The sequence below is a fragment of the Variovorax sp. 3319 genome, assembly GCF_031456585.1.
Taxonomy (GTDB): Bacteria; Pseudomonadota; Gammaproteobacteria; order Burkholderiales; family Burkholderiaceae_C; genus Variovorax; species Variovorax paradoxus_P.
Map to the genome: position 1 here is coordinate 279,198 of NZ_JAVDUZ010000008.1, position 49,678 is coordinate 328,875.

Consider the following 49,678-nt stretch of genomic DNA (forward strand, 5'->3'; position numbering starts at 1 on the left):
GTGGGCGCCAAGGTGGAGCTGGCGGCAGAGGGCCGTGACGTCTTCATGGTCTGGGGCCATCGGCATGCCCACGGCCACGATGCGCATCACGCGCACGACCACGCGCATTGAGCAACGGAATGCCGGCGCCGTTATTGGTGCTGCGTAAAGCGTTGGTGCGCGCGCGGGCTCATCGAGCCCGGCAGGCCGCCTTCGAACATGCTGTTGATGGCCTTCATCTGGCGGCGGGCGGCGGCTTCGCCGTCAATGGCGCTCAGTGCAACCATCACGTCCTGGCGCAAATACCAGAGCGACTCCACGTCGGCCGCAAACCTGACCCGCTGCGCAATGCGCTGTACCGAATGGCCCCCGTGCGCCTGCAGCACAGACAGCATGGCCGAGCGGATTCTTCCCAACTGGTTTTCTCCCATCCGGGGAGACCCGAGACCGGGAATTCCGAAGAAGCGAAGAAAGCGACGAAAAGTCAGCATGAGGACTAAAAGCGTATTGCCTGAAGCAAGGACGGTTGATACCTTAAGCCTCAGCCCGACGATTAACAAGTTCTGAAACACTGTTTCTTGTTTGCAAACAACACACTTTACGATTCATTTAAAAAGGTCGTTGGTGTTTGACTACGAAAGTTGTAAAAATAAATGTCATCGTGCGGACCGTCGTACAAGTTCAGCACACAGAAATGGGGTTAACAGGCTCGTCCCGCACGTCGATTCGTCAGCAGGCCGTTAATGTGTGGGCATCGGCAACTGTTGCCTCCGAGTTCTTCCCAACAGCATGGATGTGAATTCCACCGTCGTTTTTGCCGACCTGACAGGAAGCTCCCGGGTTTTCGAAGCCATGGGGAACGCGCGCGCCACCGAGACGGTGACGCGGCTCACCCAATGGATCGGCAGCATCTGCCAGGCGCACAACGGCAGGGTGGTCAAGTCGCTGGGCGACGGGGTGTTCGCCATCTTCTCGAATGCGGCCGCGGCCACGCACGCGGTCATCGAACTGCAGCGCTACCACCAGAAGCGCCTGGTGGCCTGGCCGGCCCCGCTGCGCATGGCGTTGCAAATTGGCGTGGCGAGCGGCGAAGTGCTCGAGGTCGAGGGCGACTGTTTCGGCGACGCGGTCAACCTGGCCTCGCGGCTGAGCGACCTGGCCGGGCCGGGCCAGATCTGGGCCACCGACGCCGTGATTGCGCAGTTGCGCGAAGTCGGCGTGCGGCACCGCGACCTTGGCCTCATCACGATTCGCGGCCGAAGCGAAATGTCGGCCGTCCACCGCATCGACTGGCAAGAGGAGGTGACTTCGTTCCTGACGGTGCCGGCGGCGCTCATGCCCATGCGCATACCCGATTCATCGTTCGGCCAGATCGAGCTTGCCTGGCTCGACGTGCGCTCCATGTTTCGCACCGAAGAGCTGCCGATTCACCTGGGCCGGGTAAACGACGCGCAGTTCGTGGTCAACGACCCACGCGTTTCACGGCTGCATGCGCGCATCGAGCTGCGCCAGGGTAGCTGCGTGCTGACCGATCTCAGCACCTACGGCACGTGGGTGCGGTTTCATGGCAACGGCGGGCCGAGCAACGAGATTGCGCTGCGGCGCGAGGAATGCGTCTTGCACGGCAGCGGCGAGATCGGCCTGGGCGCATCGCTGAGCGACTTCACCGCCCCCACCATCGCGTTCAAGACGGCCGGCAACGAAATGCTGCTGTCGCCGGGCACCGCACGGCGCTGAAAAACTATTGCGGCGCTGAAAGAATTGCGGCGAGCTGGCCGAAGTCGATCGGCTTTTGAAGATGGTGGTCGAACAGGTCCCGCGCCGAGGCGCCGGCTGCGTCCTCCACCGAAAAGCCCGAAATGGCAACCAGCAGCCGCGGGGCGCCTTCCGAGGCTTCGGAGCGCAGCCTCCGCGCCACCTCGGAACCCGGAAAATCGGGCAGGGTAAGGTCGATGAGCGCCGCATCGAAGTGCTCCGCCTTGGCCGCGTCCATGGCCTGCTGCGCGGTGTAGGTGCAGCGGGCGGTATGGTCCTGCAGAGTCAGCAGTTCCTGCAGCAGGTCGGCCGCGGCCTGGTTGTCGTCGACGATCAGCACATTCACGGTGGCACGCTTTCAATCAGCTAGGGCGAATTTCACAGTATCCGGGCCAATCGCACGGCACGCAGTAGGAGGGCGCCTACGCCTCCGTTTGCTCAGCAGTCGTGGCAGGGGCCTCCAGCGGCAGTTCGACCCGGAACAGCGCTCCTTCGCCCGGCGTACTCTCCACCTCGATGCGGCCGTTGTGCAGGCACACGATCTGGCGCGTGATGTAAAGGCCAAGGCCGAGGCCGGACGCATGCTTGCGGCTGTCGTCGGTGCGCTCGAACTGCTCGAAGATGCGTTGCTGGTCTTCCGGCGCTATGCCAATGCCCTGGTCGCGCACAGTAATGCGCGCAATGCCGTCTACCCGGCTGAGCCTCATTTCGACAGGTTTGCCGCGCCCGTAGCGCAGTGCATTGGTCAGCAGGTTGGTCAGCACCTGCTCGATGCGGAATTCGTCCCACACACCGCGCAGTTCACCCGGCGCTTCAAGCGCAATCACTGAGCCCGCGGCTTCCGCCTGCTGCCGCAGGCCTTCCACCACGGCGCGTGCAAGGCCGGCAAGGTCCGCCGGCTTGGGCTGTATGGAGAGCGCGTCCCTTCGCATGCGCGTCACGTCGAGCATGTCGTCGATCAGCCGCACCATGCTGCGAATCTGCCGCTGGTCGCGTTCGATCATCGACGGCAGGCGGTCCGCGGCAAACGATTCCAGGTTGCCCTTGGCCACATGCAGCTGGCGCAGTTGCGTTTCGAGGTAAAGGGTGTTGAGCGGCGTGCGCAGCTCATGCGAAACCATCGACATGAAGTCGTCGCGCATTTGCACTGCGCGTTCGAGTTCGCGCTGCGTATGCCGCAGCTGCTGCACAAGTTCTTCCTGCTTGTGGTTGGCGGCAGCCAGCTTTTCCATTTCCTGGCCGAGCGCCTTGCGGTGGCGGTGCAAATCGACGAACACGTTGACCTTGCTCGTGACCGCGTGCGGATCGAGCGGCTTGTGCAAGAAGTCGACCGCGCCGCTTTCGTAACCCTGAAACGCGTAGTTGAGCTCGCGGCCCGCCGCGCTCACGAAGATGATCGGAATGTGCCGCGTGCGCTCCGTGCCGCGCATGAGCTCGGCAAGCTCGAAGCCGTTCATCCCGGGCATCTGCACGTCGAGTATGGCCAGCGCAAACTCGTGGTCGAGCAGCAGCGCAAGCGCTTCCTCGGCCGAAGTTGCTCGGTACACAGCGCGTCCGGGGCCGCGAATCAGGGCCTCCAGCGCAAGAAGGTTTTCTGGCAGGTCATCGACGATCAGCAACTTGCTCTCGACGTCAATGGGCATGGGCGGACTCCAGTTGCAAGAGCAGTGCGCGAAGCTCGCGCAGGGGTAGCACGTGATCGGGGGAATGCAAGGCAATGGCCGCTTGGGGCATGATGGAAATCTGTGCTTCGTTGGGGTCTTGAACGGCGGTGATGCCTCCGGCCTGCTGAATGCGTTGGAGACCCTCGGCGCCGTCTTCGTTCGCGCCGGTGAGGAGCATGCCGGCGAGCGAGCGGCCGTAGGCGTCGGCGGCAGAACTCATCAGTACGTCGATCGAGGGCCGCGAAAAATGCACCGGCGGCTCACAGCTGAGCGAAAACCGCCGGTCCCGCTCGATCGACAGGTGATAGCCCGGCGGCGCGAAGTACACATGCCCGGCCGCGAGCGGCATCTTGTCCGCAGCCTCGTACACAGGCAGGTGCAGGCGGTCGGCAAAGATCTGGGGCAGGTGGCTTTCGTGGTTTTCGGGCACGTGCAGCACGATCACCATGGGCAGGCTCCATGACGGCGGAAGCCCACTCAGCAGTGTGAACAACGCCTCGATGCCGCCGGCGGATGCGCCGAGCACCACGGCCTCGACGCGCCGCTTCGGTGGGGCAAGTGCGGTCGGCTTCATGTGGCCTTGCGGTAGATGCGTTCCGGCTTCGAGTGCGCATCGAAGCGCTGCGAATAGCTCGAAAAATCGATGCTCTCTTTCGAGCCCAGCCCCAGAAAACCGCGGTGGCAGAGCGATTCGTGGAACAGGCCGAGCGCGCGGTCTTGCAACTCGCGATTGAAATAGATGAGCACGTTGCGGCAGGACACCAGCTGCGTCTCGGCAAACACGCTGTCCGTCGCCAGGCTGTGGTCGGCAAAGATGACGTCGGCGCACAGCGAAGGGTCGAAACGGGCGGCCTCGTAGGCGGCCGTGTAATAGTCGGAAAAAGAACTGCGCCCGCCCGCGCGCTGGTAGTTGGCCGTGTACCCGCGCACCGCCTCGATCGGAAAGATCCCCTGCCGCGCCTTTTCGAGCGAGGCGGGATTGATGTCGGTGGCGTAGATCTGCGTACGCGAGAGCAAGCCTTCTTCCCTCAGCAGGATGGCGAGCGAAAAAACTTCTTCGCCGGTGCTGCAGCCAGCCACCCACACCTTCACCGAGGGATAAGTGTGCAGGATGGGCACCACATGCTGGCGCAGCGCCAGAAAATAAGCCGGGTCCCGAAACATCTCGCTCACCGGAATCGTCAGGTATTGCAGCAGCCGGCCGAACAGGGCCGGGTCGCGCAGCACCTTTTCTTGCAGCGCCGAAATGTTCGGCAACCCGAGCTGCGCCAGCGCATGCAGCACGCGGCGCTTCTGCGAGGCCACGGTGTAGTTGCGAAAGTCGTAGCTGTACTTGAGGTAGATGGCCTCCATCAACAGCCGCAGCTCGATCTCCGTGTTGCTCAACGGCGAGGGCGGGGACGCCGACGGGGGCGAAGGAGGGGCGGTGGAGGTCACAACCGCTCCATTTTCGGCAGCCACACGCGCAGGAGCGAGAACAGGCGCTCCAAATCCACAGGCTTGGCCAGGTAGTCGCTGGCACCGGCGGCCAGGCACTGCTCGCGGTCGTCCTTCATGGCCTTGGCGGTAATGGCAATCACCGGCAGCTTGTCGAAGCGCGGATCGGCGCGCAGGCGGCGCGTGGCTTCCAGGCCGTCCATCTCCGGCATCATCACGTCCATCAGCACCAGGTCGATCTCTCGCACCTGGGCAAGCTTTTCGAGCGCCTCGCGGCCGTTGCGGCCAATTTCGACCGCGGCGCCGCGCTGCTCCAGCGCGCTGGTCAGCGCAAAGATGTTGCGCACGTCGTCGTCCACCAACAGGATGGTGCGGCCTTCAAAGATGCGGTCGCGCCCGCGCGCGGCCTTGAGCATGCCCTGGCGCTCGCTTGAAAGCTCGGCCTCCACCTTGTGCAGGAACAGCGTGACCTCGTCGAGCAGCCGCTCCGGCGAGCGTGCGCCCTTGATGATGATCGAGCGCGAATAGCGCTGCAGCTCCGCTTCTTCGTCGCGCGTGAGGTTGCGCCCCGTGTAGACGATCACGGGCGGGAACGAGACGATTTCTTCGGCCGCCATCTGCTTGAGCAACTCGCTGCCCTGCATGTCGGGCAGGTGCAGGTCGGTGATCATGCAGTCGAACACGCGCTTGCGCAAAAGCTCGAGCGCCTCTCCGCCGGAACCCACGGCAATGATCTCGATGTCGTCGTCCCCAATGAGCCGGATCACGCTCTCGCGCTGCAGCGCGTCGTCTTCGACCAGCAGCACGGTCTTGACCTTCTGCGTGAGCTTTTCCTCCAGGCGGGCAAACACCTGCATCAGTTCGGCGCGCGTGGCCGGCTTCTGCGCATAGCCGATGGCCCCCATGTGCAGCGCGGCCGCCTGCGCGTTTTCGGCGGCCGACACCACGTGGATCGGAATGTGGCGCGTCTTGGGCGAATCCTTCAGGCGCTGCAGCACGTCGAGGCCGGTGCTGTCGGGCAGGCGCATGTCGAGCAGGATTGCGTCGGGCAAGAACTGCTGGGCCAGCTCGAAGCCGTCCGCGGCGCCGTGCGCCACCAGGCAGCGGTAGCCAAGCTCGTGTGCCAGGTCGTAGAGGATGTGTGCAAATTGCGGCTCGTCCTCGATCACCAGCACGCGGCGCACCTGGTCGCGCGGCAACTCGCGGTCGTCGGCAAAAAGCGGCGGCGGTACCGCACCCTGCGGTGCCGGAGGTGCGGGCGGCGCGTGTCCGGTGAACGACATGGGAGAAGAGGGGGCCTGCACCGCTACCGGCCTGGCCGACGCAGGGGAAGCCTCCTGCAAGCCTTGCGGCGCAACAGCCGGCAATTGCAGCGTGAAGGTGCTGCCCCGTCCGGGCTGGCTTTGCACCGCGAGCGTGCCGCCCAGCAGCCCCGTGAGGTCGCGCGAAATGGAAAGGCCAAGGCCCGTGCCGCCATAGCGGCGGCTGGTGGTGCCGTCGGCCTGGTGAAAGGCTTCGAAAATCAGCGCCTGCTGGTCGGGCGCAATGCCAATCCCCGAATCCGAAACCGCAAAGACCGCGCCACCATCGGGCGCAGCGGAAACTACCAGCGCCACCTCGCCGCTGTCGGTGAACTTGATCGCGTTGGAGAGCAGGTTCTTCAAAATCTGCTCGACCCGGTGGCGGTCGGTCAGCAGCAGGGCCGGCGTGTCCGGCCGCATCTCCAGCCGGAAGGCCAGCCGCTTCTCGGACGCCAGCGGCTTGAAGGTGCTTTCCAGGCTTTGCGCCAGCTTGTCGAGTGCCACGTTCTCGACCACGATCTCGAGCTTGCCCGCCTCGACCTTGGAGATGTCGAGGATGTCGTTGATGAGCGTCAAGAGGTCGTTGCCCGACGAATAGATCGATTCCGCAAACTTGACCTGCTCCGCGCTCAGGTTGCCCTGCGGGTTGTCGCCGAGCAGCTTGGCAAGGATGAGCGCACTGTTGAGCGGCGTGCGCAGTTCGTGCGACATGTTCGCCAGAAACTCCGACTTGTAGCGGCTTGCCCGCTGCAGCTCGTCGGCCCGGTCTTCCAGGTCGCGCTGCACGCGGCGCAAGGCGGCGTTGCGCTGGTCCAGCGCCTCGGTGCGCTCGGAAAGCTGGCTGTTGGTCTGTTCCAGTTCGGCTTGCTGGTTCTCGAGCATGGCTTGCGATGCCCGCAGCGCGCGCGATTGTTCTTCGAGTTCCTCGTTGGCGGTGCGCAGTTCTTCCTGCTGTACCTGTAGCTCTTCGTTGAGCTGCTGCGTTTCTGCCAGCGCGTCCTGCAGCTGCTCGCGGTAGCGGGCCGCGGCCAGGGAGTCGCCGATGTCTTCGCCAACCAGGTCGAGCAGCTGGTTCGCGCGCAAGTCGGGCGCGGCCGGGAGCCCCAGTTCAACAACGCCGTTGACCACGCCGTTGCTCGACACCGGCATCAGCAGTACGGCCGAAGGCGCCATTTCGCCCAGGCCGGAATTCACCTTGAGGTAGTCGGCCTGGATCGGCTCGATGAGCATGCGCCGCCGTTCTGCCGCAGCCTGGCCGATCAGGCTCTGGGTGGGGGAAAACACTTGCGGCGAAGCCTCGGCTTCCATCGAGAAGCCGTAGCTTGCCGCCCGGCGCAGCGACCCGTCCCGCTCGCGAACATACAGAGCACCCACAGCGCTGCCCAGGTGCCGAGAGCAAAAGGCCAGTACCTTGCGGCCGAGGACGTTGGCACTGAGTTCACCCACCAGCTCGCCGACCAGCTCGGTCTGCGCGCTGCGCAGCCACGCCTGCTGCGCCAGCCGTTCGGCATGCGCGGCCTGCTCCTGCAGCACGACGTCGTAGCTGTCCGAAAGCCGCACCAGCTGCCTCCGGCCGAAGTAAGCCACCAGGCCGGTGAATAGCAGCGTGAACAGCAAGAAGGTGCTCACCACCAGCCAGCTCGTGCGGTTGGCCTGTTCGCTGCGCTGGAAACGCAGGCCCTGCTCAGTGTCGATAAAACCTGAGAACTCGGCGCGTATCGCATCGCTCAGCTGCTTGCCGCGGCCTTGCCGCACCGCCTGCTGGTAGTCGGCGCCGGTCTTGCGCACGGCAATAAGGCTGCGGGCGTATTCATTCCAGTCCTGCTGGAGTGCGGCAATGCGCTCCAGCCGCTCCTGCTGCTGCCGGTTGTCGGAAACCAGCTTGGCCAGCGAGTCGATCTCGCCCTTGATTTTTGGCAAGGCGGTTTGGTAGGGCTCCAGAAAACTCTCGTCGCCGGTAATGAGAAAACCGCGCAGCCCGGTTTCCATGTCGATACTGCGCCGCTGCAGCTCGCTCGCGCTGCGCGTCACGCGGTCGGAGTGCTCGACGGCACCGATGGTCGACAGCAAAAAGACGATCAGGCCAACGAACACCAGGGCGCCAATCAGGCCCCCGAGCAGCGGAAGTTTCAGGTTGCGGCTGAGGAGGCGGTCGAAATCATCGGGGTCGATCGCGGTCGGAGTTTTCATTCAGGCGAGATTTGTAAGCAAAACTTTTCTAGTTTTGCCGAAGTCGGAGGTCCTTTGTGTCGGAGAACGCCCCGAGACGCTTCTGCGGGGGGGGCATGGCGGCACGCATGCGGGCGCCCGCCGTTATACTGTGATTTCATACAGTCAATCCAGGTGAGCGCGAACTCTTCGACCAAGCTGCAGACCGGGGTGATCGACCCGCCCGGCGAGCGTACGGTGTCTGTCAAGGCGCTGTGTGCGTTCGCGGCGAAGGCGGGCGACCTCGACCTGCGTTTTGTGCCTGCGCCCAGCGCGCTCGAGGGCATGGCGGGCCACGCGCTGGTGCAAGGGCGGCGCGGCGACAACTACCAGAGCGAGGTGGCGCTGGTTTCGCACTGGGGCGCACTCAAGGTGCGGGGCCGGGCCGACGGCCATGACCCGCGCGAACGCCGCGTCGAAGAAATCAAGACCTTTCGCGGCGACTTCGATGCCATTCGGGGCAACCACCGGGCACTGCACTGGGCCCAGGCACGCACCTACGGCTGGATGCTGTGCGAGCTGCATGGCTACGAGCGCATGACCGTGGCGCTGGTGTACCTCGACTTGGCCACGGGGGACGAAACGGTGCTGCAAGAGCAGCACGAACGCTCTGAGCTCCAGGCGCATTTCGAGCGCTTGTGCGCGTGCTACAGCGCATGGGCCGAGGCCGAAGCCGCGCACCGTGCCCGGCTCGACGGAGCACTCGCCCGCGTCGCATTTCCACACGGGGCATTTCGCGCGGGCCAGCGGGAACTGGCCGAGGCCGTGTACCGCGCCGGCGTGAACGGCCGCTGCCTGATGGCGCAGGCGCCCACCGGCATCGGCAAGACGCTGGCCACCATCTTTCCGCTGCTCAAGGCCAGGGCCGCGCGAAAAATCGACAAGATCTTCTTTCTTACCGCCAAGACTTCTGGCCGCGCCGTGGCGCTCGACACCCTTCGGATGCTGGGCAAAGACTGCGCGCAGGTGCGCGTGCTCGAGCTCACCGCGCGCGAAAAAGTTTGCGAATACCCCGACCGCGCCTGCAACGGCGATTCATGTCCGCTGGCAAAAGGTTTCTACGACCGTTTGCCCGCCGCGCGCGAGGAAGCCGCGCGCACCGCCCGGCTCGACCGGCAGGCGCTGCGGCACATTGCGCTGACGCATACCGTGTGCCCCTATTTCCTGGCGCAGGAAATGGCCCACTGGTGCGACGTGATCGTGGGCGACTACAACTATTACTTCGACGGCAGCGCCTTTCTCTTCGCAACCATGAAAGACGCCGAGTGGCGCGCGGCCGTGCTGGTCGACGAGGCGCACAACCTGCTGGAACGCGCACGCGGCATGTACACCGCCCAGCTCGACGGCCCGGCGCTCGAAGAAGCGCATCGCGCGGCGCCCGCCGCGGTACGCGGCCCGCTGGCGCGGCTCTACCGCGAGTGGGACACGGTGCAGCAATCGCAAAGCGAACCGTACGACGTGGTCGATGAGGTTCCCGAGCGGTTTTCGCGCGCCCTGCAGGCGGCAAACATGGCCATGGGCGAATATTTCGCCGCCACGCCCGATGCCCTGCAAGGCCCGCTGCAGCGCTTCTTCTTCGATGCCCTGCAGTTCGCGCGGCTGGCCGATTCGTTCGGCGACCATTCGGTTTTCGAGCGAACGCTGGGCCCCGCGCAAGACCAGCAGCAGCGCAGCCTGGCCATTCGCAACCTTGTGCCGGCGCCGTTTCTCGAACCGCGATTTGCGGATGCCGCATCGGTCACCTGCTTTTCAGGCACCTTGTCGCCGTTCGAGTTCTATCGCGATGCGCTCGGGCTGCCGCCGGAAACCGCCTTGCTCGACGTGGCTTCGCCTTTTTGCAGCCGGCAGCTGCGCGTGGAAGTGGCCATGAACGTGTCGACCCGGTTCCGCGACCGCGCCGGATCGCTGCGCAGCGTGGCCGAAATCATCGGTGCGCAGTTCGAGCGCCTGCCGGGCAACTACCTCGCGTTCTTCAGCAGCTTCGACTATCTCGAAAAAGCCTGCGCGGCCTTCCTGGCCAGGCATCCTGGCGTGCCGGTATGGACGCAGACCCGCGGCATGGCCGAGGCCGAACGGCGCGAGTTTGTGGCCCGGTTCGAAGAGGGTGGGCAGGGCATCGGCTTTGCCGTGCTCGGCGGCGCGTTCGGCGAAGGCATCGACCTGCCCGGAACGCGGCTCATCGGCGCCTTCGTCGCGAGCCTGGGCCTGCCGCAATACAACGCGCTGAACGAGATCACGCGCGAGCGCATGCAGGCACGCTTCGGCAAGGGCTACGAGTACACCTATCTCTATCCGGGCCTGCAAAAAGTGGTGCAGGCCGCCGGGCGCGTCATTCGCACCGAACAGGATAGCGGCGTGCTGCATCTGCTGGACGACCGGTTTGCACGCGCCGAAATCCGGCAGCTGCTGCCGCCCTGGTGGGAACTGCAACTGGGCGGCCCGGCACGTGCGAAGGGAGAGCGGGGAGGCTTCGATGCGGTCCGCTAGGCGCATTCAGCTTGCCGACGAGCCCGATCTCTTCGGCGAGGTGCCGGCGGCAGCCATCGAGGGCCTGCGGTATGAGCATGAATTTCTCACGCGCACCGAAGAAGAGGAACTGCTGCGCATCGTGCAGGGCTTCGAGTTGCGGGAGATGCGCTACAAGGAATACACCGCACGCCGCCGCGGCATCGGCTTTGGCGGCAGCTACGACTTTGCCAACCATCGCCTGAAACCCGGCGCGCCGATTCCCGAGGTCTTCCACCCGCTGCGGGCCAGGGTGGCCGGGTGGATGGGCATGGCACCTGAGGATTTCGCCCACATGCTGGTGGCCGAATACCGGCCCGGAACGCCTCTAGGCTGGCACCGCGACGTGCCCGACTTCGAGGACATCGTCGGTGTTTCGCTGCTGGGCAATGCGGTGATGCAACTGAGACCCTATCCACCGGCCAGCGCCACCGCACCGGCGAGCCTTGAGCTATTGATGGAGCCGCGCTCCATCTACACGCTGCGCGGCGAATCGCGGTGGGCGTGGCAGCACGCCATTGCGCCCACGGAGGTGCTTCGCTATTCGATCACCATGCGCACCCGGCGGCGCACATGAATTGGCTGCGGCTAGGCCGATGCGGCCGTACGCACACTGCGTGCGACGTGCACCGGCCGGGGTGAGGGCCTTTTTGCCGCCGCGGGCTTCTTCACTACTTCCGAAGCCACCCGCAAGTCCTTGAGCCAGGCTTCCCACGCGGCCTCCCTTTGCTCAGGGTCGCCGCGCAGCAGGGCCGAAGGGTGCAGCGTCACCAGCACACGATGGCCGGCGGCGTTCTCCTGCCACTGGCCCCGTTCCTTCATGACAGCCACTGGCCGGCCCAGCAGCGAGCGTGCCGCAGTGCCGCCCAGTGCGATGAAGGCGCGCGGCCGCACGAGTTCTATTTCGCTTTCGAGCCAATGCCTGCAGGCTTCGGCCTCGCGCTGGCCCGGCGTCTTGTGGATGCGGCGTTTGCCGCGCAGTTCGTATTTGAAATGCTTGACCGCATTGGTCACATAGAGCTTGTCGCGCGACCAGCCGAGCTCGGCCACGGCGCGGTCGAACAGCTTGCCGGCAGGGCCCACGAAGGGGCGGCCCACAAGGTCTTCCTTGTCGCCGGGCTGCTCGCCCACCACCATGAGCACGGCGCCCACCGGCCCTTCGCCGAAGACCGACTGCGTCGCGGGCTCGCCCAGCGGGCACTCCCGGCAGGCGTCGGTAGCAACGCTCAGCGCCTTCAGCGCGGCTGTGGCTTCGTTGCGGTGAGACACGGTCGAGACGTGTTCGTGGGCAGGAGCCGCTCCGCGTCAGTGCCCCGCGCCGCCGCGGCGCGACTGGGTCTGGTTGTTGCCGCCGACATGGCTTTCACGGTCGTGGCGGCTTTCGGCGGTGCGGCGCGGCTCGTTGATTGGCGTGGGGCTCTGGTTGCCTGCCTTGTTGCGATCGGTTGGGAGCGAACCGCGTTCATCGGGGGTGTTGGGATTCGTCTTCGACATGAATTGCTCCTTGAAAAAGTGCGTGGATATGCATTTCTCTGCGCGGCACGACGCCGCCGGTGTGGGAATAGACCCACGACGGGCGTCGTCCAACCCGGGCGCCTGCGGCGGCGGTGGGCAACTAGCTTTTCAACCATGCAAATTCTTGTTGGTAGCTGTCGGAAGGAGCACGCATGACGTACGTCGTCCTGGGCGCGACCGGGCATGTCGGCTCGGCGCTGGTTTCTGCGCTGCTTGCGCAAGGCGAAAAGGTGACAGCGGTCACGCGCAACAGGGCCCACGCCGAGGCCCTGCGCGGGCAGGGCGCCAGCATTGCGGAAGCCGACGTGTTCGACGTGCCTTCGCTGCGCCGGGTGGTGGCCGCAGGCAAGCGCCTGTTTCTGCTCAACCCGCCGGCCCCACCTTCCACCGACACCGCTGCCGAGGAGCAAAGGAGCCTGGATTGCATCCTCGAAGCGATTGAAGGCTTGCCCTTGGAGAAAATCGTCGCCGAGTCCACCTATGGCGCGCAGCCTGGCGACCGCATCGGCGACCTCGATGTGCTCTACCGCATGGAGCAGGCGCTTGCCGCCCAGCCGGTGCCCGTGAGCGCGATTCGCGCGGCCTACTACATGAGCAACTGGGACGCGTCGCTGGAAACAGCGCAAAGCGAAGGCAAGCTGCACAGCATGTACCCGCCCGACTTCAAGCTGCCCATGGTGGCGCCGCGCGATCTTGGCGAGTTTGCGGCGCGGCTCATGCTCTCCGGGGCTGAGTCTTCCGGCCCGCACTATGTCGAGGGGCCCGAGCGCTATTCGCCAGGCGATGTTGCAGAGGCTTTTGCGCGTGCGCTCGGCCGCCCGGTTGAGGTGGTGGTCACGCCGCCCGAGCAATGGGAGCAGGCATTCCGTTCGATGGGGTTTTCAGAGGCCGGCGCACGGTCGTATGCCGCGATGACGCGCCTCACTCTCGACAATAAGGAAGAGCCTGAACACTCCGAAAGGGGCGCAATTTCATTGGGCGAATACATCTCGGCGCTGGTCCAAAAGAAGTAGCGACGGGGTTGCTTTCCAACCCTGGCGCCGTGAGTTTTTGGGATCGGCCAACAGGCTGTCCGATAACCGTATCAACCAGGGGGAGGCCGGCGGGGCTTCGACACTTTGGAGCTATCTTTATCGGCTGTAAGACAACTTGCATGTCTGTCGCGTGGTGCCGTGCACGCGCGATGCCGACCTGTTGCGCGACCTTGATTTGAACCGGCGCGCTACATCGGCCAACGCCGCTCAAACACGCACATCACGCATCCGATTTGGCGGTTTGCCGCGGCTGATGCCCGTCGATACGATCCCGCGCCTTGCCCCACAGGATTACGCGGATGCCTCCAACGATTACCTCTTGCCCAACGCCCGCGCCGTCGAGAAACGCCGAATGGCAACAGCGCAGCAAGCGCCACGTGTGGCATCCGTGCACGCAGAGCATCCGGCTGGAAGCCGTCCCGCCGCTGCCGATCGCGCGCGGGGAGGGCATCTGGCTTTACGACCATGACGGCCGCTGCTACCTCGACGCGACGAGCTCGTGGTGGGTCAATCTTTTTGGCCATGCGCACCCCGCCATCAACGCTGCGCTGAAAGACCAGCTCGACACGCTCTCGCATGTGATGCTCGCGGGCTGCACGCATGCGCCTGCCGTCGAATTGGCCGAGCGGCTTGCCGAGCTCACGGGCCATGCGCTGGGCCATTGCTTCTACGCCTCCGACGGCGCTTCGGCGGTGGAGATCGCCTTGAAGATGAGCTTTCATGCATGGCGCAATGCGGGCCTCGGCGGCAAGCGCAGCTTTGTCGCGTTGCGCAACGGCTACCACGGCGAAACGCTGGGCGCCCTGCATGTGACCGACGTGCCGGTGTTCCGCGATGCCTATGCGCCGCTGCTTGCGAATGCGCACCTGGTTGCCTCGCCAGATGCCCGGGGCGCGCGGCAGGGCGAAGACGCTGCCGATGTGGCGCGGCGTGCTGCAGCCCAACTCGAGGCGCTGCTGGCGCAAAGCCACGCATCGATTGCCGCCGTGATCGTCGAGCCGCTGGTGCAGTGCGCCACCGGCATGGCAATGCACGACCCCGAATACCTGCGCCTGGTGCGCGCACTGTGCGACCGCTACGGCGTGCATCTCATCGCAGATGAAATTGCCGTGGGCTGCGGCCGCACCGGCAGCTTCTTTGCGTGCGAGCAGGCCGGCATCTGGCCGGACTTTCTTTGCCTCTCCAAGGGCATCAGCGGCGGTTACCTGCCGTTGGCGCTGGTAATGACGCGCGATGCAATCTACGAAGGCTTTGTGGACGACGACGTGGCGCGCAGTTTTTTGCACTCGCATTCGTACACCGGCAACGCACTGGCCTGCCGGGCGGCCATTGCGACGCTCGACCTGTTCGAACGCGACAATGCGTTGCGGCACAACCGGGCCCGCGCCGAACGGCTGATAGGCCGCTTGCGCGAAGGGCTGGGCGGCATGCCCGTCGACCACCTGCGCCAGCGCGGAATGATCACCGCCTTCGACGTGCGCGAGCCCGGTGCCCGGTTTGCCGAACGCTTTCATTTGGCGGCGCGGGCAAACGGGCTGTTGATGCGGCCCATCGGAGCCACGGTGTACCTGATGCCGCCGTATGTGATTGGCGACGGCGAGATCGACTGGCTGGTCGATGCCACGCTGGACACACTGCGTGCGCTTGACGTGCCCGACCGCGCGGAACAAGGAGGCCGCAATGTCGCGCTTGCTTGAACGCCTGGAGGGCGAAATTGCAGCGCTCGATGCGCAGTCGCTCCGCCGCAGCCGGCAAATTGCCGAGACGGCCTGCGCGCCTCGTCAGAGGCTGACGCTTGCCGGCGCACACGCGCAGCGCGACATGCTGTGCTTCAGCAGCAACGACTACCTCGGCCTTGCCGCTCATCCGCCGCTGGCGGCCGCATTGGCTGAAGGAGCGTCGCGCTACGGCACGGGCAGCGGTGGTTCGCACCTGGTGCTTGGCCACTCGCGCGCGCATGCGGCGCTGGAGGAGCGGCTGGGCGACTGGCTGGTGCCGTTCATTCCCGAGGCGCGCAGCCTGTTCTTCTGCACGGGCTACATGGCCAACCTTGCGGTGCTGTCGGCGCTTGGCGGAGCCGAGGCGGTGATATTTTCGGAGTCGCTCAACCATGCGTCGCTGATCGACGGTGCGCGGCTGGCAAAGGCGCGGGTCGAGCGCTATCCGCATTGCGACCTGGCCGCGCTCGAGGCGCAGCTTGGCGCCTGCAACGCGCCCGTCAAGCTCATCGTGAGCGATGCGGTCTTCAGCATGGACGGCAACATTGCGCCGGTGGCCGGGCTGCTCGCGCTGGCGGAGCGCCACGACGCCTGGCTGGTGCTGGACGACGCGCATGGCTTCGGCGTGCTGGGCGCCACCGGGCGCGGCGTGCTGCAGGCAGAAGGCCTGCGCTCGGAGCGGCTGGTGCTTGTGGGCACGCTCGGCAAGGCGGCCGGGGTTTCGGGCGCGTTCGTGGCGGCGCACCGCACCGTGGTCGATTACCTGGTGCAGAGGGCGCGGCCGTACATCTTTACCACCGCCGCGCCGCCCGCCGTTGCGCATGCGCTGCTCGCCAGCCTCACGCTGATCGAAGGCGAGGAAGGCGATGCGCGCCGGGCCGGCCTGAAGGCACGCATTGCCCAGCTGCGCAGGGGCCTCGAGGCCATCTTGCCGCCGGACGGCAGGGCCTGGCTGCCCGATTCGCCCACTGCAATCCAGCCGCTGATCGTCGGCAGCAACGCGAGCGCAATGTCGATGATGGAATGGCTCGATGCCTACGGCCTGCGCGTTGGTGCCATTCGCCCGCCGACGGTGCCCGTTGGCACCGCACGCCTGCGGATCACACTTTCAGCCAGCCACACCGAGGCCGATGTGGCGCGTCTGGTCGATGCATTGGGCGATGCCTTGACGCAGCAGCAAAGGGTGCGCCCATGACGCTCCGCCGCTGGTTCGTTACCGGCACCGACACGGGGGTCGGCAAGACGCTGGTCAGCAGCGCGATGCTGAGCTTGCTGGCCGAGTCGGGCGTGCGTGCAATCGGCATGAAGCCGGTGGCCGCGGGGCTGGACCTGGTCGATGGCGCGTGGCGCAACGAGGACGTCGAGCAACTGCACGCCGCTGGCAACGTCGATGCGCCGCTGGCCCTGCGCTGCCCGTACCTGCTGCGCGCGCCGATGTCGCCGCACCTGGCGGCTCGGGAAGAGGGCATTCGCATCGAGTTGCCGCCGCTGCTGTCGGCCTTTGCGGCGTTGTCGCAGCGTGCCGATGCGGTGGTGGTCGAAGGCGTGGGCGGGTTCTGCGTGCCGTTCTGCGACGACCTCGACAGCGCAGACCTGGCCGTGGCGCTGGACTTGCCCGTGGTGCTGGTGGTCGGGCTGCGCCTGGGCTGCCTGAACCACGCGCTGCTCACTGCGGAGGCCATCCGGGCGAGGGGGCTCGTGCTGGCGGGTTGGGTCGCGAGCATCGTCGAGCCGGGCATGCTGGCGCCCGAGGCCAACCTGCAGACGCTGCGCGGCCGGCTCGGTGCGCCCTTGCTAGGCGTGGTGCCTCACCTGGCAGGGGCTTCTGCGGCAAGCGCTGCGCGGTACCTCGACCTGCGTGCACTGCGCGCCACCGCGGCGCACGCGGCGAGGCGCTCAGCCGCGCTGGCCTGATTCGGCCAGGCGCTTCGCCCGCGCGCCGCCCTGGCGCTCAAGCATCCAGCCCGGATACTCCGACGGCAGAGCGCTTACCTTGTCGAGCCGCGCCAGCTCATCGGCGGTGAGCCGTATGGCAGTTGCGGCAATGTTGTCGTCCAGCTGCTCGACGCGCTTGGCGCCGACGATCACGCTGGTTACCACCTGCTGGTGCAGCAGCCATGCCAGTGCGATCTGCGCGACCGACACCTTGCGCGCCTCGGCCAGCTCGCGCATCGCGTCGATGCAGTCGTAGGCCCGCTCGACGTTGACCGGGGGAAAGTCGAAAGTGGTGCGGCGGCTGCCTTTTTCGGCTTCAGTGTTGCGCCCGTACTTGCCGCTCAGCAGGCCGCCCGCCAGCGGGCTCCAGACCATCAGGCCGACGTTTTCGCTCTGCAGCATGGGCGCCAGCTCGCGCTCCAGGTCGCGGCCCGCAATGGTGTAGTAGGCCTGCAGCGATTCGAAGCGCGCCAGGCCTTGCCGCTCGGCAATGCCCAGCGCCTTCATGATCTGCCAGGCGGCCCAGTTCGAAACGCCCACATAGCGCACATGGCCCTGCTGTACCAGGTTGTCCAGCGCGCGCACCGTTTCTTCGATGGGCGTTACCGGGTCGAAGCCGTGGATCTGGTACAGGTCGATATGGTCCAGCTGCAGGCGCTTGAGGCTGGCCTTCACGCCGTCCATGATGTGGTAGCGCGAGGCGCCCGCCGCATTGGGTGTCTTGCCGGCTTCGCCGAAGACCTTGGTGGCGACAACCACGTTTTCGCGCGGCACCTTGAGGTTCTTCAGCGCCTGGCCGGTAATGGTTTCCGAGAGGCCTTCGGAGTACACGTCGGCGGTGTCGATGAAGTTGATTCCCGCGTCCAGCGCGCGGCCGACAAGGCTCTCGGCCTCGGATTGCTGGAGATTGCCGATGTGGCCCCAGATGCCGCTTGCGCCGCCGAAGGTCATGGTGCCGAGGCAGAGCTCGGAAACGAACAGGCCGGTGCGGCCGAACTTGCGATATTGCATGGAAAAGGTCCTTTGCGTTGCTTTTGCGGGGAGAGGCTGCCGGCAAAAAGTATCCGCCCGCGGCCGTCGGCGCGACGAGCGCGTTTCTGCAAAGTATTTGCCTAATTCTCCAGACCTCGGTTCAGGCCCGTGCACATTTGCAGGCGTGGCGCTAAGCTGTAACCACCCGATCCTCCACGGTGCGTGGCACCGTGAAATCAACCGCGACAAAGCCCTGAACATGTCCGACGAAACACCCGAAACCATTGCCGCCATTGCCCAGCCAATGCCCCTGGAGCCCGAGCTCGACGAGGCCCGCAAGGAACTGGTGGCGCTGATCAACCGCATCACGGGCGGGCGCGACGGCACCGTGGAAACGCCGGTCGCCGGCCTGCAGGTGTTCTGCATCAGCAAGCCCGACGGTCCCAAGCACGCCTTTGCAACCCCGGCGCTCGGGCTCATAGCGCAGGGCTCCAAGCGAATCATCGTGGGCGACGACATCTATGTGTACGACCCCATGCACTACCTGGTGACCTCGGTCGACCTGCCGGTGTGCGGCCAGGTGCGCCTGACGAGCGACAACGAACCTTACCTGGGCGTGCGGCTGGAGCTGGCCATCGACGATATTGGCGAGCTCATCGGCGACGAGAAGCTGCCCGCCAAGGCCAACGCGCCCGCATCGCGCGGCATGTATGTCAACCGCATTGCCATGCCGGTGCTGGAGCCGGTGCTTCGGCTGCTGCGCCTGGCCGAAACGCCGGAGGACGTGCCGATCATGGCGCCGCTCATCAAGCGCGAGATCATGTACCGCCTGCTGGTGAACGGGGAGGGCGCGCGCCTGCGGCAGATTGCGCTGCAGGACAGCCACACCCAGCGCATTGCCAAGGCCATCAGCGCGCTGCGCATCAACTATGCGCAGTCGCTGCGCATCGAGGACATGGCGCGCGCCGTGCACATGAGCGTGTCGTCGTTCCACCATCATTTCAAGGCCGTGACGGCGATGAGCCCGCTGCAATACCAGAAGCAGCTGCGCCTGCAGGAGGCGCGCCGCCAGATGCTGATGGCCGGCGCCGACGTGGCGAGCGCCGCGCACAGCGTGGGCTACGAAAGCCCGTCGCAATTTGCCCGCGAATATGGGCGCATGTTCGGCGCGCCGCCGCTGCGCGACAAGCGTCGCTGGCTCAGCGACGCGGAGAACGATGCGCAGCTGGGCGGCGCGGCCATGGCCGCTGCCTGACCCATTTGCGCTGGCGGCGGCTCAGCGCGACCAGCGCCAGTTTTCGATCTCGGGCATGTCCTTGCCGTGCCGCGTAACGTAGGCGCGGTGCTCCAGCAGCTTGTCGCGCAGGTGCTGCTGCACATGCCCCGCGCTGTCCTGGAACCGCCCGACCCTTGCAATGGCGTCGGCGGCCAGGTGAAACCGGTCCAGCCGGTTGAGCACAGTCATGTCGAACGGCGTGGTGGTGGTGCCTTCTTCAAGGTAGCCGTGCACATGGAAGTTGTCGTGGTTCTTGCGCTTGTACGTCAGCCGGTGAATCAGCGACGGATAGCCATGGAACGCGAACACCACCGGGCATCTGGTGGTGAAGATCGAGTCGAATTCCGCATCGGGCAACCCGTGCGGGTGGGCATCAGGCGACTGCAGCGCCATCAGGTCGACCACGTTCACCACGCGCACCTTCATGTCCGGGAGCAACTCGCGCAGCAGGTCGACCGCCGCCATCGTCTCGAGCGTAGGCACGTCGCCGGCGCAGGCCATGACCACGTCGGGCGTGGCGCCTTCGTCATTGCTCGCCCAGGTCCACACACCCAGGCCTACCGTGCAATGGCGCACTGCGGAGTCGATGTCCAGCCACTGCGGACCGGGCTGCTTGCCGGCCACGATCACGTTCACGTAGTTGCGGCTTCGCAGGCAATGGTCGACCACCGAGAGCAGGGTGTTGGCATCGGGCGGCAGGTACACGCGCACCACTTCCGCCTTCTTGTTGACCACGTGGTCCAGGAAGCCAGGGTCCTGGTGGCTGAAGCCGTTGTGGTCCTGCCGCCAGACGTGGCTGGTGAGCAGGTAGTTGAGCGAGGCGATCGGCCGCCGCCAGCCAATGCCGCGTGTCACCTTGAGCCACTTGGCATGCTGGTTGAACATCGAATCGACGATGTGGATGAACGCCTCGTAGCACGAGAAGAAGCCATGGCGCCCGGTGAGCAGGTAGCCTTCGAGCCAGCCCTGGCAGAGATGCTCGCTGAGCACTTCCATCACGCGGCCATCGGGCGACACGTGATCGTCGCCCGGCAGGATCTCCGCAGTCGAGGTGCGTCCGGTCACGTCGAACAGGTCGCCGAGCCGGTTCGACGCGGTTTCGTCAGGCCCCATGACGCGAAAGTTGCGTGAGCCCGCGTTCTGGCGCATGACCTCGCGCAAGAACCTGCCCGCCACGCGCGTGGCCTCCGCGTCTGCCGCGCCGGGGGATTCCACCGCAACGGCATGCTCGCGAAACGGCGGCAGCGCCAGGTCCTTGAGCAGCAGGCCGCCATTGGCATGTGGGCTGGCGCTCATGCGTTTTGCCCCCTTGGGCGCGAGAGCGGCAATGTCGGCGCGCAAAGCGCCGCTAGCATCGAACAACTCTTCGGGCCGGTAGCTGCGCATCCAGTTTTCGAGCAGGCCCACGTGGTCCGGCTTGGCCGAAAAGCCGGTGAGCGGCACCTGGTGCGAACGGAAGGTGCCCTCGACCGGCACGCCATCCACCTGGTGCGGCCCGGTCCAGCCTTTGGGCGAGCGCAGCACGATCATCGGCCAGCGCGGCCGTTCGGTGAATCCGTTCTTCCGCGCGCGCGCCTGGATGGCGTGGATGTCGTCAAGCGCCTTGTCGAGCGCCGCAGCCATCAGGCGGTGCATCTGCGCCGGGTTGTCGCCGGAGACGAAGTGCGGTTCGTGCCCATAACCTCTCATCAGTTGCGCCAGTTCTTCGTCGCCGATGCGCGCGAGCACGGTGGGGCCGGCAATCTTGTAGCCGTTCAGATGCAGGATGGGCAGCACGGCGCCATCGGTTGCGGGGTTCAGGAACTTGTTCGAATGCCAGCTTGCCGCCAGCGCGCCGGTTTCGGCCTCGCCATCGCCGACCACGCAGCACGCGAGCAGGCCGGGGTTGTCGAACACCGCTCCGTAGGCATGCAGCAGCGAGTAGCCCAGCTCTCCGCCTTCATGGATGGAACCCGGGGTTTCAGGCGCCACGTGGCTCGGAATACCGCCCGGAAACGAGAACTGCGTGAAGAGCCGCTTCAGCCCTTCGGCGTCCTGGCCGACATGGGGGTACACCTCGCTGTAGGTGCCTTCGAGGTAGGTGTTGGCCACCACGCCCGGGCCGCCGTGTCCAGGGCCGGCAATAAAGATGGCATCGAGCTCGCGCGCATTGATGACGCGGTTCATGTGCGCATAGATGAAGTTGAGGCCCGGCGTGGTGCCCCAGTGGCCGAGCAGGCGCGGCTTGATGTGGGCAAGCTCCAGCTTTTCGCGGAGCAGCGGGTTGTCCATCAGGTAGATCTGGCCCACGGACAGGTAGTTGGCGGCGCGCCACCACGCATCGAGCAGCGTGAAGTCTTGCTCGGCATCGGGCGAAGAGGTGAGGGGCATGGGCAGCTTTCTTCAGATTGGCCAGGCCAAGTGTCAAAGCTTCGGGCGTGCCGCGGCTTGATGCTCATCAATGATCATCAACTGGTTGACGACGGTGCCAATGCCTTCGGCGCGGCGCACCGCACGCTCCACGGCGGCCTTCAGGCCTTCGCTGGCAAGCGTGCCCTGCAAGGTGACCACGCCCGCCTCCACGCACACGTCGACATCGCATCCGACCACCGCGGGGTCCCAGTTCAGCTGGGCAAAGACTTCGTGCCTGAGTTCAAGATCGGGGTTCATTCCAAACCTTTCGAAAAAGAGAGTGTTCGAACAGGGGCCGTTCTTCTTTTTCGTGGCGCTCAGGGTGCAGGATGCCGCGATAGAGCCGGGGGTGCAAATGCAACCCCTGGCTTTTCTCGGGCGATTGTTGGGCAAGCGCCGGCCGCAGGGCCGGCGGTGCTACGCGGCGGCGTGGCGACGCGTCAGGGCGCGAAGGTGACGCGGTCCGCTATGAGCACGCCATCGCGAACGGCGCTGCCGACCACGGTCACCTTGCGGTTCGAAGGCAGATTGGCGAGATTGGCGGCCGTACCGTTTTCGAACGCAGCCCCGCTGGCGTCCACGCGTTGATCTTTCACCCGGAAGTCGGAAACCGACTGATAGTGGGTGACAGGGCCGATCACGGTAAAGGCGACCGGGCCGCCAGTGCCTGGCACGTTGCGAACGCGCAGCTTTTTGGCCACCAGCACGCCACTGGCCATGAAGCCGTCGACTTCCACCTTGACGCCATTACCGATGGAAGCCGCCTGGCCCGGCGGAATCTGCGCTTGTGAAGCGTTGATCGCGGTACCTAGCACCCTGAAGTCGCTGGTGCCGCTGTAATTGGTAATGACGCCAGCAAGTTGCACTGCAGCGGTGTTCTGCGTCGGTATGGCGTACCAGCCCTGAACCTTGGTTGCGCTGAAAGCGCCCCCAACAGGAGCCGCGCTGCCGCGTACCCGGACAATGGTGCCCTCGGTGAAGGTCGATGCATCGATGCCACCCGAGAACGCGGCGCCGCCGTACTTCACCTCGAGTTGGCCGAGCGTGAAGCTCTGCCTGAGCCGATCGAGGTTCTGCACGAAACCGGTAACCAGCGGTTCAACCGATGCAGGATTCACCTCGACGCGGGTGGCGCGCAAGGTGCCCGGCGACGTTGGCAGGCCCCACACCTGCACCACGCCGTTGGGAACAACATCAGGCAGGTTGTTCGCGCCGCTCCAAACGGTGGCGTTGTCCGTGGTGACAGTGGTGCCCATCACCACAAAGCTGCCGCCTGCGACGTTGATGGCCGACACCGCGCCACGCAGTTCAGCCGCCGAAACCACCTGCTGCGCAGTGGCGACGGTGAACTGGTTGTCGATCTTGCCGGCAATGCGCACGCTCATGCCGATCTGCAGCTCGTTGGTGTCTTCGAGGTTGAAGTTGGCGGGATCGATCCCGTCCGCTGCCTCGGGGTAGGTCTTGTAGCGCACGCCATTCAAGATGATGCTGCCCAGGCCGCCAACGGAGCCCACGCCCGTCGCGTCGGCGGTGCTCACGCCAGTGCCGCCCGAGCCCACGCCCGAACCGTCGTCGGTGCCGTTGCCCGCCGTGGTCGTGCCGTCGGTGCCGCCGCCCGTACCGCCGGTTCCGCCCGCGCTCCCGGTGCCCGAACCGTCGGAGCCGCCCGCGGTGCCTGTGCCGCCGCTATCGCCGACTCCGGTGCCCGTGCCAGTACCCGTGCCTGCACCAGTCGATGTGCCCGCGCCACCTGAAGCCGAGCCGCCGCCAATACCCGCAACGCCTGCCGAAGTTCCGCCACCGCCGCCACCGCCGCACGAGAGCAGCAGGGCTATTGCTCCGGCAAAGAGGATGCCGCGCATCCATCGGTAGTGGTTCTTCATGGTGTTTTCTCTTCCCGCCTGGGGGCGACGACCGGCGCAACCGGCGGGGCGTCGTCTTCATAATAAGTGTAGATGCCGACCCGGATGCGCCCTTTGGCGCCGTTCGGGGCTCGGTCTACGGCGCGCGTCATCTCGCCCGCCAGTTCGTGGTGCAGGGCGGACCAGCGTTCGCGCACCAGTTGATGGATGTTCTCGCAGTCTTCCAGCGCCAGGCCGCGCGCGTACACCGCGCGTTCCAGCATGCGGGGCTGCTCGCCAAGCGTGTTGGACACCGCGGCCAGCAGGTGGTCGCGCCCGTTGTCGCCCAAAAACGCCAGCATTGCCTGCAGGTCGTCCACCGGCACGAAACCGTCGACCTTCAGTTCGGCGCAGCCATCCTGCTCGGCCGCCATGTTCAGGCGCACCAGTTCGTCCAGGATGGTGCGGTGGTGCACGTTTCCGCGGCTGCCAAGCCTTGCCACCGCTTCGAAGGACGGCATGTCCTCGCCATCGGCGGTGATCGGAAGCCGATGGTAGGCCTGGTTTTCGGACACCATCTGCAGCCACAGCGTGAAAGTCTTGGCGGCTGCCGACACTTCAGTATGAGGCAGGGCATCCGCGGGGGCGCGAACCTTGGAGGTCACGGCCTTGCGGTTAAGCCCGGTCGTAACCGACAACTGGCTGATATTGGGCTTTGCCACACCCTGCTTGCGCCATGAAAGGGTGGCTTCCTCCAGCAGCAGGTCGCGCAGCAGCACCTCCAGGTGCGGATGCTTCACCCCCATGGCCAGGGCGAGTCGCACCACCGGCCGCAGGATGCGGCCGCAGGCGGCAAGTGCCCAGTCCAGTTGATGTTCCATGAAATGAGGCGTTTCTACTGATGAAATCGGCAGTGGCAATGTAAACGAACAGGTACCAGCGGCGAGTTAGTGCACTATTGTGCGCATCGCCGAGGATCGCACAAAAAAGACCTCATTCATGCACCACAGGTACCCACAGTGGTCCGGGCGATCGATGAGCGCCCCGTGGCGCTTATTTTCACCACCCGCTCCTGGTTGCCCACCGGGGTGGCGCGGCAAATAGTGATGTTGGCCGCGGTGCCGCCGACGCCGGTGGCGTCGAAGGTAAGGGCGCTCAGCCCACCGCTGTCGCGCATCTGGTAGCCGCTGGCGGCGGCCGGCTGCTTCTGGATGACCTGGCCGCTGTTGCTGACGACGATCCAGCCGGCTTCCCACTGGCCATTGGTTGCGCAGCCGGTGCCATTGGCAGAGGCGCAGAGCGTGACACGCGCATTGCGCTTGATGGCTTCGCTGCGCGCCAGCTGGCTGCCGGCCACAAGATCGGTCGAGTACGAGGTGAGCCGGCTCGAAAGCCGGATGTTGTCGAAGGAGGGAACCGCCACCGACACCAGCACCACCAGCACCACAATGGTGACCATCAGCTCCACAAGCGTGAAGCCGCGTGCGCGCATGCCGGCGGTTGTCTGCAACTTGCTCACCTTTTACTTCTGGATGAACCAGTAGACGCGGCCCTTGGGCTGCGTAAAGGCGGTCTTCACCGCGGCGCCCTTCGGGCTCAGGAAAGAGTCTGGGTTGGCGCCGATCACCACGTCGCGGAAACTGCCGTTCACCATGACGCGGCCCACCACGGGCGAGGGCGCAAGGCCGCCGCCGACCACGTTCTGGAACCGCGCACCCTGCGCTCCGGCATTGAGATAGGCCAGGTTGTAGACATTGGCCGTTCCCAGGTCGGCGCGGCAAGACTGGCGCACGGCCGGGTCGGTGGGCGTGTGGGTGTTGAAGGTGGTGTTGCCATAGGCCGTAACCGACGAGGTCACCACCTGTTCGCCCGGCGCGAGCACAAGATACCAACCCTTCTTGGCCGCAAGGGCCGTCGGGGTGGGCGCATCGGTGCCGGTAATTGCCAGCAGCGAGCCATGGCACAGCAGCGAGTTGCCGTCGCAGTTGGTCGATTCGCTGGTAAGCCACGTGTCGTCGGCCGGCTTGTCCACCATCATGTAGAAGCGGTTCGAAACGCTGAGCGCGGCGGTGTACGAGCGCAGCGGCTTTTCGCGGTCGCCCGAGCCCAGCAGCAGAACGTTCATGCCGTTGTCCTCGACCACGTCGGGGCCGAACATGAACTTGCGGTTGGGCGTGCAAGTGGCTGTGGTGGTGGCGCAGCCGAGCGAGGCGATCTTGGTCATCTCCCAGCTGCCGGGTGCGGCCGAGCCGATCTTGATGCGGTAGACATTGCCGCCCAAGTCGGCCGCATAGGCAATCTTGGCCAGGCCTGCGCTGTCGTTCACAACGGTCACTTCGCCGGTAACCCCGCGGTCGGTGTTGAAAGTCTTCAGCACGTTGCCGGTGCTGCCGTCGAGCACGTAGATCCTGTTGCCCTTGGCGGCCGAGCCGCAGGCCTGGGCCGCAGCGTTGGTGTCGACGTCTTCGCACTTGTCGTATCCGCCGCCGAACATCACCATGGGCGAGTTGCCCGAGCCGTAGCCAGCCGACTTGACGATCTTCGGCGCCGACCAGGTCTGGCCGATGCCGCTCATGTCGTTGGCGCCCGTGTCGCAGCCTACGTCGTTGTCCTGGTTGGGGCAGCCCCTGCGCCATTTGAGAATGGGCGAAGCGGGGTTCGACACATCGAAGGCATAGACCAGGCGCCCGCCGCGGCGCATGCTTGCATACAGCCAGGCTTCGTTGCCCTGGCGGTAGGCCGCCATGGCGCCGTCCATGCCGTAGGGCTTGGGAGCGGTTGCGCCCACGCTCACGGGCAAGCCCGGAAAATTGATCCGCGTGGTGTTGTCGTACAGGCGCTTGATGCTGCCGTAGAACTCGGGCGGCACAAAGGACCACATCTCGCTGCCGGGCGCCGCGGAGCCAATGGCGGTGGTCTGGTTGCCGTTGACGGCGCGCAGCATGCCGTCGTTGGCGCCGTAGAACACCACCACCTGCGGCTGGTCGTCGCTGCCGTAGTTGATGGCCACGGGGCGCGAGTGCACCACGTCGCCGTGTACCGAGGGCCGCATGGCCGCGGAGGTCAGTGGTGTTCCGTCGGCGGCACGCCGCTCGTCGCCCTTGTTGTCCAGGCCGCGCAGCCATTCGATGAGTGCGCTGCGCTCGGTCTCGGTTGGCACGCCGAGCGCCTCTTTGGTGATGCCTGCCGTGTTGGCGGTGGCAAAGCTCGTGAGGATCGAGCAGTCGCTTGCCGCGCAGGTCTTTACGTTGCGGTCGGCCGGGAGCACTTGCCGCAGCATGTAGCCTTGCGCGCCTTTTTCCACCACGTTGCCGTCGGGACTTTCGGCGGCCTCCTTGCCAAGGCAGTCACCGGCGGGCCGGAAGCTCCAGTAGGCGTCGGTGGTGCTTGGCGCAGGCGTCCAGAAACTTCGCGCACAGGGCGCGATGAAGCCCGTCTGGTTGTTGATGGCGTTGGTGCCTGCCGCGTCTTGCAGGATGAGTTGGTTGTTGGTGTCCAGGCCGAGCTTGTATTGCTTGAGGTTGCCGTTCCAGCGCGGAAAGGCGGAATCGTCGGGCCGGAACATGCCCACGAACACCTGGTTCAGGTAGGTGCCCTGCGTGTTCACGCTCACGGGCAGGCTCACCGACGAGAACACGCTGTTGACCGACTGGATCTTGCTGAAGATGTCGTCCAGCGCGCTTGAGAGCGCCTTGCCCAGGTCGGGCGTGGCGCTGAGGTCGTAGTACTCGCCCTTGCTCTGGGCGGCCATGCTCTTGAGCAGCGCGCTCCAGCCCGGACCCTGGCCGCCGGTGGCCTGTGCGGCCTCCACGGTGTAGACCTTCACGCCCATGCTGGTCTGCAGGAACTTGGCCCATTCGTCGGCCACGTTGTCCTGCGAGCCGCTGGGGCTCAGCGGAATCATGGTGGTGCTGCCTCCGGCCGTACGCAGCGCGTTGGTAGAGGTGGTGGTGTCGCTGGTGTTGTCCTGCGCGGCGCCGTTGCTGATGTAGATGACGTAGGTGCCGATGCAGTTGGCGGTGTTCGGCCCGGTGTAGGTGCTGCTGTTGACCGCCGCCAGCGGGTTGCCGGGCAGTGCATAGATTGCCTTGGAAGCCGCGGTACCGAAGACATTGCCGGTGTAGTCGGCCTTGGCCTTGTTGTTGCCGCCCATGGGCGCGCCGCTGGAGAGATAGCGATACACCTCCGCCATCATCTTGCCGGCCTTGCCGCCGTTGGACTTGTCGTCGTTCTTGCCCAGGCTGCGGATGAGCGCGCCGTACTTGAGCTTGTTGGCATCGTCCATCATGCGCACGCCGGCGCGAAGGTAGGCGCCGTCGATGTTCGAGTTGCCGCCGCCCGTCTCGCTGAACATCATCAGGCCGACCTTGAACTTGCCCGCGGGCAGGCTCTCGAACGCGCTGGCCAGCGCATTGATCTCGGCAGTGAACGGCTGGTTCCAGTTGGCCGTGTTGTCCAGCACGAACAGCACATTGGGCGCGTCGGTCACGGTCTGGTTGTAGCCGACGAACAGATCGATGTCCTCCGCCTGTGCCGCGGAAAGGCCGAACACCATCAGCGCGGCGGCCCAGAGCGGCCGGAAGAAGTTCTTTTTCATGATGTCGATCCGTTCATCGTCGTGATCATTTGCAGTAGAGGTGCGGGGGTCTGGCTACGAGCACAGGGCTTCGAACTGCTCTTTGCTCAGGAGCGCCCGAACGCCCTGGCGTACTGCCGTGACAGTGCCGCTTGCGGCGTCCGTCACGCTGGTGCTGATGTCCCACACCGAGTTGTATTGGTCGGGCAGGGCGTTGAGCCCCGAGCCGCTGGTCGAAGAGCTGCCGCCGATGCCGCCCGGGCCCGCAGTGCCGCCGGCCGCCGTATCGGTCGACTTGGTTGCTCGCACGCACGTGGGCGGCGCGATGTCCACGGTGTAGTCGACAGTGCCGTCGTTGTTGATGTCCACCCGGCTCTGGGTGCCCAGGGGCCTGGCCAGCGACGGCGAGCCGTCCACCCCGGGCAGCAGCAGGGAGGAGGCCACTTCCTCGATGGCGCGGTTGGCCGCGGCGACCGCCTCGTTGCGGTTCTGCATGTTGCCGACCGACTTGAGGTTGGTGTTGCTGAGCGTGAACCCGGCCGTGACCGCAAGCGTGATCAGCACCAGCATGATCAGCCCGACGATCAGCGCCGCGCCGCGTTGCCGGCCGTTGGGCAATGTGGATGGCGTCTTCACGGCGTTTCCCTGCGTCCGGTCACGTTGGTCATGCGGATCGCCGTGGTGAACGCATGGCGCTTGTAGTGGTCGTTGAAGGGGCCGAGCGTTGCACTGCCGAGGTTGTAGGTGCGCGTGTCCGTATGGCCCGGCGAAACCTCGGTGCTGCGTGCCACCACATAGAGCTTTACCGCGACCACGTTGATCAGCTGGTCGGCAGTGCATGGCAATGCCGTGCTGCAATGAACGAAGTTGCCGTCGGGGCTTCCGTCGCCGCGGTTGGTGGGGGCGGACCTGACCGCCGCATTTGCCCACGAGATGGCCTGGGTGTAGTTCACGGCCGCGCCGGTCTTGCTCAGCGTGTCCAGCCCCAGCTCCACGCGAAAGCCCTCTACACCCTCGATCAGAGGCACCGGCGGCTGCTGCGCCAGCCCTGTGGCCGAAAGGTCGAAGCGCGAACGCGCCAGCGTCGGAATGCCGTCGCCCACCGTGTCCGCATAGTCGCGCACGTAGTAGATGTCTGAAATGAACTTGCGCTTGGGTGAAGGCGTCGTGCAGTTCTTGCTCATCATGGTGGCAAAACCCGCGGTAGTGAGGTCGAAATCCGATGGCTTCTGCGTGCCGCAGAACGACGACTGGAAGTAAAGCTTGCCCAGCGCGTCGGCTTCGCAGTTCGGCATGCCCGCAATGCAGGTTTCGGCATGGCGCACCACCAGCACGTCGGTGTTGGCTTTCTTGTTGGTGAGCAGGCCGGCGCAGCTGGCAGGCACGGCGTCGTAGGCCTGCACAGGCGTGTCGAGAAGGCTGCGCTTGTAGTCGTCCGTCCAGGTTGCCGCCGTGTAGGGCAGGCATGGGTCGGGCGCGTTGCCGGTAGGCACCTTGGCGGGCACGCCCGAAACCGTGAGGTCGTCGAACTCGGGCATGTAGTTTTCCCAGAAGCCCGCGTGCGAGATTTCGTTTTCCAGCACAAACACGCTGAGCCGGCCGCTTTCGATCTGGCGGTTGACCTTGACCATTTCGCGCTGCGTGTTGTTCACATTGAGGAACAGCGCAATCAGCGCGGCCAGCACGATCAGCATGATCGTGGCCGACACCATCAGTTCGATCAGCGTCAGGCCGCGCTGGCGCAATTGCGCACGGGCAGGGCGACGCGCCCCGTGCGCAAAATGTGCGCGCGTCATGAAAGCGTCCCGATGCGCACCAGCGTCGTCACGACGCGCCGGCACCGGTCGGCCGTGCACTGGGGGTTTGGCGCCGTCGCGGTAGGGACCACGTCGTACTGGTCCTTGCCGCAGGCCACGCCTTCGGGCGGCGCGGCAATGGGCACCAGGCCTTGCCATGCCACGGTGACCAGGTATTCGTTGTTGCCCAGGTCTTCCACGCAACCGCGCCCGCCGATCATGGCGCCGAGCTTGGTGGTGCCCGAAGTTTCGGCCGCGCCTTGCAGCGCGTTGCACCATTCCATGGCGTCCACCTGCTGGCGAGAGCCCGTGCCGGTAGGGCAGTTGGTGCCGGCGCCGAGCGGCGAACTGGTGACGTAGGTGGAGGCCAGGCGGCGGTTGATTGCAATGCGGTTCGCCATGTCGCTGAGCAGGATCAGCGCCTGGGAGCGCTGGTAAGACTCCATCTCCGACGACTGGAGGCGCGCCTGCAAGCCCACCAGGCCAAACAGCCCGAAGGCGAGGATCAGCAGGGTGACCAGCACTTCGAGCAGCGTGGCGCCGCGTTGCGCGCGAGCGCGCCCGGCGGCGGGGCGGCCAGGGCGGTTCAGGCTGGGCTTCACCATTTGTCGGCAGGCGTTTTCGCGCCTTCGTTGTTGAGGGTGAGATTGCCGTCGGAAGCCTGCGCTCCGCTGGGGGTAAAGGTCAGCACAAAGCCGGGAACCCCCGTCGAAGACAAGGTGATCGTGTAGTCGTAATTGGCGGCGACATCGGCCGGCAGCGAGTAGCCGCTGGCCGCCAGCGTCGTCTTGTCCGCGTAGTTGCGGTTTGCCAGCAGGAACTGCTGTTCGCGGTTGGCAATTTCCATCATTTGCGACTGCGCGGCGGAGCGCTTGGCGCGGATCACGTAGCGCTGGTAGCTGGGCAGCGCAATGGAAGCCAGGATCGCGACGATCACCACCGTGATCATTACCTCGATCAATGTGAAGCCATTGCGCCGACGCGAAAACGAGAGCTTTTTCATTCAGCGGGCCGGGTAATGATGTGTCAGATTGTATTTAAATGTGAATTTATCACATTCGAATGAGAAATAGTGCACTCAAGTGCAGCTCTATTTCCGGCGTGCCGGCCAAGGTGTTGTGCACCGGCACACACGGACCGTCAACACATTCGACAACTTCGAACACGTTCAGAGGCGAGGATGCTTCCGACTGATGGACGCTGGCGTCGTCCTACGCCCGTGCCCCGGGCTGCTCCCAGAATCGATTCATTGCCACTTTTGCTCTTGGAGCAACAGGAGTCGACGACATGAATACAGAACCCGGAAATCTCGGTTCGGGCGACGGATCCCGGCCCACTACCAGTGGCGGCACGGACAACATCGGCGCTGGAGAAAAGTTCACCCGCAGTTCCTCGGCCACAGGGGAGCAAGACTCGGCACCGGCCCCTGCCGAACGCATGGCGAGCAAGCGCAAGAACGTGGAGGCATCGCGCCACGACGGTTCCGCGGCCTACGGGTTGCGGGAAGACCTAAGCTCCGAAACCAACAAAGAGCCGCGCAAGCCCTAGCGGCGTGCACGGCCGAGGAGTTCCCATGACTTCAGAAAAAGCCTTTCCCTTTCCCACGTCCAAGAACCACGGCAAGCCGGCCGTCGAGCCGGCCAAGCCGGTCGAGCAGGCGCCCAGCGAAGAAGCCCTCGACAGCGGCGTCGAAGAGTCCTTTCCCGCCAGCGACCCGGTGTCGGTGACCGTCACCAAGGTCAAGCTGCCGAAGGCGCAGCAGGACAAGGACAAGGAAAAAGCCGACGAGGCCGCGCCGGCCGGCGACAAGCGGAAGTAGCCGCTCCGGCTCACACACTCGGCAGAACCCGCAAACGACGGGCAAGGTTCTTGCACGCCGAAGCAGGCCGCCCGGGCAACCCCCATGGCAGGACCCGGCCCAGGGCGGTAGATTGCGCTCCTGCCCCGGCGGCAGAGATCGGTATGCCTACTTTGCCCCTGAGGAGTGTTCGTGGACGCATGGTCGAGCCAGCAGCTTTCCACCCTGTACGGACGAGAGATCTTCCGATCGCGCAAGGCGGACGAAACCCACGCGCTGGTCACCCATGAGCTGAAGGCGCACCGCAGCACCTGGGGCCGCGGCAAGGTCGATGCGGTCTTTTGCCGGGCCGAACTGAGTGCACTCTCGCTGTGCATCCTGCGGTACGGCTGCGATGTGGACATCGAGCCCGACACGCTCGGCAACTTCGTGCTGGTACAGATGCCGCTGCGTGGCCATGCCGAAGTCAATACGGGCGGCCAGACGGTGCAGATCCATCCCGGCCAGGGGGCAGTGGTGTCCGCGCACAAACCCGTGCGCCTGCGCTGGCATGCCGACTGCGAGCAGTTGATGCTCAAGATCGACCTTGCCCGCCTGCAGGACGTGGCGCGCCGCACGTTTGCAGCCAGGCCCGCGGGCGGTGCGGCGAGTGCAACCGAAATCGGCGAAATCGATTTCGAGCTGCCGCTTCGGCTCGACGATGCAGCCGGCACGCAATGGTGCCGCATGGTGGCTGGCCTCGCGTCGCTGCTGCCCGCAGGCGACCACCAGCCCTACGACCCGCGCTGGCTGGCCCACTACGAAGACAACCTCATGCTCTACCTGTTGTGCCACCGGCCCAATTCGGTGCGGCAGCAGCACGACGCGTTGCGGCTTGGCTTCGAGGCCGCCAGCATGCGGCAGTTGCGGCTTGCCGAAGAGTTCATGCGCAGCCGGCTCGATGCGCCGCTTTCGGTTGACGACGTGGCGGAGGCGGCCGGCGTGTCGCGCCGTGCACTGGGGCTTTTGTTTCGCCGCTACCGCGATCTTTCGCCCATGGAAGTGCTGCGCAACATGCGGCTCGATGCTGCGCACGCCCAGTTGGCGCGGCGCGACGGCGCGAGCGTGACCGAGGTCGCGTTCAACTGCGGCTTCTCGCACCTGAGCCGTTTTGCCGCCTGCTACCGCGAGCGCTTCGGCCGGCTGCCGCGCGAAACTTCGCGCGAGCCGGCGCGTCACTAGCCCGTCGGCGTCAGGCCGGCTTCATCAGGCCGGCTTCATCGCGCATTTGGCGGAAGAGCTGTCCTGGTAGTTCTGCAGCACCGTGCCGATCACCTTGTTGGCGATGCGTCCGCTGGCGTCCTTGCCGATCACGCGCAGGTAGTAGTTCTGAATGGGGAAGTTGTTGGCGCCGTAGCTGAAGTCGCCCCGCACCGACTTGTACCTTGCGGCCTTGATCGCCTTCAGCAGCGCCGGACGGTCGGCCACCTTGCCGCCCACATCCCGCACCGCCGCATCCATGGCCATCAGCACGTCATAGGCCTGGCCCGCATAGAACGACGGATTGCGCCCGTTGTTCTGCTGCCGGAACGCCTCCACGAAGCGCTTGTTCGCAGGGTTGTCGAGGTCGTATGACCAATGCGCGGTGTTGAAAAGCCCGAGCATCGGCTCGCCCACGGCGGGAATCATGTCTTCGTCCGCCGAGAAGGCAGTCGAGATCAGCGCCACGTCTTTCGAAAGGCCCGCACCGACAAACTGCTTGATGAAGCTCACCCCCATCGCGCCCGGCAGAAAGAAGTAAAGGGCGTCGGGCCGGGCCGCGCGAATCTGCGCAATTTCGGCGGAGTAGTCGAGCTGGCCAAGCTTGGTGTAGAGCTCGTCGCTTACCGCGCCTTTGAAGTTGTGCTTGAAGCCATTGATTGCATCCTTGCCGCCTGGATAGCTCGGCGCGATGAGCGCAACCCTCTTGAAGCCCTTGTCCGAAGCGAACTTGCCCGCTGCCTCGTGGTACGCGTCGTTCTGGTAAGACGCGCCGAAGAAATACGGGTTGCACTTTGCTCCCGAATAGTCGCTCGGGCCGGTGTTGCTCGAGAGATAGGGCACCTTGGCCGCGAAGAGCGGCGCGCCCACCGCAAGCGCAACCGTCGAGCCGACAGGGCCGGTGAACAGGTCGATCTTGTCGCGCAGCAGCATGCGCTCGACCACCTGCCGGGCCATGTCGGGGCTGCCGCCGGTGTCGGCCTCCACAAATTCGACCGGCACGCCGCCGAGCTTGCCGTCCAGTTGCTTCATTGCCACTGCAAACCCGGCCTTCGCCTCGGCGCCGCCCACGGCAAACGGGCCGGAAAGGTCCATTGCAAGGCCGACCTTGACGGTTGGCGCCTGGGCCTGGGCCTGCGGTGTGAATGCGGCCGTAACGGCGAGCGCCAGCAAAGCGATGCCGGTTGTGATTCTTGCCTGCGACATGAAGGATCTCCTCAAGGGGTGATGCGGACGGCGTGTAGTGCAACAAAGGTATGTATGCGCGGGCCGAGTCTCCACGGCGTGCGGATGGCCGGCTATCCACTTCTTGCGCTGCACGCGTATGCAAGAAGTGGACAGACAGCGCGCGGGGCGCTCCACAGAATCGTCCGCCAAACCCCACCACTTCGGAGACTCGCCCAATGAGCCAATACATCGACATTGCAGCCGCCGACGGCCAGGCCTTTCGCGGCTACCTTGCATTGCCGCCTTCGGGGCAAGGCCCCGGCATCGTGCTGTGCCAGGAGATCTTCGGCATCAACGACTACGTGCGCGAGGTGGCCGACCTCTACGCCGAAGAGGGTTACGTGGTGCTCGCGCCCGACCTGTTCTGGCGCATGGAGCCGAATGTCGAACTGGGCTATTCGCCCGAAGACTGGCAGCGTGCATTCGGCTTCTTTCAAAAGTTCGATGTGGCCGCCGGTGTTTCAGACATCACGGCCAGCGTGAAGGCGCTGCGTGCGCACCCGGCATGCACCGGCAAGGTGGGTGCGCTGGGCTTTTGCCTCGGCGGAAAGCTGGCCTATCTTGCGGCCGCACATTCGGGCGTCGACGCGGCAGTGGGCTACTACGGTGTCGGCATCGAGGCAGACCTGGACGTGCTGCCGAAAATCCAGTGCCCGATTGCGCTGCACTTTGCCGAGCTCGACAAGTTCTGCCCGCCCGAAGCGCGCGAACAGGTTCTGGCGGCCTTTGCAGGCAAGCCCGGCGCGCAGATGTATGTGTACCCCGGCGTCGACCACGCATTCGCACGCACCGGCGGCGAGCATTTCGACAAGCCCTCGACGCTGATGGCGCACCAGCGCTCCATGGCGCTTTTCAAAGACGCCATCGGTCCCGTCTACGACCTGTCGGCGCTCTGGGACAAGCACTGCGAATACGAGTTTGCGACACGCGACGTGGTTGCCACCATGGGCACGATGGTGAGCGAGCCCTATGTCAACCACATACCCACCATGACCGGCGGGGTAGGGGCCAAGGAGCTTTCGCGCTTCTACAAGCACCACTTCATTCCCACCACGCCGCCGGACACGCGGCTCACCCCCATCTCGCGCACCGTGGGCGCTACGCAAATCGTCGACGAGATGCTTTTCTGCTTCACCCACACGGTGGAAATCGACTGGATGCTGCCGGGCATTGCGCCCACCGGCAAGCCGGTCGAAATTCCGCTCGTTGCCATTGTCAAGTTTCGCGGCGACAAGCTCTATCACGAGCACATCTATTGGGACCAGGCCAGCGTGCTGGTGCAGATCGGGCTGCTCGACGCGAAGGGCTTGCCGGTGGCGGGCGTGGATACGGCGCGCAAGCTGGTGGACGAGCACTTGCCGTCGAACACGCTGATGCCGCGCTGGCAAAAATCGGCCAGCCTGACCATCGCCGATCCGGCCTTGCCGCTGGGATGATGGCCGCCGATCCGGCAATGCTCGACCGGTGGTGCTCGACATCTGAAGACCACAGTTCAGGAGACCCATTCCCATGACCATCGACCTGCAGTCGCTCGTGCAGCCTGACCGCGTGCATAAACGCGTCTATACAGACCCCGCCATCTTCGAGCTGGAGATGGACCGCGTCTTCGGCCAGGCCTGGCTCTACGTGGGCCATGAGAGCCAGGTGCCCAAGGTCGGCGATTACTTCACCACGCGGCTCGGGCGCGAACCCGTCGTGATGGTGCGCCACACCGACGGTGCCGTGAACGTGCTCTACAACCGCTGCCCGCACAAGGGCGCCAAGATCGTTCCGGATGGCAGCGGCAGTGCCGGCAAGTTCTTGCGTTGCCTCTATCACGGCTGGACTTTCAAGTGCGACGGCAGCCTGCTTTCGGTGCCGCTGCGAAGCGGCTATGAAGACACCGCGCTCGACCTGAAGGCGCAGCAGCATTCGGTGCGCAAGGTGGCGCGGGTGGCCAGCCACCGCGGCTTCGTGTTCGCGAGCCTCGCAGAAGAGGGCCCCGAACTCGGCGAGTTTCTTGGCGGCGTGGCCACCTCGCTCGACAACTTCTGCGACCGCGCACCCGACGGCGAAGTGGAAGTGGCCGGCGGCGTGCAGCGTGTCGTCCAGCGTAACAACTGGAAGATATTCTTCGAAAACCTGCACGACACGATCCATGCGGTGGCCACCCATGAATCGTCATGGCGTGCAGCCAAGGAAGAGTTCGAATCGATGCCCGCCGGCACGCCCAAGCCCTTCGAAGTGGTCATCGTCGACGGCAACGGAGAGCCGCTGGAGTTCTGGGAAAAGCTCGAACTCAAGGGCTACGACCACGGCCACGGCTTCATGGAGGGCATCTTCGTGCCGCCCACCGACCCGGTGAGCCTGGCCTACGTGGCAGCGCTCGAGGCAAAGCAGGGCGCGGCGCGCGCCGATCAGATCTTGCGGGTGAACCGGCACAACACCATCGTGTACCCGAGCTGTTCGCCGCACACCTCGTTCCAGCAGATCAGGGTGATCCGCCCGCTCTCGGTGGACCGCACGCTGGTCGAGATCTTCAGCTTCCGTTTGAAGGGCGCACCGGAGGCCACCTTTCAGCGCACGCTCAAGTACACCAACATCGTCAACTCACCATCGTCGAACGTGATGCCCGACGACCTGGAGGCCTACAACCGCGTGCAGGAGGGGCTGGCCTCCGACGGCGGCGACTGGGTCAGCATGCACCGCGGCATGGGGCGCGACCAGCCCCTGCCGGGCGGCCGGTCTTCCAATGGCAACAGCGAAATGCCGGCGCGCAACATGTTCGGCGCCTGGGCTGCGTACATGGGCGTTCAGGCTGGAGGCGCCGAATGAACTTCAACGACTGGCAAGAACAGCAGGACATTTCGCAGTTTCTGTTCCATGAGGCGCGCCTGCTCGACGAGCACCGCTGGGACGAGTGGCTGCGGCTTTTCACGCCCGATGGGCTTTACTGGGTGCCGCTGGTGCACGGGCAGGCCGACCACCTCAACCACGCCTCGCTGTTCTGCGAAAACGCATTGCTGCGCTCGATGAGGGCGCGGCGGCTCGAGCAGGCCCGCGCCTATTCGCAGCAGCCACCTACTCGCACAGTACATGTGCTGGGCAACGTCTCGCTCGAGTCGCGCACCCAGGGCGGCTGCGTGGTGCGCTCGGCCTTCCAGCTTCTCGAATGGCGCAAGACCGAGCAGCGCGCATTCGGCGGCAGCGTGCTGCACACCCTGCGCCGCGACGGCGATGCGTGGCGCATCGAGATGAAGCGCGTGGAGCTTGTCAATTGCGAAGCGCCTCACGAAGCCTTGCAGGTGTTCATGTGACCAAGGCCGCGCTGCTGGCCATGCACTACCAGAACGACGTGCTCCACGCCGACGGCAAGGTGCGGGTGGGCGTGGCGGCCGACGACCCTGCGCGCCCGCGCCTGATTGCCTCGGCCGCGCGGCTGATTGCCGGTGCACGCGCGAGCGGTGTGCCGGTAATTTTTGTGCGCATTGCCTTTGCGCCGGGGTATGCGGATTGCCTGCGCAACAGCATGCTGTTCCGCCGCGTGGCCGAAACCGGCGCCGTGCTCGACGGGCAATGGGGCGCGGAGTTCTATAGTGAACTGGCACCGCTTTCCGGCGAAGCCGTCGTCACCCACAAGCGCAACAATCCGTTCTGGGCCAGCGGGCTCGAAGAAGCTGTGCGCAGCACCGGCGCCACGCGGCTGTATGTAGCGGGCATTGCAACCAACCACGTGGTCGAGCACGGCGCACGCCACGCCAGCGACCTGGGTTATGACGTGGCGGTGGTGGCCGATGCATGCAGCACCGCGCAACCGCACCTGCATGCAGCCAGCCTGGAGACACTGGCAATGCTCGCGGACGTGATGCTCGTCGACGAAGCGATTGCACGCATGAAAAACAATGAGGTCTTCAGGACATGAAAGAAGCGGAAGGTGCGCCATGAGTCTGCAAGGCAAGGTTGCCATCGTCACCGGCGCGGCCGCCATGCTCGGCAGCGCCATCGCTCGTGCATTCGTGCAAGCCGGCGCGCAAGTGTTGGCTGTCGATATAGATGCCGGGCGCGGCCGGGCACTGCAGGCCGAACTGGGTAAGGGCTGCCGCTTTGCGGAGTGCGACATCGCATCCGACGCGGCGATTGATGCGCTTCTGGCCGACGTGCTCGCCACCGAAGGCCGCATCGACTTTCTCATCAACAACGCGGTGGTCTACGGAGACAACGGCATGGCTGCTACCCGCGGCGAATGGCTGCACGCGCTGGACGTCAACCTGGTGTCGGGCGCGGTGCTGGTGCAAAAAGCCGCAGATGCGCTGGCCGCCCAACGCGGCGCCATTGTCAACATGGGGAGCGTCGGCGGCAAGTTCGGCACCGCCAACCGGGCGCTCTATCCCGCGGCCAAGGCGGCCATCTTGCAGCTCACGCGCAACCAGGCCGCCACCCTGGCGCCGCTCGGTGTGCGCGTCAACTCGGTGTCGCCCGGCTGGACCTGGTCCGACGCATTGAGCCGCATGGCCGGCGGCGACCGCGCGCATGCCGACCGCATGGCGGCACCACTGCATCCGCTGGGCCGGGCGGGCGACCCGGACGACGTGGCGCAGGTGGTGCTTTTTCTGTGCTCCGGCGCCGCGCGTTTTGTGACCGGTGCCGATATTCCGGTCGACGGCGGCTTCTCGATGCTCGGGCCGGACCAGGGAAGGTCGGCCCGGGACTGGTTCGGCGCCTGAGCCGCTTATTCCTTGATGAAATTCAGCAAGTCATTGTTGAGCCGGTCCTTGTGCGTGTCGGCAAGGCCGTGCGGTGCACCTGCATAGACGATCAGCTTTGCGTTCTTGATCAGCTTGGCGGATGCCCTGCCGGATGCATCGATCGGCACGATCTGGTCGTCGTCTCCGTGCACGACAAGGGTCGGAACGTCGAAGCGCTTCAGGTCTTCGGTGAAGTCAGTGGCCGAGAACGCCGCGATCGAGTCGTAGGTGTTCTTGTGGCCGGCCTGCATGCCCTGCGCCCAGAACGACTGGATGGAGCCCTGCGACACCTTGGCGCCCGGCCGGTTGAAGCCGAAGAACGGACCCGAGGCAATGTCGAGATACAGCTGCGAGCGGTTCTCCAGCTCGCCCTTGCGAATGCCGTCGAACACCTCGATGGGGAGGCCGCCGGGGTTCTTGTCGGTCTTCAGCATGAGCGGGGGAACCGCGCTCACCAGCGCCGCCTTCTTCACACGGCTGGTGCCGTAGCGGCCGATGTAGCGCGCCACTTCGCCGCCACCCGTGGAAAAGCCGACCAGCGTCACGTCCTTCACGCCGAGCGTGTTGATCACGGCCGCCAGGTCGTCGGCGTAGTGGTCCATGTCATTGCCTTCCCAGGGCTGGCTCGAACGGCCATGGCCGCGGCGGTCATGCGCAATCACGCGGTAGCCCTTGGAGGCGAGGAAAATCATTTGCGATTCCCAGCTGTCGGAGTTCAGCGGCCAGCCGTGGCTGAACGCGACCACCTGCCCATTCTTCGGACCCCAGTCCTTGTAGTAGATCTGCACGCCGTCATTGGTGGTGATGTAGCTCGCGCTCTTTGCAACCGCGGCCGCCGGCTGGCGAACGGGCGACGGGTCGGCGGCAAACACGGCATTAGCGGCAACAGCCAGGGCGGCCAGGGCGAAGATGCGGGTAACGGCGTTCATGTTTTTTCCTTCGATTTGGTTTGAGGTTTCAGGTCGGAATCGACAGAACGAACTTTACGTGCATGGCGAAACGATTGGTGATAAAAAGTCCTGATAATTTGACTTGGAGTATTTGATGGCCGATAGGCTTGAAGCCTTGCTGACCCACTTTTCGGTCACCGCGCGGGTGTTTCACACCGGCGCGCTGTGCGGAATCAACGACCTGGACGGGGAGGGCGCAACGGGGCAACTGCACCTCGTGCGGCGCGGCAAAGTGGGCGTGAGCCACGGCGGCGCGGAGGTGTTGCGCGTCGAGCGGCCCAGCCTCCTGATGTATCCGCGGCCCATGGCGCACAGGTTCATTACCGATACCGTGCACGGTGCCGACTTTGCATGCGCGCACCTGCAGTTCGAGGGCGGCGCCGCAAACCCGATCCTGGCCGCGCTGCCCGCGTTCGTCTGCCTGCCGCTGGAAGAAATAGACGGCACCGAGGGCGTGCTGGAGCTGCTGTTCGAAGAGGCTTTCGAGCAGCGCTGCGGCAAGCAGGTGCTGCTGAACCGCCTGTTCGATGTGGTGCTCATACAGGTGCTCCGCCACCTGATGGAAAAAGGGCAAACCCGCTCGGGCCTGCTCGCCGGGCTTTCGCATCCGCGCCTGCGCAATGCCGTGGTGGCCATGCACGACCAGCCGGCGCTCGAATGGACGCTCGATGCGCTTGCCGCGGAGGCGGGCATGTCGCGCAGCGTGTTTGCAACCCAGTTCCGCGACACCGTGGGGTGCACGCCGGGTGTCTACCTGCAGCGCTGGCGCGTTGGCCTTGCACAGCAGGCATTGCGCCAGGGGCGCCCGCTCAAGCTCATTGCGCAAGAGGTCGGCTATGGAAGCGAGGCTGCGTTGTCGCGCGCTTTCAAGGCGCAAAGCGGCCTGTCGCCGCGGGAGTGGAAGCAGGCCGCATGAGGCCTCGAGACTTGCGTCCCACCAGGTCTCGCTAGCCGGTGATGATTGGCTTGAGCGCGTCGATTTCAGTGGCAATGAAGTCGAAGAATGCGCTGACACGGGCCGTCTTCCGAATCTCGGGCATCGCAAGGAGCCGCCAGTCCCGCGACAGCGCCGGAATCGGACCGAGAACCCGTTCCAGCTCCGGCTCCGAATCGCCGAGCGCTGTCGGCAGCGGTGCAATGCCCACGCCGGCCTTTGCGGACAACAGGAGACCGAGCACGCTGCCGCTGCGGGCCACGATGTTCGCCCCCGGCGCCACCTGGCGCAGCCACTGGCTTGCACGGTGGCCCGACATGCTCTCTTCGAACCCGGCCACCGGATGCGCCTGGATCTCTTCGATCGACGACGGTTTGCCGTGGCGCGCCACGTAGTCCCGGCTCGCGTACACGGCCCACAGCGAGTCGCCGACCTTGCGGCCGACCAGCACGGCATCGTCGGTGTCGCCTGAACGCAGCGCGACATCGGCTTCGCCGGTGCGCAGGTCAACGTACTTGTCGCTCATTACAAATTCAACGCGCAGCGCCGGATGCAGCGCATGAAAGCGATCCAGCAGGCCCGAGCGCGTCAACCTGTTCACGAGCGGCTCCGGGCAGGTGAGCCGGATCACGCCGGCGGCATTGCGCTTTGACGCAGCAAGCACCTGTTCGAACTCGCCCACGGCCCGTTCGACCTCGCGCGCGGCTTCCAGCATTTCGATGCCGAAGACGGTGAGCGTGTAGCCCGTGGTATGCCGCTGCACGAGCGCACGACCGATGTGCCGCTCCAGTGCGGTCAGTCGTCGCTGCACCGTCGACTGGTCGACCCCGAGGGCCCGGCCCGCAGCCAACGTGCTGCCGTGCTGCGCCACAGCCACGAAGTATTTCAGGTCGTTCCAGTCGAGCATGACCCGTTATGCACTATTGCGGCCCCGTTCTGCAAGTCCGCGCCTTGTGGGCCATGGAGCTCCGGCCTACGCTGGAGTTGCCACACTACTTCAAGGCCGCCCATGAAGACAAGCTCCCTCACCAATGGCCGCATGCCCCGCCGCCGGGTGCTGATTGCCGGTGCCGCCGCAGCGGCTGCCGCAGCCTGCAGTTCCGCCTCCATCGGACAGACGGCATCGGGAGCGAAGCAGGAACGCCTTCGCATTCTTTGCACCGGTCCCGCAGGCAGCGTGCCGGACATCGTTGCGCGAACCTTTGGCGAAGCGCTTGCCGGTGCCTTCGCGCAGCAGGTGGTTATCGACAACCGGCCAGGTGCGGCGGGCCAGATCGCGGTGCAGGCGCTGAAGTCTGCGCCAGCCGATGGCTCGACCTGGCTGCTGGGCCAAGGCGCGATTGCCAGCCTCTACCCGACCTTGTACGGAAAGCTCAGCTACGACCCGGCGCGAGACCTCGTGCCCGTGTCGCTAGCCGCAGAGATGAATCTTGGCGTGGCCGTGGGCAATGCCGTACCGGCGGAGGTTGCCGACACCAGGATGTTGATCGAGTGGATGCGGCGCCATTCCGGCGAGGCCAACGCCGCCTCGCCCGGCACGGGCACCCTGCCGCACATTCTGGAGGTCATGCTGTTCGATCGGCCTGGGCTCGACTGGCGCCATGTTCCCTATCCGGGCGGCCCACCCGCCATGGCGGCGCTCCTGGGCGGGCAGGTCGCCGTGCTCGTGCTGCCGGAAGGCCTGCTGCTGCCGCAGCTCCCCGGCGGCCGTTTGCGGCTTCTCGGCACCTCGGGGCATGAGCGCAGCCGCTTCTCGCCCACGGTGCCCACGCTCGTCGAACAGGGCCACGCGCGATCGGTGATGCGCGAGTGGTTCGCCTTTTTTGCACCTGCCGGCACCCCGGCGCGTATTGCGGAACAGGCGTCGGAGGCAATCGGCAACGTCGTCGCGCGCGCCGGGCTGTTACGCCGGTTCGAGGATGCGGCCATGACGGCTGCGCAAAGCTCACCTTCGCAATTGGCCGCGAAGATAGACGACGACCGCCGGGCCTTGGTGCCCCTGCTGGTCAATGCCGGCATCCGGGGGGACGCATGACGCACCCGGTTGTGAAAGCCTGGGACCGGGCTGCCGAAGGCTGGTCCGCCAGCACGCCGGTCATTCATGCGTGGTTGCGCCAGGCAACCGCCGCGATGCTGTGCGAGGCCAGGCTTCAGCGGGGTGCACGCGTGCTCGACCTGGCCGCGGGTGCGGGCGACCAGACAAAGGACATCGCGCTCGCCGTCGGGCCGACGGGTGACGTGCTGGCGACCGACATTTCGCCGAAGATCCTTGACTTCGCGCGCGGGCGCATCGAAGCGGCTGGCCTTGCCAACGTGCGCTTCGCCGTTGCAGACGCGGAGCAGCCGGTTCATGCGCGAACGCCTTTCGATGCGGTGATGTGCAGGCTCGGGCTCATGTTCTGCATGAACCCGGCCGCTGCACTGGCCGCGGCATTCAACGCGCTGCGACCGCGCGGCCGCTTCGTTGCGCTGGTGTTCGGCGACCCCGCAAACAACCCTTGCATCACGACCATGATGAAGGTGGCGCGCAAGCACCGGGGCTTGACCGGCAGCGTCTCGCCGTATGCCGATGGCGGTCTGTTCAGCCTTGCGGCACCGGGCAGGCTTTCGAGTCTGTTGACAGCGGCCGGCTATGCCGAGGTTGCAGTGAAACCGCTTGCGGCGCCGTTCGAGCTTCCTGACGCCGCTGCCTACGTCGCATTCGTTCGAAGTTCAGGTTCACCCATCATGGAAGTACTCGCGCCGCTGGATACAACGGCGAGGGAGTTGGCCTGGCAAGAGATGGAGGAGGAGCTTGAGGAATTTCGCGGCGACCGGGGCTGGATTGGGCCCAACGAGCTCTTGCTCGGCTCGGCAACGCGGGCCGGCTGAGGCTGGAGCTGGGGTCAGCGCATGGGGGCGGCTCGGGTTGCCGCCGGCACCATGGTGCGGTAGCCTCCCGGCTCCAACACTGCCAGGAGTCTCCTCATGCCCAGTCGCTTCATTCTTTCTGCTGGCGCCGCTGTCGCGGCCACTGCACTGATCATCGGTTGCGGTGCCATGGGGCAGTCGGGCGGCGGAAACTCCATGAGCTTCTTCATCACCAGCGCCAATCCTGGCAAGGGCGGCGACCTCGGAGGCTTGGCCGGAGCCGACCGCTTCTGCCAGTCGCTGGCCGCCAGCGCGGGGGCGGGCAACAAGACGTGGCGCGCCTATTTGAGCACTGCTGCCGCAAACGGGCAGCCCGCTGTCAACGCACGCGACCGCATCGGCACCGGGCCGTGGACCAATGCCAAGGGAGTGGTCGTCGCCACCAGCGTGGCCGACCTGCACAGCGCCAACGCGAAGGTCGGCAAAGACACCTCGCTGACCGAGAAGGGCGAGGTCGTTTCGGGCTTCGGCGATCCGGTCAACCGCCACGACATCCTCACCGGTTCGCGCCCCGACGGCACAGTGGCCGTGCCCGACCCGGGCAAGGACACCACCTGCGGCAACTGGACCAGGAGCGACGGCGGCTCCGCCATCGTGGGGCATCACGACCACAAGGGCACCAACCCCGATCCGGTGGCCAATGCTTCATGGAACTCTTCGCACGGTACGCGCGGCTGCAGCATCGATCAGCTCAAGATGAGCGGCAGCGCCGGGCTGATGTACTGCTTTGCGGCGAATTGAATCTGGTGTTGACAGGCTCCGGAGCGGTGCTTGTGCTTCGCGCGCCTCGGTAACCGGACCGGCTACGGCGAGACGCGAAAACTGCGTCCTTCCGTATTCTTAGAACTGCGCCTGCGCGTCGCCTGTGCGGTCATGCACCCAACGAATCGCCTGCTGCTCTGCATGCCGGGTGGCCTCGGCCTCGGTCCCATAGACGATCTCGTCCGTGTCGTTGGGCAGTTGCGTTTCTTCTTCGTCCGCAGGTGTGCGGACAACCACAACGATAGGCTGATAGCCGCCGGGCACGGACTCCGCGCGAAGCTCGAAGCGGAAGCCGCGGTATTCAAGGGAGTGCCCGTCTGAAATGGGTGTGCTGTCGTCTGTCATGTCTGTTGGCCCGAGAGTTCCGGAAAGCGTGCACCAGCTGCGAAGCGGCCGCGTGCAGGCATGCGGAGAAACTGCTTGAAGGACGGTGCGCCGTGGCCGGGAGGCGGCAAAGGGGACAAAGGCAGCAACGGTCGGAGAAGTTCATTTTTCGGAGTCGATCCGGGCTTCTTCGCGAGCGCGTTTGCCCCGGAGAGGCCTTTGCTCCAGATAGCGTTCCCACAGATACAGCACTGGCAGGGCAAACAAGTGCATTGCCGCCGCGAGGATGCCAGCGCAGAACAGGGCGATTGCCACCAATGGGCTTACCGCGACCCCCAGGATCGTTCTGAACATATGGGCTTGAAGATTGAAAGCTCGATGACCCACAAAGCTAATCGCACGCAATCGGAAGGTCGTACGGCTGCGCTGACGGATTACGTAGGATGCTTCCCGGCCGAGTCTTGGCCGGGAGGCATGCGGCCAACTGCCCATCTCTGCAAATCCAACCCTCAGCCTCGCTGGCTGAGCAGGCCAAGCAGCACGATCACCGCAATGCCCAGCAGCAGGGTCATGCATTTCCAGAAGATCACAGGGTTCTTTTCGACGAGCGGTGTGCCGTGGCTGTTCAAGAAATCGGGATGGGGTTGCCGCAGGTCTTGCACGAACTCTGAAAGCACTTCGTAGCGCTTGAGCGGGTTGGGGTTGAGCGCCTTTCGCAGCACTTCGTCTATCCAGGCCGGAATGGCGCGCTGCGTGTCGAGCGCGGACCTGTATTGCAGGTTTCGCTGGTCTGCCCGTGTGCGGATTCGCGCGGCCTCTGCGCCGTAGGGCAGGCGCCCGGTGAGCATCTGGTAGACGATGACGGCCAGCGAGAAAAGGTCCGACCTTGCCGAGCCGCCGTCGCCCAGAAAGTATTCGGGCGCCGTGTACTGCACCGTGCCCAATATCTCGTTCGGCCCGGCCAGCGTGCTGTCGCCTAGCCCGGCCACCCAGGCCGAACCGAAGTCGATGATGCGCACCGTGCCCGTGCGGTCGATCATGATGTTCTCAGGCCGCAAGTCCTGGTGCAGCATTTCGAGGCGATGAAAGGCCTGCAGCCCTTTTGCCAGCTGCTCGACGATGCCGCGCACCGACTCGAGGCTTGGCCGCGGGTTGTCCACCATCCATTGCGCCAGCGTCTGCCCCTCGACGAACTCCATCGCAACATAAAGATAGTTGCGCTTGCGGCTGGTGGCGTGCGGCTTGAGCACGTGCGCGCTGTCGATGCGCCGCGCTACCCATTCCTCCAGCAGAAAGCGGTCCAGGTGGGCTTCGTCGTTCTGCAGGTCGACCGAAGGGGTCTTGAGCACAACGCGCTGCCCGGTGTCGTCGTCGGTGGCCAGGTAGATGTGGCTGCGATGGCTATGGTGCAGGTCGCGCAATATGGTGTAGCCGTCGAAGCGCATGCGCGCCTCCAGCATGGGCGGCAGCTGCAGTGCGGCGCGCTGTGCTTGCAGTTCGTTCACGTCGCCATCGGGCAGGGCGTCGATCCTGACGATCTGCACTGTCAGGTTGTCCGGGCTGCCTCGGCTGTAGGCTTCCCCGGCAATGCTGCGGGCAGCGGCGTCCAGGTTGCCGGGGTTCGAATCGAGTGCGGCCTCGATGGCCGCGGAGTCGATGTGCTCGTGAACGCCGTCGGAGGTCAGCAGGAAGACATCTCCCTGCTCGACGGGAACGGCGCGGTAGTCGATCTCTACATGCGGCCCTACGCCGAGCGCACGCGCGAGATAGCTTTGCCCGCCGCCTACCGATACGCGGTGGTCCTCGGTCAGCTGCTCGAGTGCCCCTGCATGCCAGCGATAGACGCGCGTGTCGCCCACATGAAAAACATGCGCCGTGGTCGACCTGACGACCAGCGCGCTGAAGGTACAGACGTAGCCGCGGTCCTTGTCGAAACGGCCACCGCCATTCTGGGTTTGCGCGTGCAGCCAGGCGTTGGCGGCCGTGAGCACGCGCTGTGCCGAGCGACTCACGCTCCATGCGTCCGAGGTGCAGTAGTAGTCGGTCAGAAAGCTCCTGACCGCCGACTCGCTCGCCACATGGCTCACGTCGCTGCTGCTGATGCCGTCTGCAATGGCAATTGCCACGCCCTTCGCGGTGCGAACCTGACCCTCCGGCAGGGCCGCGCCATGGAAATCCTGGTTGGTTTCCTTGCGGCCCTTGTCGGAGTGCTGTCCGATGGAGACCGCGAGTGCGGAGCGCATCGTCACCGGCGGAGGGTGGCCGAGCCGTGCTTAGCGGACCACGCGCTTGGGCGCCGTTCTCACATGCGTGGCATACAGCGTAAGCCCGGTGAACGACAGGCCGCCGATGAGGTTGCCCAGCACCGTGGGAATCTCGTTCCAGATGATGTAGTCCATGATCGAAAAGTTGCCGCCCATGAGCAGCGCCGACGGAAACAGGAACATGTTGACCACCGAGTGCTCGAACACCATGAAGAAGAACACCATGATCGGCATCCACATGGCAAGCACCTTGCCGCTGACCGACGTGGAGATCATCGCGCCCACCACACCGGTGGACACCATCCAGTTGCACAGCATGCCGCGCACGAAGAGCGTGAGCATGCCTGCGGCGCCGTGGTTGGAGTAGCCCAGCGTGCGTGCCTCGCCGATGGTGGCGATGACCTGTCCGACCTTGTCGGGCGGGCTGGTGAAGCCGAAGGTGAACACGATGGCCATCAGCACGGCCACGGTGAACGCGCCGAGAAAGTTGCCGACGAACACAAGGCCCCAGTTGCGCAGCACACCGCCAATGGTCACGCCGGGGCGCTTGTCGATGAGTGCGAGCGGCGTCAGCACGAAGACGCCCGTCAGCAGGTCGAAGCCGAGCAGGTAAAGAATGCAGAAGCCGACCGGAAACAGGATGGCCCCGATGATCGAATAGCCGGTCTGCACGTTGATGGTTACCGCAAACACCGCGGCCAGCGCCAGGATTGCACCCGCCATGAAAGAGCGGATGAGCGTGTCCCGGGTGGACATGAAGATCTTGGATTCACCGGCGTCCACCATCTTGGTGACGAATTCGGAAGGCTGCAAATAGGCCATGGCGTTACTTTGGTTCGATGGAAAAACTGAGAAGAGAAGAATGAGGGGGAGGGGAGACCGGAAATTCAGGCCGCCTTCTCCAGCGCGACATGAGCGGAAGACGCCGCGGCGGCCAGGCCCTGGAGGACGTCGCCCACCACGATGATCGAAGGGCTGCACAGGCCGTTGTCGGCAATCGTGCGCTCCAGCGTGCCGAGCGTGCCCACGGCGTGCCGCTGGGTTGGCATGCTGGCGTTCTGCACGACGACGATGGGGGTGGAAGCCGGCAGGCCGCTCATCAGCTCGCCTTGAATGCGGCCCGCACCCGACACGCCCATGTAGATGACCAGCGTCAGGCGCGCGGCATGCGCCGTGGCCGCCAGCGCGTGCCAGTCGGTGCCCGGCGAACCCGGCTTTGCATGGCCCGTGACAAAGATGACGCCCTGTGCATGGTCGCGGTGCGTGAGCGGCACGCCGAGCGAGGTCAGCCCGGCAAGGCCCGACGTGATGCCGTTCACCACCTCGACATGGATGCCGGCCTGCGCCAGGTGCTCGACCTCTTCGCCGCCGCGGCCGAAGATGAAGGGATCGCCGCCCTTGAGCCGCACCACGTGCTCGCCTTCGCGCACGGCCATGATCATGAGCCGCTCGATGAAGCTCTGCGGCGTGCTCTTGCAGCCGCCGCGCTTGCCGACGTGGACCAGGCGTGCACCGGGCTGCGCCATGGCGACGATCTCGTCGCTCACCAGGTCGTCGACGAGCAGCACGGTGGCCGACTGGATGGCCTTGAGCGCCTTGATGGTGAGCAATTCAGGGTCGCCGGGGCCGGCGCCGACGAGCGTGCAGCGGCCGTGCGTGGAGCGATCGTGCACGGGCGGCATGCCCGGGGTGCGATCGGCGCCGCGCGATGAAGGAGTGAGGGTAAGGCTCATGGTTCGTTCGCTGTAGTTCAGGCGGCCGTGTCTTCGGCCTGAAGGCACGCGCGGTTGGCCGGCCCCGCGACCGGGCGCCCGAGCTCCACCGCGTGGGTGGCGAGTTCTTCCGCATCCAGATGCACGACCCCTTCAGCCACCTTCACCGCAAACTTCGGCGTGCACCCTTCATCGGGCGACCTGGCGCAGCCGTCGTCCAGCCCGATGGCCCAGTTGTGCAGCGGACACGCCACGCTGGTGCCGAACACGATGCCCTGGGAGAGAGGCCCGCCCTTGTGCGGGCAGCGGTCCAGCAGCGCGAACACCTCGTCCTCGGCATTGCGGAACACCGCCACATCAACCCCCACCGGGCGCGCCACGCGGCGCGCACCCAGCACCGGGATGTCCTCCACGCGGCAGATCACCTTCCACTCGTTGGTGTTGCTGTGGTTGCTGTTGTTGCCGTTGTTGCTCATGGGTTGTTTCTCCTTCTCGTTCAGGCGGCCTGCACGGCGCTGTCCACCTGGCCGTCCACCACCGCCACCGGCGTGAACTGCCGCACATCCACCTGCGCCTGGCTCGACTCGAACCACGGATCGGGCTCCCCGTCCAGCGCAAACTGCAGCCGCTCCCACAGCGCCTTGCGGCCTTCGGCGTCCTCCAGGACCTTCTTCTTCACATAGTCCAGCCCCACCCGCCCGATGTAGTGCACCGTGCGCTCCAGGTACCAGCCTTCCTCGCGGTACAGCTGCAGGAACGCCCCCGAGTACTCCATCACCTCGGCGGCCGTCTTCACCTTCACCAGGAACTGCGCCACCTCCGTCTTGATGCCGCCGTTGCCCCCCACGTACAGCTCCCAGCCCGAATCCACCCCGATCACCCCCACGTCCTTGATCCCCGCCTCCGCGCAGTTGCGCGGACACCCCGAGAC

Annotated in this window: 49 protein-coding genes and 1 pseudogene (1 of these 50 running past the window's edge); 21 read left to right on the forward strand and 29 right to left on the reverse strand. The window is 65.4% G+C overall.

Features of this window, described 5'->3' with window-relative positions; all coding sequences use genetic code 11:
• Nucleotides 1-111 carry the end of an LD-carboxypeptidase gene (locus tag J2X67_RS17965; RefSeq protein ID WP_309954900.1) on the forward strand. It extends 852 nt beyond the left edge of the window, so 111 of the gene's 963 nt are visible here — the last part of the coding sequence; its start codon lies beyond the left edge, outside the window; its stop codon occupies nucleotides 109-111.
• A 20-nt stretch (nucleotides 112-131) separates the two neighbouring features.
• Here the strand turns inward: J2X67_RS17965 and J2X67_RS17970 are convergent, their stop codons facing one another.
• Nucleotides 132-374, reverse strand: coding sequence for a hypothetical protein (locus J2X67_RS17970; protein ID WP_309954901.1), 243 nt, complete (start codon nucleotides 372-374; stop codon nucleotides 132-134).
• A 394-nt stretch (nucleotides 375-768) separates the two neighbouring features.
• On the opposite strand from J2X67_RS17970, the gene J2X67_RS17975 reads away from it, so the two are divergent.
• Nucleotides 769-1,716, forward strand: a complete 948-nt coding sequence (locus tag J2X67_RS17975; protein WP_309954903.1) for an adenylate/guanylate cyclase domain-containing protein — start codon at nucleotides 769-771, stop codon at nucleotides 1,714-1,716.
• A 4-nt stretch (nucleotides 1,717-1,720) separates the two neighbouring features.
• On the opposite strand, the gene J2X67_RS17980 is transcribed toward J2X67_RS17975, so the two are convergent.
• The 5 genes from J2X67_RS17980 to J2X67_RS18000 form a co-directional block, all read right to left on the reverse strand.
• The gene (locus J2X67_RS17980) at nucleotides 1,721-2,080 is read right to left on the reverse strand and encodes a response regulator (RefSeq protein ID WP_309954905.1); all 360 of its coding nucleotides are present in this window, start codon (nucleotides 2,078-2,080) and stop codon (nucleotides 1,721-1,723) included.
• A 76-nt stretch (nucleotides 2,081-2,156) separates the two neighbouring features.
• The gene (locus tag J2X67_RS17985) at nucleotides 2,157-3,377 is read right to left on the reverse strand and encodes a hybrid sensor histidine kinase/response regulator (RefSeq protein ID WP_309954907.1); all 1,221 of its coding nucleotides are present in this window, start codon (nucleotides 3,375-3,377) and stop codon (nucleotides 2,157-2,159) included.
• A complete protein-coding gene (locus tag J2X67_RS17990; protein ID WP_309954909.1) occupies nucleotides 3,367-3,972 on the reverse strand; it encodes a chemotaxis protein CheB in 606 nt (201 codons plus the stop codon). Before J2X67_RS17990 ends, J2X67_RS17985 begins: the two co-directional genes overlap by 11 nt.
• Nucleotides 3,969-4,835: a protein-glutamate O-methyltransferase CheR gene (locus J2X67_RS17995; protein ID WP_309954910.1), complete on the reverse strand. Its 867-nt coding sequence runs from the start codon at nucleotides 4,833-4,835 to the stop codon at nucleotides 3,969-3,971. Before J2X67_RS17995 ends, J2X67_RS17990 begins: the two co-directional genes overlap by 4 nt.
• The gene (locus J2X67_RS18000; RefSeq protein ID WP_309954912.1) at nucleotides 4,832-8,326 is read right to left on the reverse strand and encodes a response regulator; all 3,495 of its coding nucleotides are present in this window, start codon (nucleotides 8,324-8,326) and stop codon (nucleotides 4,832-4,834) included. Before J2X67_RS18000 ends, J2X67_RS17995 begins: the two co-directional genes overlap by 4 nt.
• A gap of 216 nt (nucleotides 8,327-8,542) precedes the next feature.
• Here J2X67_RS18000 and J2X67_RS18005 point away from each other — a divergent pair, with 216 nt between their 5' ends.
• Entirely contained in the window at nucleotides 8,543-10,831 is a 2,289-nt protein-coding gene (locus J2X67_RS18005; RefSeq protein WP_309955009.1) for an ATP-dependent DNA helicase, read from the forward strand.
• Nucleotides 10,818-11,426, forward strand: a complete 609-nt coding sequence (locus J2X67_RS18010) for an alpha-ketoglutarate-dependent dioxygenase AlkB (RefSeq protein WP_309954914.1) — start codon at nucleotides 10,818-10,820, stop codon at nucleotides 11,424-11,426. Before J2X67_RS18005 ends, J2X67_RS18010 begins: the two co-directional genes overlap by 14 nt.
• An 11-nt stretch (nucleotides 11,427-11,437) precedes the next feature.
• Here the strand turns inward: J2X67_RS18010 and J2X67_RS18015 are convergent, their stop codons facing one another.
• Together J2X67_RS18015 and J2X67_RS18020 are read right to left on the reverse strand one after the other, a co-directional pair.
• The gene (locus tag J2X67_RS18015; RefSeq protein WP_309954917.1) at nucleotides 11,438-12,118 is read right to left on the reverse strand and encodes a UdgX family uracil-DNA binding protein; all 681 of its coding nucleotides are present in this window, start codon (nucleotides 12,116-12,118) and stop codon (nucleotides 11,438-11,440) included.
• Nucleotides 12,119-12,154: 36 nt separating this feature from the next.
• Entirely contained in the window at nucleotides 12,155-12,343 is a 189-nt protein-coding gene (locus tag J2X67_RS18020) for a hypothetical protein (RefSeq protein WP_309954919.1), read from the reverse strand.
• Nucleotides 12,344-12,516: 173 nt separating this feature from the next.
• Between J2X67_RS18020 and J2X67_RS18025 the strand changes: the two genes are divergently transcribed.
• From J2X67_RS18025 to bioD, 4 genes are all read left to right on the forward strand, one after another.
• On the forward strand, nucleotides 12,517-13,377 hold the full coding sequence (locus tag J2X67_RS18025; protein WP_309954921.1) for an NmrA family NAD(P)-binding protein: 861 nt from the start codon (nucleotides 12,517-12,519) through the stop codon (nucleotides 13,375-13,377).
• 320 nt (nucleotides 13,378-13,697) lie between these two features.
• Complete coding sequence (gene bioA, locus J2X67_RS18030) at nucleotides 13,698-15,095, forward strand: adenosylmethionine--8-amino-7-oxononanoate transaminase (protein ID WP_309954922.1); 1,398 nt, start codon at nucleotides 13,698-13,700, stop codon at nucleotides 15,093-15,095.
• A complete protein-coding gene (locus J2X67_RS18035) occupies nucleotides 15,079-16,311 on the forward strand; it encodes an 8-amino-7-oxononanoate synthase (protein WP_309954925.1) in 1,233 nt (410 codons plus the stop codon). The genes bioA and J2X67_RS18035 overlap by 17 nt, the downstream gene beginning before the upstream one ends.
• Entirely contained in the window at nucleotides 16,308-17,030 is a 723-nt protein-coding gene (gene bioD / locus J2X67_RS18040) for a dethiobiotin synthase (protein WP_309954927.1), read from the forward strand. The genes J2X67_RS18035 and bioD overlap by 4 nt, the downstream gene beginning before the upstream one ends.
• Here the strand turns inward: bioD and J2X67_RS18045 are convergent.
• Nucleotides 17,013-18,062 carry an aldo/keto reductase gene (locus J2X67_RS18045; protein WP_309954928.1) on the reverse strand — a complete coding sequence of 350 codons (1,050 nt, stop codon included), beginning with the start codon at nucleotides 18,060-18,062 and terminating at the stop codon, nucleotides 17,013-17,015. The two genes, bioD and J2X67_RS18045, sit on opposite strands and share 18 nt — an antisense overlap.
• 220 nt (nucleotides 18,063-18,282) lie before the next feature.
• Between J2X67_RS18045 and J2X67_RS18050 the strand changes: the two genes are divergently transcribed.
• Nucleotides 18,283-19,278, forward strand: a complete 996-nt coding sequence (locus tag J2X67_RS18050; RefSeq protein WP_309954930.1) for an AraC family transcriptional regulator — start codon at nucleotides 18,283-18,285, stop codon at nucleotides 19,276-19,278.
• Nucleotides 19,279-19,299: 21 nt separating this feature from the next.
• Here J2X67_RS18050 and J2X67_RS18055 read toward each other — a convergent pair whose 3' ends face one another.
• From J2X67_RS18055 to J2X67_RS18100, 10 genes are all read right to left on the reverse strand, one after another.
• A complete protein-coding gene (locus tag J2X67_RS18055) occupies nucleotides 19,300-21,669 on the reverse strand; it encodes a phosphoketolase family protein (protein WP_309954932.1) in 2,370 nt (789 codons plus the stop codon).
• Between the two features lie 33 nt (nucleotides 21,670-21,702).
• Nucleotides 21,703-21,948, reverse strand: coding sequence for a BON domain-containing protein (locus tag J2X67_RS18060; protein ID WP_309954934.1), 246 nt, complete (start codon nucleotides 21,946-21,948; stop codon nucleotides 21,703-21,705).
• Nucleotides 21,949-22,130: 182 nt separating this feature from the next.
• Entirely contained in the window at nucleotides 22,131-23,573 is a 1,443-nt protein-coding gene (locus J2X67_RS18065) for a DUF5666 domain-containing protein (RefSeq protein ID WP_309954936.1), read from the reverse strand.
• Complete coding sequence (locus J2X67_RS18070; protein WP_309954938.1) at nucleotides 23,570-24,412, reverse strand: DUF6502 family protein; 843 nt, start codon at nucleotides 24,410-24,412, stop codon at nucleotides 23,570-23,572. The genes J2X67_RS18065 and J2X67_RS18070 overlap by 4 nt, the downstream gene beginning before the upstream one ends.
• 116 nt (nucleotides 24,413-24,528) lie before the next feature.
• On the reverse strand, nucleotides 24,529-25,050 hold the full coding sequence (locus J2X67_RS18075; RefSeq protein ID WP_309954940.1) for a GspH/FimT family protein: 522 nt from the start codon (nucleotides 25,048-25,050) through the stop codon (nucleotides 24,529-24,531).
• Nucleotides 25,051-25,053: 3 nt separating this feature from the next.
• Nucleotides 25,054-28,128, reverse strand: a complete 3,075-nt coding sequence (locus J2X67_RS18080) for a PilC/PilY family type IV pilus protein (protein WP_309954942.1) — start codon at nucleotides 28,126-28,128, stop codon at nucleotides 25,054-25,056.
• Nucleotides 28,129-28,182: 54 nt separating this feature from the next.
• Nucleotides 28,183-28,743: a hypothetical protein gene (locus tag J2X67_RS18085; RefSeq protein ID WP_309954944.1), complete on the reverse strand. Its 561-nt coding sequence runs from the start codon at nucleotides 28,741-28,743 to the stop codon at nucleotides 28,183-28,185.
• Entirely contained in the window at nucleotides 28,740-29,903 is a 1,164-nt protein-coding gene (locus J2X67_RS18090; RefSeq protein ID WP_309954946.1) for a PilW family protein, read from the reverse strand. The genes J2X67_RS18085 and J2X67_RS18090 overlap by 4 nt, the downstream gene beginning before the upstream one ends.
• A complete protein-coding gene (locus tag J2X67_RS18095; protein WP_309954948.1) occupies nucleotides 29,900-30,508 on the reverse strand; it encodes a prepilin-type N-terminal cleavage/methylation domain-containing protein in 609 nt (202 codons plus the stop codon). Before J2X67_RS18095 ends, J2X67_RS18090 begins: the two co-directional genes overlap by 4 nt.
• Nucleotides 30,502-30,906 (reverse strand): type IV pilin protein, encoded by a 405-nt coding sequence (locus tag J2X67_RS18100; RefSeq protein WP_309954950.1) that lies wholly within the window; start codon nucleotides 30,904-30,906, stop codon nucleotides 30,502-30,504. Before J2X67_RS18100 ends, J2X67_RS18095 begins: the two co-directional genes overlap by 7 nt.
• Nucleotides 30,907-31,190: 284 nt before the next feature.
• On the opposite strand from J2X67_RS18100, the gene J2X67_RS18105 reads away from it, so the two are divergent.
• The 3 genes from J2X67_RS18105 to J2X67_RS18115 all read left to right on the forward strand — a co-directional run bounded on the left by J2X67_RS18105 (nucleotide 31,191) and on the right by J2X67_RS18115 (nucleotide 32,922).
• Nucleotides 31,191-31,451 (forward strand): hypothetical protein, encoded by a 261-nt coding sequence (locus J2X67_RS18105; RefSeq protein WP_309954952.1) that lies wholly within the window; start codon nucleotides 31,191-31,193, stop codon nucleotides 31,449-31,451.
• 25 nt (nucleotides 31,452-31,476) lie between these two features.
• Entirely contained in the window at nucleotides 31,477-31,722 is a 246-nt protein-coding gene (locus J2X67_RS18110) for a hypothetical protein (RefSeq protein ID WP_309954954.1), read from the forward strand.
• Between the two features lie 171 nt (nucleotides 31,723-31,893).
• Nucleotides 31,894-32,922 (forward strand): AraC family transcriptional regulator, encoded by a 1,029-nt coding sequence (locus J2X67_RS18115; protein WP_309954956.1) that lies wholly within the window; start codon nucleotides 31,894-31,896, stop codon nucleotides 32,920-32,922.
• Nucleotides 32,923-32,946: 24 nt separating this feature from the next.
• Here the strand turns inward: J2X67_RS18115 and J2X67_RS18120 are convergent, their stop codons facing one another.
• Entirely contained in the window at nucleotides 32,947-34,146 is a 1,200-nt protein-coding gene (locus J2X67_RS18120) for an ABC transporter substrate-binding protein (RefSeq protein WP_309954958.1), read from the reverse strand.
• Between the two features lie 197 nt (nucleotides 34,147-34,343).
• Here J2X67_RS18120 and J2X67_RS18125 point away from each other — a divergent pair, with 197 nt between their 5' ends.
• The 5 genes from J2X67_RS18125 (at nucleotide 34,344) to J2X67_RS18145 (ending at nucleotide 38,870) form a co-directional block, all read left to right on the forward strand.
• Nucleotides 34,344-35,603, forward strand: a complete 1,260-nt coding sequence (locus tag J2X67_RS18125; RefSeq protein WP_309954960.1) for a dienelactone hydrolase family protein — start codon at nucleotides 34,344-34,346, stop codon at nucleotides 35,601-35,603.
• 73 nt (nucleotides 35,604-35,676) lie between these two features.
• Entirely contained in the window at nucleotides 35,677-36,981 is a 1,305-nt protein-coding gene (locus J2X67_RS18130) for an aromatic ring-hydroxylating dioxygenase subunit alpha (RefSeq protein WP_309954962.1), read from the forward strand.
• Nucleotides 36,978-37,463 (forward strand): aromatic-ring-hydroxylating dioxygenase subunit beta, encoded by a 486-nt coding sequence (locus tag J2X67_RS18135; RefSeq protein WP_309954964.1) that lies wholly within the window; start codon nucleotides 36,978-36,980, stop codon nucleotides 37,461-37,463. Before J2X67_RS18130 ends, J2X67_RS18135 begins: the two co-directional genes overlap by 4 nt.
• Before the next feature lie 20 nt (nucleotides 37,464-37,483).
• On the forward strand, nucleotides 37,484-38,068 hold the full coding sequence (locus J2X67_RS18140) for an isochorismatase family cysteine hydrolase (RefSeq protein WP_309955011.1): 585 nt from the start codon (nucleotides 37,484-37,486) through the stop codon (nucleotides 38,066-38,068).
• A gap of 19 nt (nucleotides 38,069-38,087) precedes the next feature.
• Nucleotides 38,088-38,870, forward strand: coding sequence for an SDR family oxidoreductase (locus J2X67_RS18145; RefSeq protein ID WP_309954966.1), 783 nt, complete (start codon nucleotides 38,088-38,090; stop codon nucleotides 38,868-38,870).
• Nucleotides 38,871-38,875: 5 nt separating this feature from the next.
• Here the strand turns inward: J2X67_RS18145 and J2X67_RS18150 are convergent, their stop codons facing one another.
• Nucleotides 38,876-39,820: an alpha/beta hydrolase gene (locus J2X67_RS18150; RefSeq protein WP_309954968.1), complete on the reverse strand. Its 945-nt coding sequence runs from the start codon at nucleotides 39,818-39,820 to the stop codon at nucleotides 38,876-38,878.
• 115 nt (nucleotides 39,821-39,935) lie between these two features.
• Between J2X67_RS18150 and J2X67_RS18155 the strand changes: the two genes are divergently transcribed.
• Nucleotides 39,936-40,757, forward strand: coding sequence for an AraC family transcriptional regulator (locus tag J2X67_RS18155; RefSeq protein WP_309954969.1), 822 nt, complete (start codon nucleotides 39,936-39,938; stop codon nucleotides 40,755-40,757).
• Between the two features lie 31 nt (nucleotides 40,758-40,788).
• Here the strand turns inward: J2X67_RS18155 and J2X67_RS18160 are convergent, their stop codons facing one another.
• Complete coding sequence (locus J2X67_RS18160) at nucleotides 40,789-41,682, reverse strand: LysR family transcriptional regulator (RefSeq protein WP_309954971.1); 894 nt, start codon at nucleotides 41,680-41,682, stop codon at nucleotides 40,789-40,791.
• Between the two features lie 102 nt (nucleotides 41,683-41,784).
• On the opposite strand from J2X67_RS18160, the gene J2X67_RS18165 reads away from it, so the two are divergent.
• The 3 genes from J2X67_RS18165 (at nucleotide 41,785) to J2X67_RS18175 (ending at nucleotide 44,426) form a co-directional block, all read left to right on the forward strand.
• A complete protein-coding gene (locus J2X67_RS18165; protein WP_309954973.1) occupies nucleotides 41,785-42,810 on the forward strand; it encodes a tripartite tricarboxylate transporter substrate-binding protein in 1,026 nt (341 codons plus the stop codon).
• Nucleotides 42,807-43,646, forward strand: coding sequence for a methyltransferase domain-containing protein (locus J2X67_RS18170; protein ID WP_309954975.1), 840 nt, complete (start codon nucleotides 42,807-42,809; stop codon nucleotides 43,644-43,646). The genes J2X67_RS18165 and J2X67_RS18170 overlap by 4 nt, the downstream gene beginning before the upstream one ends.
• Nucleotides 43,647-43,742: 96 nt before the next feature.
• Nucleotides 43,743-44,426, forward strand: a complete 684-nt coding sequence (locus J2X67_RS18175; protein WP_309954977.1) for a hypothetical protein — start codon at nucleotides 43,743-43,745, stop codon at nucleotides 44,424-44,426.
• 99 nt (nucleotides 44,427-44,525) lie between these two features.
• Here J2X67_RS18175 and J2X67_RS18180 read toward each other — a convergent pair whose 3' ends face one another.
• The 7 genes and pseudogenes from J2X67_RS18180 to J2X67_RS18210 form a co-directional block, all read right to left on the reverse strand.
• On the reverse strand, nucleotides 44,526-44,792 hold the full coding sequence (locus J2X67_RS18180; protein WP_309954979.1) for a hypothetical protein: 267 nt from the start codon (nucleotides 44,790-44,792) through the stop codon (nucleotides 44,526-44,528).
• Nucleotides 44,793-44,933: 141 nt separating this feature from the next.
• Nucleotides 44,934-45,125, reverse strand: a complete 192-nt coding sequence (locus J2X67_RS18185; RefSeq protein WP_309954981.1) for a hypothetical protein — start codon at nucleotides 45,123-45,125, stop codon at nucleotides 44,934-44,936.
• A 155-nt stretch (nucleotides 45,126-45,280) separates the two neighbouring features.
• Nucleotides 45,281-47,014 (reverse strand): bifunctional protein-serine/threonine kinase/phosphatase, encoded by a 1,734-nt coding sequence (locus tag J2X67_RS18190; RefSeq protein WP_309954983.1) that lies wholly within the window; start codon nucleotides 47,012-47,014, stop codon nucleotides 45,281-45,283.
• A 30-nt stretch (nucleotides 47,015-47,044) separates the two neighbouring features.
• Nucleotides 47,045-47,857 carry a formate/nitrite transporter family protein gene (locus J2X67_RS18195; RefSeq protein ID WP_309954985.1) on the reverse strand — a complete coding sequence of 271 codons (813 nt, stop codon included), beginning with the start codon at nucleotides 47,855-47,857 and terminating at the stop codon, nucleotides 47,045-47,047.
• 65 nt (nucleotides 47,858-47,922) lie between these two features.
• Entirely contained in the window at nucleotides 47,923-48,717 is a 795-nt protein-coding gene (gene cobA / locus J2X67_RS18200) for a uroporphyrinogen-III C-methyltransferase (RefSeq protein WP_309955013.1), read from the reverse strand.
• A 68-nt stretch (nucleotides 48,718-48,785) separates the two neighbouring features.
• Entirely contained in the window at nucleotides 48,786-49,223 is a 438-nt protein-coding gene (gene nirD / locus J2X67_RS18205) for a nitrite reductase small subunit NirD (protein WP_309954987.1), read from the reverse strand.
• Nucleotides 49,224-49,243: 20 nt separating this feature from the next.
• Nucleotides 49,244-49,678, reverse strand: a pseudogene (locus J2X67_RS18210) (nitrite reductase large subunit); the annotation flags it as partial.

Excerpts from the sequence above, each read along its gene's own strand:
- J2X67_RS18195 (WP_309954985.1), bottom strand. The coding sequence starts at position 47,857 with ATGGCCTATTTGCAGCCTTCCGAATTCGTCACCAAGATGGTGGACGCC.
- J2X67_RS18025 (WP_309954921.1), top strand. The coding sequence starts at position 12,517 with ATGACGTACGTCGTCCTGGGCGCGACCGGGCATGTCGGCTCGGCGCTG.
- J2X67_RS18135 (WP_309954964.1), top strand. The coding sequence starts at position 36,978 with ATGAACTTCAACGACTGGCAAGAACAGCAGGACATTTCGCAGTTTCTG.
- J2X67_RS18170 (WP_309954975.1), top strand. The coding sequence starts at position 42,807 with ATGACGCACCCGGTTGTGAAAGCCTGGGACCGGGCTGCCGAAGGCTGG.
- nirD (WP_309954987.1), bottom strand. The coding sequence starts at position 49,223 with ATGAGCAACAACGGCAACAACAGCAACCACAGCAACACCAACGAGTGG.
- J2X67_RS18155 (WP_309954969.1), top strand. The coding sequence starts at position 39,936 with ATGGCCGATAGGCTTGAAGCCTTGCTGACCCACTTTTCGGTCACCGCG.
- J2X67_RS18060 (WP_309954934.1), bottom strand. The coding sequence starts at position 21,948 with ATGAACCCCGATCTTGAACTCAGGCACGAAGTCTTTGCCCAGCTGAAC.
- J2X67_RS17970 (WP_309954901.1), bottom strand. The coding sequence starts at position 374 with ATGCTGTCTGTGCTGCAGGCGCACGGGGGCCATTCGGTACAGCGCATT.
- J2X67_RS18035 (WP_309954925.1), top strand. The coding sequence starts at position 15,079 with ATGTCGCGCTTGCTTGAACGCCTGGAGGGCGAAATTGCAGCGCTCGAT.
- J2X67_RS18095 (WP_309954948.1), bottom strand. The coding sequence starts at position 30,508 with ATGGTGAAGCCCAGCCTGAACCGCCCTGGCCGCCCCGCCGCCGGGCGC.
- J2X67_RS18130 (WP_309954962.1), top strand. The coding sequence starts at position 35,677 with ATGACCATCGACCTGCAGTCGCTCGTGCAGCCTGACCGCGTGCATAAA.
- J2X67_RS18180 (WP_309954979.1), bottom strand. The coding sequence starts at position 44,792 with ATGACAGACGACAGCACACCCATTTCAGACGGGCACTCCCTTGAATAC.
- J2X67_RS18145 (WP_309954966.1), top strand. The coding sequence starts at position 38,088 with ATGAGTCTGCAAGGCAAGGTTGCCATCGTCACCGGCGCGGCCGCCATG.
- J2X67_RS18000 (WP_309954912.1), bottom strand. The coding sequence starts at position 8,326 with ATGAAAACTCCGACCGCGATCGACCCCGATGATTTCGACCGCCTCCTC.
- J2X67_RS18160 (WP_309954971.1), bottom strand. The coding sequence starts at position 41,682 with ATGCTCGACTGGAACGACCTGAAATACTTCGTGGCTGTGGCGCAGCAC.
- J2X67_RS17990 (WP_309954909.1), bottom strand. The coding sequence starts at position 3,972 with ATGAAGCCGACCGCACTTGCCCCACCGAAGCGGCGCGTCGAGGCCGTG.
- J2X67_RS18165 (WP_309954973.1), top strand. The coding sequence starts at position 41,785 with ATGAAGACAAGCTCCCTCACCAATGGCCGCATGCCCCGCCGCCGGGTG.
- J2X67_RS18120 (WP_309954958.1), bottom strand. The coding sequence starts at position 34,146 with ATGTCGCAGGCAAGAATCACAACCGGCATCGCTTTGCTGGCGCTCGCC.
- J2X67_RS18185 (WP_309954981.1), bottom strand. The coding sequence starts at position 45,125 with ATGTTCAGAACGATCCTGGGGGTCGCGGTAAGCCCATTGGTGGCAATC.
- cobA (WP_309955013.1), bottom strand. The coding sequence starts at position 48,717 with ATGCCGCCCGTGCACGATCGCTCCACGCACGGCCGCTGCACGCTCGTC.
- J2X67_RS18150 (WP_309954968.1), bottom strand. The coding sequence starts at position 39,820 with ATGAACGCCGTTACCCGCATCTTCGCCCTGGCCGCCCTGGCTGTTGCC.
- J2X67_RS18020 (WP_309954919.1), bottom strand. The coding sequence starts at position 12,343 with ATGTCGAAGACGAATCCCAACACCCCCGATGAACGCGGTTCGCTCCCA.
- J2X67_RS18055 (WP_309954932.1), bottom strand. The coding sequence starts at position 21,669 with ATGCCCCTCACCTCTTCGCCCGATGCCGAGCAAGACTTCACGCTGCTC.
- J2X67_RS17985 (WP_309954907.1), bottom strand. The coding sequence starts at position 3,377 with ATGCCCATTGACGTCGAGAGCAAGTTGCTGATCGTCGATGACCTGCCA.
- J2X67_RS18070 (WP_309954938.1), bottom strand. The coding sequence starts at position 24,412 with ATGGAACATCAACTGGACTGGGCACTTGCCGCCTGCGGCCGCATCCTG.
- J2X67_RS18045 (WP_309954928.1), bottom strand. The coding sequence starts at position 18,062 with ATGCAATATCGCAAGTTCGGCCGCACCGGCCTGTTCGTTTCCGAGCTC.
- J2X67_RS18050 (WP_309954930.1), top strand. The coding sequence starts at position 18,283 with ATGTCCGACGAAACACCCGAAACCATTGCCGCCATTGCCCAGCCAATG.
- J2X67_RS18100 (WP_309954950.1), bottom strand. The coding sequence starts at position 30,906 with ATGAAAAAGCTCTCGTTTTCGCGTCGGCGCAATGGCTTCACATTGATC.
- J2X67_RS18090 (WP_309954946.1), bottom strand. The coding sequence starts at position 29,903 with ATGACGCGCGCACATTTTGCGCACGGGGCGCGTCGCCCTGCCCGTGCG.
- J2X67_RS18125 (WP_309954960.1), top strand. The coding sequence starts at position 34,344 with ATGAGCCAATACATCGACATTGCAGCCGCCGACGGCCAGGCCTTTCGC.
- J2X67_RS18140 (WP_309955011.1), top strand. The coding sequence starts at position 37,484 with ATGCACTACCAGAACGACGTGCTCCACGCCGACGGCAAGGTGCGGGTG.
- J2X67_RS18065 (WP_309954936.1), bottom strand. The coding sequence starts at position 23,573 with ATGAAGAACCACTACCGATGGATGCGCGGCATCCTCTTTGCCGGAGCA.
- J2X67_RS18190 (WP_309954983.1), bottom strand. The coding sequence starts at position 47,014 with ATGCGCTCCGCACTCGCGGTCTCCATCGGACAGCACTCCGACAAGGGC.
- J2X67_RS18080 (WP_309954942.1), bottom strand. The coding sequence starts at position 28,128 with ATGAAAAAGAACTTCTTCCGGCCGCTCTGGGCCGCCGCGCTGATGGTG.
- J2X67_RS17975 (WP_309954903.1), top strand. The coding sequence starts at position 769 with ATGGATGTGAATTCCACCGTCGTTTTTGCCGACCTGACAGGAAGCTCC.
- J2X67_RS18110 (WP_309954954.1), top strand. The coding sequence starts at position 31,477 with ATGACTTCAGAAAAAGCCTTTCCCTTTCCCACGTCCAAGAACCACGGC.
- J2X67_RS18010 (WP_309954914.1), top strand. The coding sequence starts at position 10,818 with ATGCGGTCCGCTAGGCGCATTCAGCTTGCCGACGAGCCCGATCTCTTC.
- J2X67_RS18175 (WP_309954977.1), top strand. The coding sequence starts at position 43,743 with ATGCCCAGTCGCTTCATTCTTTCTGCTGGCGCCGCTGTCGCGGCCACT.
- bioD (WP_309954927.1), top strand. The coding sequence starts at position 16,308 with ATGACGCTCCGCCGCTGGTTCGTTACCGGCACCGACACGGGGGTCGGC.
- bioA (WP_309954922.1), top strand. The coding sequence starts at position 13,698 with ATGCCTCCAACGATTACCTCTTGCCCAACGCCCGCGCCGTCGAGAAAC.
- J2X67_RS18105 (WP_309954952.1), top strand. The coding sequence starts at position 31,191 with ATGAATACAGAACCCGGAAATCTCGGTTCGGGCGACGGATCCCGGCCC.